The sequence below is a fragment of the Streptomyces sp. NPDC001443 genome, assembly GCF_053597355.1.
The window spans coordinates 444,004-492,133 of record NZ_JBSFIA010000002.1; the positions used below are offsets into that span (position 1 = coordinate 444,004).

Below are 48,130 nucleotides of genomic sequence, written 5' to 3' on the forward strand. Positions count from 1 at the left end.
CTGGAACGGCGCCGGCGCGCACACCAACTTCTCCACGAAGGCGATGCGCGAGGGCTACGACGCGATCATCACCGCGTGCGAGTCGCTCGGCGAGGGCTCCAAGCCGCTCGACCACGTCAAGAACTACGGCGCCGGCATCGACGACCGCCTGACCGGTCTGCACGAGACCGCCCCGTGGAACGAGTACTCGTACGGCGTCTCCGACCGTGGCGCCTCGGTCCGCATCCCGTGGCAGGTCGAGAAGGACGGCAAGGGCTACATCGAGGACCGCCGTCCCAACGCCAACGTCGACCCGTACACGGTGACGCGTCTGATCGTCGACACCTGCTGCACCGCGCTGGAGAAGGCCGGCCAGGTCTGATCCCCACGCCGTCGACGAAGGGGCACCCGACGCCATGTCGGGTGCCCCTTCGGCATGTTGGGCGTCCGAGCAGTGAGAGAGGCCTCCTGCCACCCCGGTGCGTCTGCTTCAATGGTCCTATGGCCAGCCCCCAGAAACACTCCGCGACAGGTCGCCATGACCTCGAGCCCTTCTGGCCTTCCCGTCAGCACCACGACTTCGACCGGGTGTGTTGTCGCGCGACGAACGCGCGGGCCCTCTAAAGCCGTACACCCGCGGCCTTCGGCCGGCGCGCACGACGTACGTCCTCGACGAACTCCTCGCGCGAAAGAGCTGACCTCTCATGGCGACCACGCATTCCCTGCCCACCTCCCCCCTCACCCCCTCCTCCCCCGGCCCCGCACGGCACCGGCTGCGGGCCGTCGACCGGGACGAGGTCGTCGACATGACGGACCTCCTGCCGCCGGGCGCCACCTGGCTGCCCGCCCCGCAGCACACCCTGCCCGCCCTGCCGGGCCATCCCCCGATGGTCGGCTACCTGGTCCTCGTTCCGGCCGACCAGCAGCCGCCGTTCCTGCCGGTGGCGCTGCCCGACACACCCCAGGCCGCGGAGCCGGCCGTCCCGGCCCCGGGCGAGCCGCTGGTGCGCATCGACACCGCACAGCGCACCGCGTCGGTGAGCGGGCGCCGGCTCGACCTGACCTACCTCGAGTTCGAGCTCCTCGCCCATCTGGTCGCGCACCCCAACCGGGTGCACACCCGTGACCATCTGGTCAGCACGGTGTGGGGCTACGGCCATGTGGGCGACGGCCGTACCGTCGACGTCCACGTCGCCCGGCTGCGCCGCAAGCTGGGCGTCGAGCACCGCAGGTCGATCCAGACTGTCCGCCGCGTCGGCTACAAGTTCTCCCCGCCGATCGCGCGCTGAGCCTCTGCCCCCCTCTGCCCGCAGCAGATCACGGTTCCCTCCCGCGGCCCGAGCGTGCACAGTCACCGGCATGAGACTTCTGGTGCTGGGTGGTTCGGAGTTCGTGGGGCGGGCCGTGGCCGAGGCGGCGCTCGCGCGGGGCTGGAAGGTGACGGCGTTCAACCGGGGGCGGCAGCAGGCCGTCCCCGGCACCCACCGTCTGCTCGGCGACCGCACCGCGCCCGACGGGCTCGCCGCCCTGGCGCGCGGCGAGTGGGACGCCGTCGTCGACACCTGGTCGGCGGCGCCCCGCGCGGTGCGGGACACGGCCCGGCTGCTGCGGGAGCGCGCGGGCCGGTACGTGTACGTGTCGAGCTGCTCGGTGTACGCCTGGCCGCAGCCCGTCGGGTACGCCGAGGACACGCCCGTGGTCGAGGGCGCCTCGGCCGACGCGGAGCGGACCGACTACGCGCGCGACAAGCGGGGCGGCGAACTGGCCGCGCAGGCGGAGTTCGGGGCGGAGCACTCGGTGCTCGCGCGGTGCGGACTGATCCTCGGGCCGTACGAGAACGTGGGGCGGCTGCCCTGGTGGCTGGCCCGGATCGCGCGCGGCGGCCCCGTCCTCGCCCCGGGACCGCGGGACCTGCCCCTCCAGTACGTCGACGTCCGCGACCTCGCCGGGTGGCTTCTCGGGTCGGTGGAACGGGAGTTGAGCGGCCCGTACAACCTGGCGTCCGCGCCGGGGCACACCACGACGGGCGAGCTGCTGGACGCGTGCGTACGGGCCACCGGCGCGGCGGCCGAACTGCGCTGGACCGATCCGGACGTCGTCCTCGGCGCGGGCATCGAGCCGTGGACCCAGCTGCCGGTGTGGGTGCCGCCGGACAGCGACATGCACGACAGCATGTACACGAGCGACACCTCGCGCGCGCTGGCGACGGGCCTCGACTGCCGGCCGGTCGCCGAGACCGTGGCCGACACCTGGGACTGGCTGCGCGGGATCGGCGGCACGCCGCCGCGGCGCCCGGACCGGCCCGTCCCGGGGCTCGACCCGGCGGTGGAGGCGAAGGTCCTGGCGGCCGGCGGAGGTGTACCTGGCACCACCTCCGCAGAGGGGGACTCGGCCCAGTGACCGCCCGGCGGCGCTCCGCGAGACTGACACCATGAACACCAACACGCTCGGCGGCGGCACCGGTACGCGGACCCGGGCCGCCGCGCTGGCCTCGGGACGAGGACTCGTACTGGCCCTGGCGCTCCTGCCCCAGGCCGTCTTCCTGTACACGCTCGCGGTGGTGTCGATCGCGCTCGTGCCCGTCGTCGGGATCGGCCTCTTCACGACTCCCTGGGTCCTCACCCGGGTACGGTCCTTCGCCGACCGCCGCCGTGCCCTCGCGGCGAAATGGTGCGGGATACGCATCCCGTCGGCGTACCGGCCGCTGCCGGAGGAGGGCGGCAAGCCGTGGACACGAACGTACGCGCTGCTCCAGGACCCGGCGACCTGGCGGGACCTGCGGTGGCTGCTGGTGGACATGACGGCCGGATACCTCACCGCGCTGCTGCCGGCCGCGCTGCTCGTGTACGCGGTGGAGGGGTTCGCGCTGGCGGCGGGCATGTGGCGGGTGTACACGCACGTGACCGACGACACGTACTGGTACGGCTTCGTGCCGGTCTCCGGCCAGGCCTCGGCCCTCGGCGCGGCCGTCCTGGCTGCCGTGTTCCTGGTCCTCTGCCACCTCTTCGCCCCCCGCCTGCTGGCCGTCCACTTCCGGCTCACCCGGGCCCTGCTCGCCCCCGGCCAAGAGGAACTCGCCGAGCGGGTGCGGGTCCTGACCGAGACCCGGCGCGACGCCGTCGACACCTCGGCCGCCGAGCTGCGGCGCATCGAACGCGATCTGCACGACGGGGCGCAGGCCCGGCTGGTGGCCATGGGCATGGACCTCGGCACCGTCGAGATGCTCCTGGACAAGGACCCCGCGCAGGCCCGGCGGCTGCTCGCCCAGGCCAGGCAGTCGTCCGCCGACGCGCTCGCCGAACTGCGGGACCTGGTGCGGGGCATCCACCCTCCGGTGCTGGCCGAACGCGGACTGGGCGACGCCGTAAGGGCGTTGGCGCTGCGGCTGCCGGTCGCGACGGAGGTGGACGTGGAACTGGCCGGGCGGGCGGACGCGCCGGTCGAGTCGGCCGCGTACTTCGCGGTCAGCGAGCTGCTCACCAACGCGGTCAAGCACGCGGACGCCGACCGGGTCTGGGTGGACCTGCACCACTTGGACGGCATGCTGCGGATCTCGGTCACCGACAACGGGCGGGGCGGCGCCGCGGTCGGGGCCGGCTCGGGTCTGAGCGGTGTCGAGCGACGGCTGGGTACATTCGACGGCGTCCTGGCCGTCAGTTCTCCCGCGGGCGGTCCCACCATGGTGACCATGGAGATTCCGTGCGCGTTGTCCTAGCCGAAGACCTGTTCCTGCTGCGCGACGGGCTGGTCCGGCTGCTGGAGGCCTACGACTTCGAGATCGCCGCCGCCGTCGAGTCCGGACCCGAGCTGACCCGGGCCCTGGCCGAGCAGCGGCCCGACGTGGCGGTGGTGGACGTACGCCTGCCGCCGACCCACACCGACGAGGGCCTGCAGTGCGCGCTGCGGGCCCGCCGGGAGCGGCCCGGGCTGCCCGTGCTGGTGCTCTCCCAGCACGTCGAGCAGCTCTACGCGCGTGAGTTGCTCGCCGACGGCAGCGGCGGGGTCGGCTATCTGCTCAAGGACCGGGTGTTCGACGCGGAGCAGTTCGTGGACGCCGTACGGCGGGTGGCGGGCGGCGGTACGGCCATGGACCCGCAGGTGATCCAGCAGTTGCTGGCGCGGCGGTCGTCGGACGACCGGCCGCTGGACCGGCTCACGCCCCGGGAGCGGGAGGTGCTGGAGCTAATGGCACAGGGGCGGACCAACGCGGCGATCGCGGCCCGGCTCGTCGTCACGGAACGGGCGATCGCCAAGCACACCGCCAATATCTTCGCCAAACTGGGACTGGAGGTGTCGGACGACGACAATCGCCGCGTCCTGGCGGTGCTCGCCTATCTGGACCGGAATCTCTGATCCCCGCAACTACCTGCAATGACGGTGAAGTTGGGGCGGGATTGCGTCGCGTTTCTCTCATGAATTTCTGAGATGTTTGAACACCCCTGGGACCGCCTCCGTATGGATGGGAGCCGCTTCACTCCTGTCGGGCGCCTCGATGCTGCCCCGCAAGGATCAGAGGAGTTCCATGGGACGCAATACACGTAAACGCCGTTCGTCGATGGCCACGAAGGCCATAGCCGCATCGGCGGCCCTAGCGCTCGGTGGGGGCGGGCTGATCTGGGCGAACTTCTACGCTTCGGCGCACGAGTCGAACAACAAGGGGTGGAACCAGACCAAGGCCGCCGCGGCCTCGCAGGCCGCGACCATCTCCTGCCCGGACGTCGGCCAGAAGCTGACCAACGTGCCGGCTCAGGCCCGCAACGATGTGAGCGGCGAACTCAGCAACCTCGACCGCCAGATCACCGAGGCCTACCAGCGTCTCGCCACCACCCGGGACGCCCAGGCGCGGGACGCGAGCTTCGTCCAGAACAGCATCCTGCAGCCCCTCCAGGACCGGCGGAAGAACATCTTCGACCGGATCCGGCTGGAGATCACCCGGGTCGGCGGCACCGCGCCGGCGGACCTGGACACTCTGATCAACTGCACCGCCACCCCGGCCAGCCAGACCAACGCGGGCGGCGGCCAGAACAACAACGGCGGTCAGGCGAACAACGGCGGTCAGGCCAACAACGGCCAGACCGCCAACCCCAGCCAGAGCGCCCCCGCCAACAACGGTGGCCAGGCGAACAACGGCGGTCAGACGGGCAACGGCGGCCAGGCCGGCAACGGTCCGAACGCGGCCGACTTCGTGGACATCACGAAGGTCCAGGCGAACGTCGCCGCCAAGCCCCGCCGGACGGGCCAGGCCTCGACCGGTACGTTCACCACGCGCTGCGGTGTCAACGCCAACGGCAACCACAACACCGACAACGTGATCGTGGCGCCCGGCGTGACCAACGGCGCGCACCACCTGCACGACTACGTCGGCAACCAGTCGAACGACGCCTTCGCGAACAACGACAAGTTCGCGGCGGCCGAGACGACCTGCCAGAACCAGCAGGACAAGTCGTCGTACTACTGGCCGGTGATCCGTCTTCAGAACGGAACGCAGGACTTCGACCAGAACAACGACGGCGGTGGCAAGGAAGGCAACGTCGGCAAGATCCTGGTCGCCAAGCAGGCCCAGATCAAGTTCGTCGGCAGCCCGACCAGCAAGGTCACCGCGATGCCGGAGTTCCTGCGGATCATCACCGGTGACGCCAAGACCACGACCAACGGTCTGGCGAACGCCAACGCGCACTGGAGCTGCACCGGCTTCGAGAACAAGGTGCAGCTGACGACGCAGTACCCGATCTGCCCCAAGGGCAGCAGCGTGGTCCGCACCTTCGCGTTCCAGAGCTGCTGGGACGGCCAGAACACCGACAGCGCCAACCACCGCACGCACGTCGCCTTCGCCGACGCCAACGGCAACTGCGCCAACGGCTTCAAGGCGATCCCCCAGCTGACGATGCGCCTGGTGTACGACGTTCCGGCCCCGGTCATCCAGAACGGCCAGGTCAAGAACCCGTACGCGGTGGACGGCTTCCCGGAGCAGCTCCACAAGGCGGCCACCGACCACGACGACTTCATCAACGTGATGTCGGCGGCTCAGAACACCAAGATCGCCAACTGCATCAACCGCGGTCAGCGCTGCCAGTGACGGCACGGCGCTAGCGCCAAGAAGGAACCGGCGGTGGGAGATCCCACCGCCGGTTCTTCGTGTGTCCGGGGGACGTGCCGCGGCCGGTGTCAGTGACCGGTGTGCGCCCCGTGGTCGACGCCCTGCTCGATGTCCCCGCCGAGGGTGGAGCGCAGCGCCGCCACCGTGCTGTTCTCGCCCACGGCCACCCACTTGCGGCCGACCAGGTAGTGACCGCCGTAGTCCTTGGCGGAGTTGATCCACTCGCGCTGTCCGCGGTCGGTGGCGAAGGTGGCCAGGATGAACTTGCCGGCGGCGACCTTGCACACCGCCTGGCGGATCTCGTCGGCGTCGGTCTGCATGTCGGGCGTGCACTTCACCTCGGCGGCCAGGTGCTCCAGGCTGCCGGTCGCCGTCACCGGCACCGCCGCCTTCGTGTCCGTGGCGGTGCCGCAGCCCGCGAGCACCAGCGCCGCCACGGCGGCGGCCGCCGCGAGCATCGGTCGGGTCACGTTCATCTGTCCTCCCTGCAAGAGCCTCGTCCTGGATACGGCTGCGGCCCGCGGCGCACTCAAACGAGGTCCAGGATGCCCGAAATCAGCCACCGCGCCACGCACATACGTGCGAGGGTGAGCGAATGAACCACGACTGGGACGACCGGGTGACCGCGGCATGGGCCCGCTTCGACGACTACGCCGAGCAGGACGCGGCCGATTTCCGGGCCCTGATCGACGCGCTCGTCGCCGAACTGCCCGAGGGCAGCCCGCTGGGCCCGTTCGAACAGGCCTGCGCCTGGGACTCGACGGGGCACTCGGACCGGGCCGTCCCCCTGTACCGGCAGGCGCTGGCACGCGGCCTCGACGGCTACCGGGGCCGCAGGGCCCGTATCCAACTGGCCAGCTCCCTGCGCAACATCGGCCGGGCGGAGGAGGGCGTCGAGCTGCTCACGCCCGAACTGGACGGCCCGTCGGACGAGTTGGACGACGCCGTACGCGCCTGTCTGGCGCTCTGTCTGTCCAGCCTCGGCCGGGACCGCGAGGGCCTCTCCCTCGTCCTCGGCGCCCTGGCGCCGCATCTGCCGCGCTACCAGCGGTCGATGGGCAACTACGCGCGGGCGCTGGTCGAGCCGGGTCACTGACGCACGGGCCGCACCGCGGGCACGGCGGGCACGGCGGGCACGGTGACGGGCCGCACCGCGAGCGCGACAGGCACGGCAGGCAAGGCGGCGGGCCGCACCGCGGGCAGCCGAGGTGGTGACCAACCACCGATTCGCTCGTTCTGCTGAACGTGCAGCCACAGCATGTCGCCCCGCGCCCCCCATCGTCCGCCGCCGACGTCGACGTCGAGCAGGCCGAGGCCGCGCTCGTCGAGCACTATCCGCGACTCGTCCGGCTCGCCTATCTGGTGCTGCCGCCCGGCCTGGGCCGGAGCCGGCGGGTGCTGACCGCGCACGCCCTCGCCCAGCGCGCGCTGCCCGGCCGACGCGCGTCCGGGCCCGCCATCCCGGCCCAGTCGAAAGACCGGGACGGCGATCCGGGCTACGCCTTCGTCCGCCGCCAGGTCGTGCGTACGGCGCTGGAGGCGGGGCTGCCGCTGCGCCGCGCGGCCTGGCCCAGGCGCGCCCAACTGCCGCCGCTGCTGCCCCAGGTGTGGGGACTGCGCCTGTTCCCGAGGTCGGGCGGCGCCGAGGAGCTCGCCCTGGACCAGCGGCTGGCGGCGCTGTCCGGACCGGCCCGCGCCGCCCATGTGCTGCGCGGTCTGGAGCGGCTCCAGGACGGCGCCGTGCGCAGGGTGCTGAGGTCGGCGGGCGTGGCCGACCCGGACGCCGCGCTGCGCGAGGCCGACACCGTCCCCGCGCAGTACGCGCTGTTCGAGTCGCCCGCGTTCGACCCCTGCGCGCTCCAGGCCCGGCCGACCGATCTGATGCGGCGCCGCCGGCACTCCCGGGCCGTGCTGGCCGCGACCGCCGCGCTCGCGGTGTGCGGCGCGCTGGTGGCCCTGCCGGGTGGCGGCTGGGGCCCCGACGGCGCCGCCGCCCCGCCGTACGCGCGCAACCCCGCGGCCGAGGCGGCCCTGGACCCCGGCAAGCTGCTCCGGGTCGCGCCGGCCGCGTGGAAGTCGTCCAGCCGCACCGACTTCTCCGTGTGGCCCGCCCGCGGCGCCCTGACCGGTGACAGCGCGCTGCTGCGCCGCGCCCTCGCGGTCTGGGCGCGGCCCGGCGCGGACGTCCGGGTCTCCGGCACCCCCGGCACCCCCACGGGCGGCCCGGCCGGACCGCCCCAGCTGCTGTACGCGGGCCCGGTCGACAAGGCACGCGTGGTGATCCTGTACGACGGTCTGCGCATCGCCCGCTACGCCGAGCCGAAGGACGGCACGCAGGGCGCCGCCCTCGACTTCGCCCGGGTCGACGGCGCGACGGCCGCCGAGGCGGGTGCGCTGGTCCTCGGCCGGTCCGACGACAACGTGCGTTATCTGACCGCGCCGTGGGTGACGAAGGCGGCCGAGCGGGATCTGACGAAGCCCTCGGCCGGCGCGATGGACCTCGACCTGGCCGACGGGATCACCACGCCGCTGGCCAGCCCGGCCGCCCGGACCGGCACCTGCACCTCGTGGAACGTGCTCCAGCTGACCGACGCCCAGGGCACTCATCTGCTGACCGACCTCGGCGAGCTGGTGCCGGCCCGGCTGACCACGGGGAAGCCGACCGCGCCGCACGAGGCGACCGGGGCGGAGTCGCTGAGCGCCTGGGCGCCGTTCGCCTGCTCGCTGGCCGACGCGCGGGCGCAGGGCGTGCGGTCGGTGAACGCCTGGCAGTACGCCGAGCAGCCGCTGCCGGACGCGAGCGGCACGGCCGCCTGGGTGTGCACCAGGGCCGAGACCTGGCGGGGCGACGGGCCCCGGGTGCTGGCCCAGTTCCACACCCCGGGCGGGACCTACGGCGCGGTCGCCGCGCGGGCGGAGGACGTGCCCGCGTGCGGCGGCCGGGATCCGCACGTGCTGGCGGGCGTGCTGTGGAAGTCGCAGACCGGCTCCTGGTATCTGCTGGCCGCGGGCAGCAAGGACACCGCCTCGATCCGTACGACGGGCGGGGTCCACGCGAGCACCCGGGGCCGCCTGTTGACCACGCGTACGAAGCAGGGCGCGCAGGCCGGACTCGAAGGGACCCTGGACGACGGAAGGGCGATCAGCGGGTTGCGGTGAGGGACGGCCCGCGCCGCGGCGGCACGGGCGAGAGGTGAGCGACCCGTGTGGGATGTGTGAACATCTGCGGCAGGACCGGTCCGTTCAGGGCCGGTTGCTGTCGGTAAGGTGTCCACATGACTACCGGGGTTCGCCGCAGAATGGGAGTCGACGAGCGACGGCAGCAGCTGATCGGTGTCGCCCTCGAACTGTTCAGCCGCCGCTCGCCCGACGAGGTCTCGATCGACGAGATAGCGGCGGCCGCGGGCATCTCGCGGCCGCTGGTCTACCACTACTTCCCCGGCAAACTCAGCCTCTACGAAGCCGCGTTGAAGCGTGCCGCAGAGGACCTGTCGGCCCGGTTCGCCGAGCCGCACGAGGGTCCGCTCGGGGCCCGGCTGCTGCGGGTGATGCGCCGGTACTTCGACTTCGTGGACGAGCACGGACCGGGCTTCTCGGCCCTGATGCGCGGCGGTCCCGCGGTCCCCGCGGGCGAGTCCCGCCCGATGAGCCATGTCTCGGCCACCAACGCCCTCATCGACTCCGTACGGCAGGCCGCGTACGAGCAGATCCTGGCGCACCTGGGGGTCACGGACCCGCCCGCGCGGCTGGAGCTGGTGATCCGTTCCTGGATCTCGCTCGCCGAGTCGACCGCGCTGATCTGGCTGGACGGGCGGCGCATCCCGCGGGCGGAGCTGGAGATCCAGCTGGTGCACGACTTCGCGGCGCTGACGGCCGTGAGCGCCGCGTTCGACGACGGGATGCGCGAGCTGCTGCGGCCGATGCTCCGGGACGAGCCGGCCGACGGCCCGTTCAGCGACCTGGCCGGCCGGCTGCTCGCCCTGGCCGCCGAACCCGAGCGCGAGCCCGAACCCGAGCCCGGTCCGGGGGCCTGAGCCCCCGGTGGCGGATCAGCTGTCCTCGAACTTACGGTACGACGGGTCGAGGTCGCGCACCTCGGCGGAGGCGTGCAGGGCCAGGCCCGCGGCGGGCTTCACGTACTGACGCAGCAGTTCGAGCGCGGCCTCGGTGAGCCGGGCCTTGGTCTCCTCGGTGCGGCCGGCCAGCAGGGCGATGTGGACGTGCACGACGGCATGTCCCTCGGCGTCCGGGCCGACCACGTCGTCCGCGGTCCTGCGGAAACGCGTCTTGCAGGCCGGCGGCTTCGCGGCCGCGATCTCGACGGTGGCGGTGTGCAGGGCCCGTGCGAATCCGGGCCGGTCGAAGTCGTCCGCGAGCCGGTCCGAGTAGTCGACGGTGATCTGCGGCATGGAGCACTCCTGTTCTGGGGCGACGAATCACCCTAACCGCACGTCCCGGCCGCCTCGCGCGGCCGTCCGTATGACGGTCGGGAGACGGCCGCGACCGCCGCTCGGCCGCTGCCGGGACGCGCGGGGGGCGGGCCCGTGACGGACCCGCCCCCCTTTGAGCTCCGGACAGCCGTCAGGCGGTCCGGGAGAACACCGCGACCGTGCGTCCGGGGACCTCGAAGGTGCCGGAATCGCGGTCGTAGGCCGCGGACTTGACCGTGGTGTCGGCGCCCGACGCCTGCACCGGGTGCAGGCGATAGCCCGTCCCGGCGAGCGCGTCGACGGTCTGCCGCTGGGCGGCCGGCGTCGCGTTGAACACGACCACCAGGTCACCCAGCTTCATGGTGATCACCCCGGGCGTCTCGCTCTTCCCGGACAGCGGGAAGGACAGGTCCGCCTGCACCTGCGCGGTGCTGCCGAGGGAGAACGCCTGCTCGGTGGTCCGGATCCGCAGCAGGTCCCGGTACGCGGCCGAGGCCCCGGTGATCTGTGCGCAGCCCACGCTGACGGAACTCAGCAGGGGCTTGGCGTAGGACCACTTGGACGCATTGTCGGCGGCCGGCGGCAGCCCGCGGCCGAAGCCGTTGCCGTCGGCGCAGTTCCAGTGGATGGCGTTGAACCAGTCGCCGCTGTCGAAGGAGTTGCGGTCCAGCGACTTGGAGCGCAGCAGGTCCGAGCCCGCCTGGGACAGGGACGGCCCCTGGGAGAGGGCGGCCGTGGCCATGGCGAGGACCTGCATCCGGGCCCGGTCGGACGCCGAGGTGTCCTTGGGCAGCTTGTAGGTCAGGGCGTCGAAGAGGGACTCGTTGTCGTGCGCGTCCGTGTAGGCGAGGGCGTCGCCGGGGGCGTCCGCGTAGCCGGCGGGCGCGCCGTTGTAGTCGACCTCGGCGCCGGTGACGTCGTGGCCGTCGTTGTCGGTGAAGCGGTACTTGGCGAGGTTGCCGGTCAGGCCGACCTTGATCAGGTCCTGGTAGTGCAGGAGGCGGGCCTTCTGCTCGGCCTCGGTCCCGTTGCCGGTGGAGGAGTTCGGGTCGGTGTAGAGACCGGAAGCGAAGCCCTGGATGCCGGGGTCGGAGTCGAACGGACCGCCGCCGCGGACCGCGTCGCGGGCCCGGTCGGAGAAGGTCGCGATGCCGGTGCCGGCCATGTTCTGCTGGGTGGCCTGCACGAACCGGGCGTCGTCGGCGACCTCGCCGAAGTTCCAGCCCTCGCCGTAGAGGATGATCTTCTTGCCGTCGACGCCGTCCTTCGCGAGCGTCAGCGCGTCCAGCGCCTTGCGCACGGCGAGGATGTTGGCCTTCGGGTGGTGGCCCATCAGGTCGAAGCGGAAGCCGTCGACCTTGTACTCCTTGGCCCAGGTGACGATGGAGTCGACGACCAGCTTGCCCATCATGGCGTTCTCGGGCGCGGTGTTGGAGCAGCAGGTGCTGTTCGCCACCGAACCGTCGGCCAGGAGCCGCTGGTAGTAGCCGGGCACGACCTTGTCGAGCACGGAGGTGTCGGCCTGGCCGCTGGCCGCGGTGTGGTTGTAGACGACGTCCATCACGACCCGCAGGCCGTCGTCGTTGATCGCCTTGACCATGCTGCGGAACTGGACCGTGCGGGCGGTGCCGTCCGGGTCGGTGGCGTACGAGCCCTCGGGGACCGTGTAGTGGTACGGGTCGTAGCCCCAGTTGTAGGCGTCCTTCGCGGCGGTCTTCGCCACGCACGCCTGCTGCTCGTCGGAGTCGGCCGGGTAGGCGGCGAGGTCGCAGTCGGGGGTGGCCCGGTCGGCCTTCTTCTCGGGGATGGTGGCGATGTCGAAGGCGGGCAGCAGATGCACGTACGAGGTGCCGGCCTGGGCCAGCTCGCGCAGGTGCTTCGAGCCGTCGCTGTTCTTGTCGGTGAAGGCCAGGTAGGTGCCCTGGTCCTTCGCCGGGACGGTCGCATCGGCGACGGAGAAGTCCCGGATGTGCAGTTCCTGGATCTGCGCGTCCTTCAGCGGTACGGCCTCGGGCTTGACCAGGGTCGACCAGCCGCCGGGGGCGAGGGCCTTGTCGTTCAGGTCGACGACCAGGCTGCGCTCGGAGTTCGCGCTCAGCGCGACCGAGTACGGGTCGGTGACCTTGTTCGTCACGATCTTGCGGACGCTGGGGGCCCAGACCTTCACCACGTACCGGTAGGGCTTGCCCTTCCAGGAGGCGGGCCCGGTGACGGACCAGACGCCGGTCGTCGCGTCGCGGTGCATGGGCACCGTCGCGCCCGCCAGCTCCAGGGAGACGTTCTGTGCCGTGGGCGCCCAGACGGACAGGGTCGGCCTGCCGTCGTGGAAGACCGGGCCCAGGTTCGCCCTGGTCGCGTCGTACAGGTCGTCGAGCACGCCCGCGATCTGCACGCCGGTCGCGGAGAGCACCGCGCCGTTGGCGGCGAGCTGGGAGGCCACGATCTGGCCGCTCAGCGCCTCGCGCACCCGGGCGCGGTCGCGCGGGTCGACGGTCCAGGCGGTGTAGTCCTTCAGGTGCGGGAACTTCGCCTTCTGGGCGTCGGTGAGGGTGGACTTCGTCAGTCGCAGCCAGCGCTCGTCGTCGCTGGTGAGGGCGCCGTCCTTGACGGTGATCGAGCCGTCGTGGGAGTAGCGCAGCTGGGTGGAGGCGGCCGCGTCGGAGCCGTTCCAGGCGAGGGTGTCCCGGTCGATCCAGACCGCCTTGGAGGTGGTCGGGTCGAGGGCGGCCGCGGAGCCGGCGGGCTGCGGCAGCAGGTACTTCTCCTGGCCGTTCAACAGCCACACCTCGTAGCCGTCGGCCTTGAGGTCCAGGGACTGGTCGGAGGGCAGGTCCTTGTTGTCGCCGTTGTGGATGATGTAGCTGAGGCTGGTGGCACCGTCGGTGAGCGGTACCTCGAAGACCGCGCCATAGGCGTCAGTCTTCACCGGCTTCAGGGGGCTCGGCCAGTCGGTGGGGTTCGCGGCGCCCGTCCAGACGTGCAGGCCCCAGCCGTCGTAGTCGCCGTCGGCACGGTGGTAGTGGATGACCGCCTTGGCCTTGTCCTGCGCCGGGGCGGCGGGGTTCGCGGTCAGTACGTCCGGCTTCCCCTGCTCGATCCAGACCTCACCCGTCTTGGTGACGTCGATGCTCCGGTCGGACGAGACGTCCTTGTTGCCGTCCTTGTCGATGACCAGGAAGCCGACGTTCGAGGCGCCGGGCTTGAGCTTGACGTAGGCGAAGGCGCCGTAGGCGTCGCGACCGGTGAAGGGGTGGCTGGCCGGCCAGTTGGTGGCCTCGCCGTCGGCGAGGTCGCCCCAGGCGTACAGGCCCCAGTTCGCGTAGTCGCCGTCCGTGCGCTTGTAGTGGACGACCGCGTAGTCGCGGGAGGACGCGGTGGGGACCTCCGGAGCGGGCGCGGTGCCCGTGGTGCTCGCCGCGGTGGCGCTCGCGGTCCGCCCGGCGGAGTCGATCACGACCGCCTTGTAGCGCAGCGCGGTGCCGGCCGGTACGTCCTTGCCGATGGCCTGGGTGACCTTGTACGGGGCGTGGTCGGCGGAGCCGAGCGTGACCCACTTGCCGTTGCCGGTCTGGGCGGCGAAGACGACCCGGTTCAGCTGACCGCCGTCGACGTCGGCGGAGAGCTCGACGGTCCCGGTGGCGCCGGCGTCCGGGGCCTTGAGGGTGATCGTCGCCTTGGTGGCGGGCTCGGCGAGGCGTCCGGCCGCCTTGAGGACGACGGCGGATCCGGCCGGGACGGTGACGGTGACCTTGCGGTCGGCGTTCGAGGCGACGACGGCACCGGTGCCGTACACGCCCCGGTACGCCATGCGGGCCGAGCCGGTGGCGAAGGTGGCGCTCTTCGCGCTGTCCGCGTTGTTGAAGGCGACGACGTACTCGGCGCCGGTCCTGGCGTCGGTGCGGGTGAAGGCGTAGACGCCGGGGCCGTCGGCCGCGTACCGCTGGGTCTGGACGCCGTCGGTGAGCGCCGGGTTGTCCTTGCGGAGCTTCGAGAGAGCGCTGATCTGCTTGTAGAGCGGCGCGCTCGTGTCGTAGGCGTCGCTCGCGTGGGTGCGCGTGGTGCCGATCTCGTCGTCGTCGAGGTAGTCGGCGACCTTGGAGGCGAACATCGTCTGGCGGGCGTCCTTGTCGCCGCCGGAGCCGGTGAAGCCCTGCTCGTCGCCGTAGTAGACGACCGGGTTGCCGCGGCTGAGGAACATCAGCTCGTTGGCGAGCTTGTCCTTCTTGAGCAGTTCGGCGTCGGTGGCCTTCGGGTTGTCCTGGTCCAGGAAGTACCCGATGCGGCCCATGTCGTGGTTGCCGAGGAAGGTGACCTGTTCGTAGGCGTTGGCCTTGTCGGTCGTGTACTTGTAGTCGTCGCCGAACACGGCGGCCAGTTTCTGCGCGCTTGCGCCCTGGGAGGCGTACTGGCGGGCCGCGTCCTGGAAGGGGAAGTCGAGGGTGGCGTCGAGGCGGCCCTGGGTGACGTAGGGCGAGGTGATCGAGGTGTCGGCGGAGTAGACCTCGCCGAACATGAAGAAGTTCTTGCGGCCGTGCCGGGCGGCGTACGCGTCGAGGGCGGTCGCCCACTGCGTCCAGAACTCCATGTTCACGTGCTTGACGGTGTCGATCCGGAAACCGTCGACACCGAAGTCGCGCACCCAGCGCTGGTAGATCTCCTCCATGCCGCTGACGACCTCGGGACGCTCGGTCCACAGGTCGTCCAGGCCGGAGAAGTCGCCGTAGGTGGCGTTCTCGCCGGCGTACGTCGAGTCGCCCCGGTTGTGGTACATCGTCGGGTCGTTGAGCCAGGACGGCACCTTGGCGTTCTTGTCCGCGGCGGCGACGGTCGGCGTGCGCGGGAAGGACCCAGTGCCGACGGCCGGGAACTTCCGTCCGCCGGCCGCGTAGTCGGCGTCGTCGAAGGGCTGTCCGTCCTTGGTCAGGTAGGGGAAGGCGCCCTTGGACAGGTAGTCGTAGGACTTCTCCTGGTAGTCGACGACGTCGGCGGTGTGGTTGGTGATGACGTCGAAGAAGACCTTCATGCCCTTGGCGTGCGCCTTGGCGATGAGGGTGGAGAGGTCCTTGTTGGTCCCGAAGTGCGGGTCGACCTTGGTGAAGTCGGTGATCCAGTAGCCGTGGTAGCCGGCCGAGGCGTCCTTGCCGGTGCCCTGGACGGGCTGGTTCTTGAAAATCGGCGCCATCCAGATGGCGGTGGTGCCGAGGCCCTTGATGTAGTCGAGCCGGTTCGTCAGGCCCTTGAGGTCACCGCCCTGGTAGAAGCCCTTGTCGGTGGGGTCGTATCCGGTGCTCAGGCGCGAACCGGTCAGTCCGCCCTTGTCGTTGGACCGGTCCCCGTTGGCGAACCGGTCCGGCATGACGAAGTAGAACTGCTCCCGGGTGTCGTCGTGCCGGGCGGGCTCGGCGGCGAGCCTGGCGTCCGAGGGGGGTGCGGGCGGGGCGGCCGCGTGCGCGGCCAGCGGCTGCACCAGCGCTGCGGCGAGGGCCACGGCGGCGACGGCCGCGACCCGTCTGGCTCTGCGGATTCGGCGCGTCCCGGGCGCCGGCCATCTCGGTATCACAGGCGTGAACTCCTTGCGATTACGGCTCTCTTGGGTCCGACCCCAACACCGCGGCTCGGCTTCGATGCCGGGCGCCCGCGCGACCGTATCGCTAACGAAAGGTTTACAGCAAGAGGCTTGAAACTCACAGCAAGAACTTTCACCGACGACCTTGACGCCCCTTCCCAACTGCCGCACTCTCACCGGTTGTTGAAGCACGTACCCCCCGTGACCTCATTTCCGGAGCCGCACATGACCAGATTTCGACGTTCCCCCAGGCCGCCCGGCACGCTGCGCCGCGCCGGTACCGCGGTGGCCGCCGGCGCCCTCGCGCTGGCCGGGGCGGTGGCCCTGCCGGCCGCCCCGGCGCGGGCCGACGCCTCCGCCAAGGGCGACGTGATCGCCAACCTGTGGGAGTGGAACTGGGACTCGATCGCGTCCGAGTGCACGAACGTGCTCGGTCCGGCCGGGTACGGCGCGGTGCAGGTCGCCCCGCCCTCCGAGTCCCTCAAGCAGTCCAGCTACTACTGGTGGGACGTCTACCAGCCCTACTCGTACAACCTGAACAGCCGCTTCGGGACGGCGGCGAAGTTCGCGTCCATGGTCAGCGCCTGCCACGCGGCGGGGGTGAAGGTGTACACGGACGCGGTGATCAACCACACCGCCGCCCAGACCGGCACCGGCTACGACGGCACCACCCTCACCAGCAAGTACGACACCCCCGACTGGGACCGCTCGGACTACCACGACTCCATGTCGTGCCCCACCTCCGACCTGACCATCCAGGACTACTCCAACCTCACCCAGGTGCAGAACTGCGAGCTCCTGGGGCTGCCCGACCTCAAGACCGGCGCGGACAACGTCCGTTCGGGCCTCGCGGCCTTCCTCAACAAGCAGATCGCGCTGGGGGTCGACGGCTTCCGCGTCGACTCGGCCAAGCACATCCCGGCCACCGACATGGCGGCCATCGTCGCCAGGCTGAACACCACGACGTCCGGCGCGGCGCCGTACGTCTTCGACGAGGTGTATCCGGGCTCGACCCCGCAGCCCGGCGACTACTACGGCTCGGGTGACGTCCTGGACTTCACCTACGCGAGCAAGTTGAAGTCGGCCTTCCAGGGCAACGTGAGCGACCTGTCGTCCCTGGAGAGCAGCGGCATCCTGCCCGCCGCCAACTCGGTGTCCTTCGTGACCAACCACGACACCGAGCGCAACGGCCTGCACATGAGCTACAAGGACGGCGACAGCTACAAGCTCGCCAACCTCTTCCAGCTGGCCTACAAGTGGTCGACGCCGACGGTGTACGCGAGCTGGGAGTGGACCCAGAGCGACCAGGCCCCGCCGAACTCGTCCGGGTTCGTCACGAACACGGACTGCTCCAGCGGCTCGTGGTACTGCCTGGACCGGGACACCGGGGTCGTCGGCATGGTCGCCTGGCACAACGCGGTCGACACCTACGCCGTCTCCAACTGGCAGACAAAGTCCTCGAACGTGATCGGCTTCGGCCGCAGCGGCAAGGGCTTCTTCGCGCTCAACAACGGTTCCTCGGCGGCGACGTACACCTTCACCACCGGCATGTCCGACGGCACCTACAGCAACGTCGTGGACGGCGGCGCGAGCACGGTCACCGTCTCGGGCGGCAGCGCGACGATCACCGTCCCCGCGAAGAGCGCGGTCGCCTTCTACAACGCCTCCTACACCTGCACGGTGGGCTGCGACGACACCGGCGGCGGCTCGGGCGGCTCCGGCGGCGGCTCCGGCTCGACCGTCGCAGCGGACTTCGACGAGTACGCCTCCACCGTCGGCGGCACCGACGTGTACGTGGTGGGCTCCATCGACGCGCTGGGCGCCTGGGACACTTCCAAGGCGGTCAAGCTGTCCTCCACCGGCTACCCGATCTGGTCCGGTGAGGTGAGCGTGCCGATCAACACGTCCTTCACCTACAAGTACATCAAGAAGGACAGCTCGGGGAACGTGACCTGGGAGTCCAACGCCAACCGGTCGGCGACGGTCACGACTTCGGCGATCACTCTGAACAACTCGTGGAACGTGGCGGACGCGAGCGCGACCGACGTGACGTTCAACGAGAGCGCCACGACCGACCTGGGCACCAACGTCTACGTCGTGGGCTCCGACGCGTCGCTCGGTTCGTGGAACACGAGCGACGCGATCCCGCTCTCGTCGGCGTCGTACCCGACGTGGAGCAAGCTGGTCATCGTCCCCAAGAACACGTCCTTCACGTACAAGTACATCAAGAAGGACGGTTCGGGGAACGTGACCTGGGAGTCCGGGACGAACCGCTCGTACTCGACGGGCAGTTCTTCCGGCTACACCACGAGTGACACGTGGAAGTGATCCACCCGGCTCAGCAGCTCGACTTGCCGGAGTAGATCGCCAGGGCCGTGTTGGCGGCCAGGGTGGCGGTGAACTGCCCGCTGGAGTTCACCGTCACCGTCGTGTTGTTCTGCACGTTGCAGTACGTGCCGGCCGCCAGCGACGTCTGGTAGGTCCGGGCGAGGGACGAGGACTCGTGGTTGATGGCCACGAAGCCCTTGGTGCCGCGGCCGAAGGCGATCGCGTCGTTCCCGTTGTCCCACCAGTTGGAGAGCGCCTGTCCCCGCGTCGCGTTGCGGAAGGCGACCATCGACTTGATCTCGGGCCAGGCGTGCTGGCACTTCCACCCGTCCTGCCAGCAGGCGTTGACCGTGCCGCCGTTGGGCGGTCCGGCGTCCACGTCCGACCACTCGTAGCCGGAGTTGATGTCCGGGGCGCCGTAGGGGTAGGCGAGCATGAAGACGTTGGCGAGGGTGTAGTTCGCCCCGTCCTTGTAGTTGAGCGTCGAGCCGTTGCGCTCGGTGTCGTGGTTGTCGACGAAGACCCCGGCCACCGAACTGCTCATGTACCCCCAGCCCTCGCCGTAGTTCTTCAGGTAGGCGAGGTTCTCGTTGTTGAAGACGCGCTTGAGGTCGTAGGCGTAGCGGAACTCCTGGACGTCACCGTTGCCGGTGTACTCGGTGGGCTGGACCGCCTCGCCCGAGCCGTAGATGACCTCCTGCTTCCAGTACACCGAGGGGTTGGTCAGCCGGGACTTGATGTTGGCGAGGTCGGCGGTGTCGATGTGCTTGGCCGCGTCGATGCGGAAGCCGTCCACGCCCAGGGTGAGCAGGTCGTTCAGATAGCCGGCGATGGTCTTGCGGACGTACTCCTCGCCGGTGTCGAGGTCGGCGAGGCCCACGAGTTCGCAGTGCTGCACGTTCCACCGGTCGCTGTAGTTGCTGACCTGGGCGGTGCAGTCGTCGAAGTCGTAGGAGGAGTACAGGCCGGGGTAGTTGTACTTCGTGTACGACGAGCCGCCGGTGCCGGTGCTGCCGGTGCCCGCCGACATGTGGTTCACGACGCTGTCGACGACCACCTTCACCCCCGCCGCGTGGCAGGTGTTCACCATGCTCTGGAAGGCGGTGCGGTCGCCGAGCCGGCCGGCGATCTTGTACGACACCGGCTGGTACGAGGTCCACCACTGCGAGCCCTGTATGTGCTCGGCGGGCGGCGAGACCTGGACGTACCCGTAGCCCGCGGGGCCGAGGGTGTTGGTGCACTCCTTGGCGACCGAGGCGAACTTCCACTCGAAGAGGACGGCGGTGACGTCCTTGGTGCCGGGCGGGGAGGCGTGCGCCATAGTCGGGGTCATGACAAGGGTGGTGGCTGCGAGGGCCAGCGCCCCCGAGAGGATTCTGCGTGCCATGTGGGGTTCCTTCGTCACTGAAGGTTCTTGCTGAAAAATTTCCGCAAACTTGCGGTGACGAAGATGTTAAAGGCCCGCTGCCTGAAAAGGCAGCGGGCCGTGTGAAGTTGATGCAAGAACTTTCGGTGCGGCCGTCAGGCCGTGGCGAACCAGACGGTGGTGTCGGACGGCACCTTCGCCTCGCCGCCGGCCTCGGTCACCTCACCGCTGGCCAGCAGGACCCGTCCGTACGCCGGGACGTTCACCGACTCGCCCGTGGTGTTGGTGACGCACACGAACTTCCCGCGCCGGAAGGCGAGAGCGCCCTCGGGGGCACGCAGCCACTCCACCGCGTCACCCTCGCCCAGGTCGGCCTGGCCGCGCCGGACGGCGAGCGCGCTGCGGTACAGCTCCAGGGTGGAGCCGGGCACGCCCTGCTGGGCCTCGACGCTCAGCTCGCCCCAGGAGTCGGGCTGCGGCAGCCAGCTGCCGCCGCTGCCGAAGCCGTACGAGGAGCCCTCACGGGTCCACGGGATCGGCACCCGGCAGCCGTCGCGGAAGCCGTCCTGGCCCGCGCCGCGGAAGAACGCCGGGTCCTGGCGCACCTCGTCCGGCAGGTCCACGACGTCCGGCAGACCGAGCTCCTCGCCCTGGTAGACGTAGGCGGAACCGGGCAGCGCCAGCATCAGCAGCGTGGCCGCCCGGGCCCGGCGCAGACCGAGCTCGCGGTCGCCGGCGGTGCGGATCTGGGTGCCCAGGCCCGGCGGGTTGGCGAACCGGGTGGCGTGCCGGGTGACGTCGTGGTTGGACAGCACCCAGGTGGCGGGGGCGCCGACCGGGCGCATGGCCTCCAGGGTGCGGTCGACGACCTTGCGCAGCTCGGCCGCGTCCCACTCGGTGCCCAGGTACTGGAAGTTGAAGGCCTGGTGCAGCTCGTCGGGGCGGACGTAGTTCGCGGTGCGCTCGACGGTCGGGGTCCACGCCTCGGCGACGAGGATGCGCTCGCCCGCGTACTCGTCGACGACCGTGCGCCACTGCCGGTAGATGGCGTGCACGCCGTCCTGGTCGAAGAACGGCATGACATCGTTGCCCAGCAGCTTGAGCTGATCGTGGGAGCCGAGGTCGGGCAGACCCGGCGCCTTGACCAGGCCGTGGGCGACGTCGATGCGGAACCCGTCGACGCCCATGTCCAGCCAGAAGCGCAGGATCGAGCGGAACTCGTCGCCCACCGCCGGGTGGTCCCAGTTGAAGTCGGGCTGCTCGGGGGCGAACAGGTGCAGGTACCACTCGCCGTCCGCGACCCGGGTCCAGGCCGGTCCGCCGAAGATGGACTCCCAGTCGTTGGGAGGCAGTTCGCCGTTCTCGCCCTTGCCCGCGCGGAAGTGGTAGCGCTCGCGCAGCGGGGAGCCGGGGCCCTCCTCCAGCGCGCGCTTGAACCACTCGTGCTGGTCGGAGGAGTGGTTGGGGACCAGGTCGACGATGATCCGGAGCCCGAGCGCGCGGGCGTCGCGGATCAGCGCGTCGGCGTCCAGGAGGTTGCCGAACATGGGGTCCACCGCACGGTAGTCGGCGACGTCGTAGCCGGCGTCGGCCTGCGGGGAGGCGTAGAAGGGGCTGAGCCAGACGGCGTCGACACCGAGGTCGCGCAGGTACGGAAGTCTGGCGCGTACGCCCTCCAGGTCCCCCATGCCGTCGCCGTTGCTGTCGGCGAAGCTGCGCGGATAGACCTGGTAGATGACCGCGTCCCGCCACCAGTCGCGGCTCTGGGCGACGGTGGCGACGGCGGTGCTTTCGGCCGGGTCGGCGGAGTGCTGGCTCATGGCGTCCTTGATGCGATCGGAGTCCCCCGCTCAAGCGGAGCCGAGTGTGGGGGAGGTTCGGGTCGACGGGTCGGTGCTGGTGGGGGGTGAGGGGTGACGAGGCGGCCGCGGTGCCTGCGGGGTCGGATGGGGCACCGCGGCCGCCACCCGCGCGGTCAGGCGCGCGGGAGCCGTGGGGGCGTCGAGGGCGTCAGCCCTTCGTGCCGCCCGCGGTGAGGCCGGTCACCAGGTTCTTCTGCACGAGGTAGAAGAACGCGGCGGCCGGTATCGCGATCAGCACGGCGGTCGCGGCCATCAGGTTGCGCTGGGCGTCGTGCTCGCTGACGAAGGACTGCAGACCGACGGCGAGGGTGTACTTGTCGTCGCTCAGCATGAACGTCGAGGCGAAGGCGACCTCGCTGAAGGCGGTGAGGAAGTTGTAGAAGGCGGCCACCGCGAGACCGGGCTTGGCGAGCGGCAGGATCAGCCGGAAGAAGGTGCCGAAGGGGGTGAGCCCGTCGACGCGTCCGGCCTCGTCGATCTCGAAGGGGATGGTGTCGAAGTACCCCTTGAGCAGCCAGGCGCTGTACGGGATGACCGTCGTGCAGTAGACGAGGACGAGTCCGAAGTAGCTGTCGATGAGCCCCAGGTCCGAGAGGATCTGGTACATCGGCACCATCAGGACGGCGACCGGGAACATCTGGGTGACCAGCAGCACCCACATGAACTTCTTGTAGCCGGGGAAGCGCATGCGGGAGACCGCGTAGCCGGTGGTGGCGGCGATCAGCACACCGATGATCGTGGTGCCGAGCGTGACGATCAGCGAGCTCTTCAGCCAGTCGAAGAACTGGGTGTGCTCCAGGACGAACGTGTAGTTGTCGAACGTCATCTTGGCCCAGATGCCGCCGGGGTGGAGGTAGTCGTCCTTGTCCGGGCCGAGGGACAGATAGACCAGCCAGCCGATCGGGAAGAGCGCGATCAGGCTCGCGACGGTCAGCACGCCGTGGGAGGCGAGGGCGCCGGCGAGGCTGGTCTCGCCCCGGCGCCGGGTCTTCTTGCGGGGGGCCGCCGCCGGGGGCTGCTCGGTCACCGGGGCGGAGGTCTCGACTGTGGTCGTACTCATGGGATCTCCTGCCTCAGATCGCGAGCTGCTGCTCGTTGCGGTTCAGCCAGCGACGGTAGAACGAGGTGAAAACGATCAGGATGGCCAGCAGCAGGATGCCGTAGGCCGCCGACTGCGCGAAGTCGCGCGGCTGCTGTCCGAAGCCCAGGAAGTAGGCCCAGGTCACGAGGATCTGGGCGTCGGGGGCGGTGTTGCCGAACAGCAGGAAGATCACGGCGAACTGGTTGAAGGTCCAGATGATGCCGAGCAGCACGACGGTGGAGCTGACCGAGCGCAGACCCGGCAGGGTGACGTACCGGAAGCGCTGCCAGGTGCTCGCTCCGTCCATCTCCGCGGCCTCGTACAGGGAGGCGTCGATGGACTGGAGGCCGCCGAGCAGGGAGACCATCATGAACGGCACACCGCACCAGGTGTTGACCATGATCGCTGCGAACCGCTGCCAGAAGGTGTCCTCCAGCCACAGGGGCGAGGGCAGATGCAGCGCGTCCAGGGCGGAGTTGATGATGCCGCCGTCGGCGAGCATGAAGCGCCAGCCGAAGACGGTGACGAAGGTCGGCACGGCCCACGGCAGGACCAGCACCAGCCGGTAGAGGGTGCGCCCGCGCAGCTTCTGGTTCAGCAGCAGCGCGAGGCCGAGGCCGACGGTGTAGTGCAGCGCCACGCACAGCGCGGTCCACACGATCGTCCAGACGAAGTGCGACCAGAAGCGGTCGTACGCCGTCGGGCCGAACAGGATGTCCTTGTAGTTGTCGAGCCCGATGAACTTGTAGGTGGCGTCGATGTGGTTGACGCCGATCGTGCGGGCCGTGTTCAGGCTGTTGGCGTCGGTGAGAGTGAGATAGAGGCCGTACACCAACGGGTAGAGCACGAGGACGCCGAGCACGACGGCCACCGGGGCGATCATCGCGTACGCGTACCAGTGCTTGTTGTATCCGTGCCTGAGGCGTTGGCCCAGCCCGGGCCGTGGCGCGCGGTCACCGTGGCGCTTGCCGGTGGCGCGGTCGATGGCGACTGTCATGTTCGACACCTTCTGGAAGTTCTACGGCTCTGGGAAGCGGCTGGGCGGGGCGGACCGGCCTCGGCCGGGGCAGGCCGGTGGCCGCCGGATCCTTCCCCCGGGTTCACGGGAGGATCCGGCGGCCACTGGTCATCACTTGCTGAAGTCCGGCACCAGCTTGGCGATGGCGGTCTCGGCGGCGCTCAGACCCTGGTCGAGGGACTCCTTGCCACCCGCGATCTTGGGCAGCTCGGTGTCCAGCGGACCCCACAGGGAGCTGTACTCGGGCAGCGCGGGGCGCGGCTGGGCGGCGGCGAGGACCGTGCCGTAGCCGGCGATGCCCGGGTCGGCCTTGACCTGGTCGGTGTAGGCGTCGTCACGCGTGGGCAGCGTGGAGTTCTTCAGCGCGATGGTCGACTGGCTCTTCGCCGAGGTCATGAAGTTCACGAACTTCAGCGCGGCGTCCTGGTGGGCCTTGTCCGAACCGGCGTAGACCGAGAGGTTGTGGCCACCGGTCGGGGCGCCCGCCTTGCCGGCCGAGCCGGCCGGGACGGTGGCGATGCCGAGGTTGGACTTGTCGGAGAACGCCGAACCCTTGTAGAAGTTCGTGATCTCCCACGGGCCCTGGACGATCGCGGCGACCTTGCCGTTGACGAACGCGTCCTGGATGTGGGCGTAGGCGTCGGCGGTGGTGTCCGCCTTGTGCAGGCCCTTGCCGGAGAACAGACCGAGCCAGGTGCCGTACGCCTTCTTCGCGGCGTCCGAGTTCACCGTGATCTTCTTCGCGGCGGCGTCGACGGTGTCGGTGCCCTCGCCGTAGAGGAAGCTCTGGGCGTAGTAGGCCTGGGTGGAGCCCCAGTAGCCGTCCACACCGGTCTTGGCCTTGATGGTGGCCGCGTCCTTCTTCAGGTCGTCCCAGGTCTTGGGCGCCTCGGTGATGCCGGCCTTGGTGAAGAGCTGCTTGTTGTAGACCAGCGCGAGGGTGTCGGTGACCAGCGGGACGCCGTAGGTCTTGCCCTCGTACTGGGCCTGCGTGAGCAGGTTGGACTTGAACTTGGCCTGGTCCTTGAGGGCCTCGGTGCCGTCCAGCGGCAGGAAGTAGCCCTTCTTGGCGAAGGCGGGGGTCCAGCCGACCTCGGAGCGCAGGACGTCCGGGGCGCCGGAGGCACCGGCGGCCGTGTCGAACTTGTTCTGCGCCTGGTCGAAGGGCACGTTGACGTACTTGACCTTGATGTTCTTGTTGGCGGCCTCGAACTCCTTGATCAAGGCCTGGTACGTCGGTGCCTCGTTGGTGGCGTTGGACGTGTCCCACCAGGTGATGGTGACCGGACCGCCGGCCTTGTCACCACTGCTGTCGCCACCGCCGCAGGCCGTCGCCGCGAGGGCGAAGGACGCCACCAGCGCGCTGGCCGCTATGCCACGCCGCATGAGTTCTCCTTGAGGGTTAAGCCCGTGTACTGACAGGTGGCGGTCCCGTCCGCCGCCCCTGCCGACTTGCCGACTGCGCCGTTGCGGCCGCCGGGCGACGAGAACGTAACAGCCATGTAAGCGTTGCGAAAGACCTTGCAGAAAAAAAGCGCAAGAGGTCACGGAAGTTACGCCGCCGTGACCTCCCCTCGACCGGCGCGAGACCGCTGTATTCCGGGGCTGAGCGGGAACGGGCGCGGTTGTGCAAGACTCTGCAAGCTCTTGCCATCCGTTTCCGGCGCGGGGATTATCCGTTGCGGGACAGGACGCCGACCAGAACTCGAGGACCCGATGACGCAGCAGCCCGGAGGGGGCCGTCCGAAAGCTCGCCCACGGCGTCCGATTGGTGTGCAAGGTGAGATCCGACCGGTACAGTCCAGTGCCGTGACCACCAGGCTTGCCGACATCGCCGCACAGGCGGGAGTGAGCGAAGCGACCGTCAGCCGCGTCCTCAACGGGAAGCCGGGCGTCGCCGCCACCACCCGCCAGTCCGTGCTGGCCGCACTCGACGTACTGGGCTACGAACGCCCGGTGCGGCTGCGCCAGCGCAGCGCGGGCCTGGTGGGCCTGATCACCCCGGAGCTGGAGAACCCCATATTCCCGGCCCTCGCCCAGGTCATCGGCCAGGCGCTGACCAGGCAGGGCTACACCCCGGTGCTCGCCACCCAGACCCCCGGCGGGTCGACGGAGGACGAGCTGACCGAGATGCTCGTCGACCGCGGGGTCGCCGGCATCATCTACGTCTCCGGACTCCACGCCGACACCACCGCCGACATGCAGCGCTACGAGCAGTTGCGGGCGCAGGGCGTGCCGTTCGTGCTCGTCGACGGCTTCTCGCCCAAGGTGCAGGCGCCGTTCATCTCCCCCGACGACCGGGCCGCCATGACGCTGGCGGTCACGCATCTGGTGTCGCTGGGCCACACCAGGGTCGGGCTGGCGCTCGGCCCCAAGCGGTTCGTGCCGGTCCAGCGGAAGATCGACGGATTCGTCCGGGCGGTGCAGGACCAGCTCGGTCTGCACGCCGAGACGATCGAGTCCGAGCTCGTCCAGCACTCGCTGTACACCCTGGAGGGCGGCCAGGCCGCCACCAACGCGCTCATCGAGCGGGACTGCACGGCGATCGTCTGCGCCAGCGACATGATGGCGCTCGGTGCGATACGGGCGGCGCGGCAGCGGGGGCTGAGCGTCCCGCAGGACGTGTCGGTGGTCGGCTTCGACGACTCCCCGCTGATCGCGTTCACCGACCCGCCGCTGACCACGGTCCGCAAGCCGGTCCCGGCGATGGGGCAGGCGGCGGTGCGCACGCTGCTGGAGGAGATCGGCGGGACGCCCGCGCCGCACAGCGAGTTCGTCTTCATGCCGGAACTGGTGGTACGGGGCTCGACCGCGTCTGCCCCCGGCGAGCGCAACCGCCCGTAGCGAGCGCTGCCGTTCGTAGCGAGCGCTGCCGCCCGCAGCAAGCGCTGCCGCCCGCGGCGACCGGTGCCGTCCGTGGCGGACACCGTCGACCGCAGCGAGCGCTGCCGTCCGTGGGGCGCGGAGCGCGCCGGGGTCTGCCGTACGCCGTCGGGCGCTCCGGCAGGCCCCTCGCCGGAGAACATGCGCCCCCGCCCGACCAGCGGATGAGCGGGTGGGGAACCCTTTTCTGGCAGACTTTGTGGTTATGGGTGAACCGACCGTGACGACACAGGAAGGCCGCAATCGGGCGGTTGCTCCCAGGTTCGTCGCGGACGGCCCGGTACCGGATCTGCTGCGCCGGCTGCGCACCCCGCGCCGGCCCCGGCTGTGGTTCGAGATCCTGCTGATCGGGATGAGCTACTGGACGTACTCACTGATCCGCAACGCCGTGCCCGAGCAGCGGGCCCAGGCTCTGCGCAACGCCGACTGGATCTGGCGGACCGAGAACCGACTGGGCGTCGCCGTCGAGGAGTCGGTCAACCACGCCGTGAACTCGGTGAACTGGCTGATCGTCGGCATGAACTACTACTACGCGACACTGCACTTCGCGGTGACGCTGGCTGTACTGGTGTGGCTGTACCGGTGGCATCCCGGCCGCTACGCGGCGACCCGCCTCGCCCTGTTCGCGACGACAGGTGTGGCACTGGTCGGTTACTACCTGTATCCGCTCGCGCCGCCCCGGCTGATGAACGGCGGGGGCTTCGTCGACACCGTCATGGTGCACCACACCTGGGGCTCGATGGCGTCCGGCGACCTCAAGCACATGTCGAACCAGTACGCCGCGATGCCGTCGATGCACATCGGCTGGTCGCTGTGGTGCGGGCTGACGGTCTTCGCGCTGGCCCGGCTCCCGTGGGTGCGGCTGCTGGGACTGCTCTACCCGGCCGCGACGCTGGGCGTCATCGTCGCCACGGCCAACCACTTCTGGCTGGACGCGGTGGGCGGTCTGCTCTGTCTGGTGTTCGGCTTCGCGCTGACCCGCGTCTGGTACGGGGGGCTGCCGTACCGTCTCCCGCGCGAGCGGGAACGGGCGCGCGAGCGGGCGAGGGAACGGGCGCGGGAACGGCTTCGGGTCGCCCGGTCGGCCGGGGCGGTCGGCACCGCGGGGACACCCGGGACGGTCGAGACAACCGGGACGGTCGGGACAGCCGACGGACCGGCGGACGGCGACGGCCGACCGGGCCTGCCGGACGGCGCCGGCAGCAGCTGACCGGACCGGACGGCAGCGGCTGCTGACCGGACCGGACGGACGGCAGCAGCGACGGCAGCTGACACGGACCGGACCGTGGCGGCCGACCGCCCGGACGGCAGCGCCGCCCGGGCGCGGTCAGCGCTCGCCCGCCGCCCCGTAGAACAGCTCCTCGACCACCGCCCGCGCCCTGCGTGTCGTACGCCGGTAGTCGTCCAGCATGTCGCCCGCGTGGCCGGGGCTGTAGCCCAGGTAGCGGCCGACCGCGGCCAGCTCGCGGGGGTCGGAGGGGAAGGTGTCCCCGGCCCGGCCGCGGACCAGCATGACCGCGTTGCGCACCCGGGTCGCCAGGATCCACGCCTCGTCGAGGATGGCGGCGTCCTCGCCGCCGATCAGCTCGGCGGCCCGGGCGGCGGCCAGCGCCTCCCGGGTGCGGGTGGTGCGCAGGCCCGGCTCCGCCCAGCCGTGCCGCAGCTGGAGCAGCTGCACGGTCCACTCGACGTCGGAAAGACCGCCGGGGCCGAGCTTGGTGTGCAGCTTGGGGTCGGCGCCGCGGGGCAGCCGCTCGGACTCCATCCGGGCCTTCAGCCGCCGGATCTCGCGCACCGCCTCGTCGCCGAGCCCCTCCGCCGGGTAGCGCAGCGGGTCGACCAGGTCGAGGAAGCGGCGGCCCAGCTCCGCGTCCCCGGCGACCTGCTCGGCGCGCAGCAGGGCCTGCGACTCCCAGACCAGGGACCAGCGGCGGTAGTAGGCCTCGTACGACTTCAGCGTCCGCACCAGCGGGCCGGACTTGCCCTCCGGTCGCAGGTCGGCGTCGATGAGCAGGGGCGGGTCGGCGCTGGGGATCTGGAGCAGCCTGCGCATCTCGGACACGACCTTGTTGGCCGCGTCGGCGGCCTCCCGCTCGCCCACGCCCTCGCGCGGCTCGTGCACGAACAGGACGTCGGCGTCGGAGCCGTAGCCCAGTTCGTGGCCGCCGAAGCGGCCCATGCCGATGACGGCGAAGCGGGTGGGCAGCCGCTCGCCCCAGCCCTCGCGCACCACCGCGCGCAGGGTGCCGGCCAGCGTCGCCGCCGTCAGGTCCGACACCGCGCCGCCCACCCGGTCCACCAGGGCGCCCTGGTCGGCCTCGGCCGGCTGGGTCTCGGTGCCGTAGGAGCCGACGATGTCCGCCGCGCACGTACGGAACAGTTCGCGGCGGCGTACACCGCGGGCGGCCCTGACGCCGTCCTCGGCGTTCTCGGCGCGGCCGACCGCGGCCAGGGTCTCCTGTTCCAGGTGGGCGCGGGAGCGGGGTTCGAGTCCGCCGCCGTCGCCGTCGCCGAGCAGGGCCACCGCCTCGGGGGCGCGCATCAGCAGGTCGGGGGCGAGGCGGCCGGCGGACAGGACGCGCGCGAGGTTCTCGGCGGCGGCGCCCTCGTCGCGCAACAGCCGCAGGTACCAAGGGGTCTTGCCGAGCGCGTCGGAGACGTTGCGGAAGTTGAGCAGGCCCGCGTCGGGTTCGGCGGAGTCCGCGAACCATCCCAACAGGACGGGCAGCAGGGTGCGTTGGATGGCGGCCTTGCGGGTGACGCCGGAGGCGAGGGCCTCCAGGTGGCGCAGGGCCGCGGCCGGGTCGGCGTAACCGAGCGCGACCAGCCGTTCGCGGGCCGCCTCGGGGCTCAACCGGGTCTCGCCCGGCGCTAGTTGGGCGACGGCGTCGAGCAGTGGCCGGTAGAAGAGCTTCTCGTGCAGACGGCGTACGACGCCGGTGTGCCGCTTCCACTCGCGGGTCAGCTCGGCGGCCGGGTCGGTGCGCAGGCCCAGGGAGCGGCCGAGGCGGCGCAGGTCTGCCTCGGCCTCCGGGACGAGGTGGGTGCGGCGCAGCCGGTGGAGCTGGATGCGGTGTTCCATGGAACGCAGGAAGCGGTAGGCCTCGTCGAGCTGGACGGCGTCCGCGCGGCCGACGTAGCCGCCCGCTGCCAGGGCGTGCAGGGCGTGCAGGGTGGTGCCGCTGCGCAGCGAGGCGTCCGCCCGCCCGTGCACCAGCTGGAGGAGCTGGACGGCGAACTCGACGTCCCGCAGGCCGCCGGGGCCGAGCTTCAGCTCGCGGTCGACCTCGGCGGCGGGGATGTTCTCGACCACCCGGCGGCGCATCTTCTGCACGTCGGCGACGAAGTTCTCGCGCTCGGCGACCTGCCAGACCAGGGGTTCGAGGGCGGCGACGTACTCCTCGCCGAGCGCGAGGTCCCCGGCGACCGGGCGGGCCTTGAGCAGCGCCTGGAACTCCCAGGTCTTGGCCCAGCGCTGGTAGTAGGCCCGATGGCTGGCGAGGGTGCGCACCAGCGGACCGTTTCTGCCCTCGGGACGCAGATTGGCGTCGACGGGCCAGATGGAGCCCTCGACGGTGGTCTCGGAGCAGATCCGCATCATGTGCGAGGCCAGCTTGGTCGCCGACCTGAGGGCCTTGCCCTCGTCGGCGAGGGCGTCGGCCGCCTCGCCGACGAAGATGACGTCGACGTCGGAGACGTAGTTGAGCTCGTGGCCGCCGCACTTGCCCATCGCGATCACCGCGAGCCGGCACGCGGCGGCGTCGTCGGGCGCGGCGGCACTGGCGATGCGCAGTGCGGCCCGCAGGGTCGCGGTGGCCAGGTCGGCGAGCTCGGCGGCGGTCTCGGCCAGGTCGGTGGTGCCGCACACGTCACGGGCGGCGATGGACAGCAGACAGCGGCGGTAGGCGACGCGCAGCGAGACGGAGTCCACGGCCTGCGCCAGACCGCGTTCGAACTCCTCGACCCCCGGGTGGAGGTCGCGCGGCTCGTAGGTGACGAGTTCCTCCCAGTCGCGCGGGTGCCGGGCGAGGTGGTCGGCGAGCGCGGCGGAGGCGCCGAGCACGCCGAGCAGCCGGTCGCGCAGCGGCTTGGCCGCTATCAACGTGTCCAGCAGTTCGCGGCGGGCCGCGGGGCCGGGCTGCGCCTCCAGCATCCGGACGAGGCCGTGCAGCGCGAGGTCGGGGTCGGCGGTCACGCCCAGCGCCTCCAGGAGCACCGGGTCGTCGCGGACGCCCGCGAGCTCGGGGCTGTCCAGGAGCCGCTCCGCGGCCGAGGGATCGGTGAAGCCGTGCCGCAGCAGCCTGGTGAAGGTGCTGCTCCTGCGCCCCGGCGCCGTCATCCCCGGCCTCCCGTCGGATCGAGCCATCGGATCAAGGTCGTACTGGCCCGAGCCTAACCGGAGTCCCTGCCCGAAGCTCCGGGGCCGACGCCTGCGAGTCACGCCGACGGGCGGGGGGCGTCCGGCGGGGGGAGGATGCAGATCGGGAGGCCGGTGGGACAGAGGGCTCGGTTCCGTGATGGGTGCAGTAGTTCACCCGGTCTTCATCCACCGGGTTTCACGTCGTGGGACAGGGGAATTTTGGCGTGCGCATGCTCTGTCCGCACCGCCACCCCGTTCTTTCCCACCGGAGGTAGATGTGTCCGGCAGTTCCGTGTACCGCCGCAGTCGCGCAGCGCTGGCGTCCGGGCTGGCCCTCGCGGCCGCCGCGGTCGGCCTGTGGACCGGCCTCGGCGGCTCCTCGACCGCGCAGGCCGCGGCCGCGGTGCCGACCCCGGACCACGTGGTCGTGGTGGTCTTCGAGAACCACGCCTACAGCCAGGTCATCGGCTCCTCGAGCGCTCCCTACATCAACTCGCTCGCCACGGGCGGCGCCAACCTCACCCAGGCCTACGCCGAGACCCACCCGAGCCAGCCGAACTACTTCGCCCTGTTCTCCGGCTCCACCCAGGGCATCACGGACGACAGCTGCTACACGCCCGGCTTCTCCTCGGCCGCCAACCTGGCCTCCGAGGTGATCGCGGCCGGCCGCACCTGGGCCAGCTACAACGAGACGCTGCCCAGCCAGGGCTCGACCACGTGCAGCAGCGGCAACTACGCCCGCAAGCACAACCCGTGGTTCGGCTTCGGCAACGTCCCGACCTCGACGGCGAAGACCTTCGCCCAGTTCCCCACCGACTACACCACCCTGCCGAACGTGTCCTTCGTCGTCCCCAACCTGTGCAGCGACATGCACGACTGCTCGGTGGCGACCGGTGACACCTGGCTGAAGACCAACCTGAGCGCGTACGCCACCTGGGCCAAGACCCACAACAGCCTGCTCGTCGTCACCTTCGACGAGGACAACCGGCTGGCCGGCAACCGCATCCCGACGGTGCTGTACGGGCAGCCGGTCACGGCCGGGGCCAGCTCGTCGACCACGTACAACCACTACAACCTGCTGCGCACCCTGGAGGACTCGCAGGGCCTGGGCGCCCACGCGGGCAACGCGGCCTCCGCAGCGGACATCACGGGCATCTGGGCGTCCTGACATGTACGTCGCGGACAGCCGCGCCGGGGCTCCCGGCGCGCCGGTGTCCGCGGACGGCGCCGTCCGGCCTTCCGCCGGGCGGCGCCGCGCCGCGGTCGCCCCCACGGTGCTGGCGCTCGGCACGGTCAGCCTGATCACCGACGTGTCCTCGGAGATGGTGACGGCGGTCCTCCCGCTGTACCTGGTGGCGGGCCTCGGCCTGTCGCCGCTCGGCTTCGGGCTCCTGGACGGCGTCTACAACGGCTTCTCGGCCCTGGTGCGGCTGGCCGGCGGCCATCTGGCCGACCGGGGCGGGGGCCGCCACAAGTGGGTGGCGGGCATCGGCTACGGCCTCTCGGCCCTGTGCAAGCCGCTGCTGCTGCTGGCGCACACCCTCACCCCCATCGGCCTGGTCCTGGCCGCCGACCGCACCGGCAAGGGACTGCGCACCGCCCCGCGCGACGCGCTGATCTCCCTGTCCAGCACGCCCGAGACGCGCGGCCGCGCCTTCGGGGTGCACCGGGCGATGGACACGGCGGGCGCGCTGCTCGGTCCGCTGGTGGCGTTCCTGATCCTGCGGGCGACGGTGGACGGCTACGACGCCGTGTTCACCGTGAGCTTCTGCGTGGCGGTGCTCGGGGTGCTGGTCCTGGTCCTGTTCGTACCGAACGGCGATCCGGCGCCCCCGGCCCCGCAGGGCGCCCCGGCCGAGCGCCCGACCCTGCGGGCTGCCCTGGGCCTGCTGCGCCGGCGCGACCTGCGCCGGATCACGCTCTGCGCCCTGCTCCTCGGCCTGGCCACGGTCAGCGACTCCTTCGTCTACCTGCTGCTGCAACGCCGGCTGGGCGTCCCCGACCGCTGGTTCGCGCTGCTGCCGCTGGGCACCGCGGCGGCGTTCCTGCTGCTGGCGGTGCCGCTGGGCCGGCTGGCGGACCGGGTGGGCGGCCGCCGGGTGTTCCTGGCCGGCCACGGAGCCCTGCTCCTGGCGTACGGCGTCCTGCTCTCCTCCTGGCACGGCACCGCGCTGCCGTACGCCGTCCTGCTGCTGCACGGCGGTTTCTACGCGGCCACCGACGGGGTGCTGATGGCGGCGGCCTCGGAGAGCGTGCCGCCGGCCCTGCGCTCGTCCGGTCTCGCCCTGGTCCAGACGGGCCAGGCGCTCGCCCGCTTCACCTGTTCCCTGGGGTTCGGGGCGGCCTGGACACTGTGGGGCGACCGTACGGCGCTGCTGGCGTCGACGGTGGCGCTCGCGGTGTGCGCGGGCTGCTGCGCCCTGGCCCTGCGTCCCGCCCGGGAGGGCACCTCATGACCGTACGCAACCGCATCCTGGTGCTGCTCTCGGCCGTCGCCGTCCTGGCGGCGGTGGCGGCGGGCGCGATCCTGCACGCCTCGGCCCGGGCGGAGCGCCGGGACCAGACCCAGGCCGGCGGCCCGGCGGTGACGTCCGGCCCGGTCACGCTGACCGCCCGCGGCCGTCTGGTCTTCCGCAACATGGCCTGGGGCCCGCACCGCGACGAGCTCACCGCCGTCCCGGCGTCGGCCCCGGCCGGAGCGCGGACCGCCTCGGGCGTCAAGTGCCTGCGCTTCTACGCCGCCGCCGGCACCGGTGTGTGCCTCCAGGCGGTGCACGGCGCGGTCTCGGACACCTACCGCGCGCTGATCCTGGACGCCCGGCTGAAGGAGACCGCCCGCTACGACGTCCCCGGCATCCCCTCCCGCGCCCGGGTCTCCCCCAGCGGCCGCTTCGCCGCCTGGACGGCGTTCGTCGGCGGCGACTCCTACGCCGGTACGAACTTCTCCACCCGGGCGGCGATCGTGGACACCAGGACGGGGCGGCTGATCCCGTCGCTGGAGGGGTTCGGGATCGTGAAGGACGGCCGGCGCTACCGGGCGGCCGACGTGAACTTCTGGGGCGTGACCTTCGCGGCGGACGACCGCACGTTCTACGCGACGATGGCGACGAAGGGGAAGACCTACCTGGTCCGCGGTGACCTGCGGGCCCGCACCGTGACGACCGTGCGGACGAACGTGGAGTGCCCGTCGCTCTCCCCCGACGGCACCCGGATCGCCTTCAAGAAGCGCGTCGCGGGCCTGCCCGCCGACGCCCCCTGGCGGTTGTACGTCCTCGACCTGCGCACCCTGCGCGAGACCCCGCTCGCCGAGTCCCGCAGCGTCGACGACCAGGCGGTCTGGCAGGACGCCCGCACCCTCGTCTACGCCCTGCCGGGCGACTACGGGGCGGACCTGTACAACGTCCCGTCCGACGGCACGGGCCACCCCCACCGCCTCACCACGGCAGCGGTCTCCCCCGCCTACCTCGGCTGACCCCCCGGCCCCCGCCGGACAGCCGTGTGGTGCCCGTGTACCGGACGGGCGGCTCAGAAAGAGGCCGACGGCCGGGGTGACGGCCCACATGCCGTAGGTCTTCAAACGGTGTGACGCACGGCAGTACAGCCGTGGCTTGCGTCGTCCTGCCCGGTCGATGTGCACTTCGCACCACCGGCACGGCAGTTCGCCGTGGTACCGGCCGTCGTCCCCCGGTCGAGCCCCACCCATGAGCAGGACCTCAGCAGCCTGCTCGGCCGCTCGACAGGTCCGTTCGCAACGAACAGGCGCACTGCGTCAAGAACCCGCCACCCGGTCCTGCCGCCCCACCGCAGGGCATCACCGGTGCCGCTCAGGGCAGGACGGGCGGCTCGGGAGGCGCGATGTCGGAGGCCGCGGGCCGCGACGGCATGGGCACCCCGCACGCCTCACCCGACACGTCGAACACGATCCCCGCTCTGTCGGCAGCCTTCCCCGCGCTCAGGAACATCCCCCAGCCGTGCTTCACCAGATGCCAGGCCAGGTCGGTGTCCTCGGCCTGGATCTGCTGCATCTGTCCCCAGCCCCGTGCCTTCAGCACGGCGGACACCGAGTCCAGGGCCTCGCGCTTCGGCATGTCCGCGGTCCGCAGGAACCCGATCACGCGGCACGGAGTTCCGCCCTTGCTCGTGTCCACGAATTCCAGCCGCCCGCTTCCCGCGGCCGCGGCCGCGGACCGGACGTCACCCTGCACGGCATCGACGGTCAGTTCGTCCTCGGCCGCCGCCCCGGCCGCACGAGCGGTCGCCGTCGCGCTCCCGCCCGTCGCACCGACGCCGTCACCACCGCCGCAACCCGTCAACGCCGCCACCGCCATCACGGCCACGGCCACTCCCACCCCACGCATACGCCCTGCCTCCGCACTGTTGCTGTGACGCGGAGTCTCACACACCGGCGGCCAGATAAAAACTGCAGGTCAGGACGACGGAACAAGGACCGGGACAGGCACGGTGAAACACGGCGGGGCCGACGGTCCACGACCGTCGGCCCCACTCGTCGCATCAGCGGGAAGCCCGCCCTGACCTGCCCCTACAGCACCGGCAGGTTCTTCCGCAGTTCGAAGGCCGTGACCTCGCTGCGGTACTCCTCCCACTCCTGGCGCTTGTTGCGCAGGAAGTGACATCGGTCCGGAGCGACCTCATGCGACCAACGATCAGCGTGACGCGGGCGGGATGCTCTGCTCGTACTGGAAGACGTTGTAGGGGTCGTACTTCGCCTTGATCCCGCGCAGCCGCTCGAAGTTGCGCCTCCCCCAGTAGGCGGTCTCCCACTCCTGCATGCCGACGTTCGGCACGTTGACGTAGGCGCCGTCCACGAAGCCGCGCATCGCCTGGCTGAATTCGGCGGTCCAGGCCTGGCACGTCGAGGTGAGCGGGTCGCAGACGCCTGGTGTCGTCGAAGGCGTCCCCCAGGCTGCGCCGATCTCGCCGTAGAAGATCGCGTCGCGGTGCACGAACGCGGTGCCGCCGCGGGGCTCCTTCTTGATCGCCCCGCGGAAGGCGTCGACGAAGTAGTTGCTGTCCTCCGTGGGAGCGTTTCGCATGTAGTAGCCGATGACGTCGATCGCCTTCTTCGAGAACAGTTTCTTGGCGAACTGCGAGAAGAACTTGACGTTGGCGGGCTCCTGCGAGCGCGGGACCTGGGCTCCGGCAAAGATGGGGCCCCAGTTGCCGACCTGCACCTTCACATCGGGCGAGCCGATCGACAGGATCGGGGCCAGCATCTTTTTGGCCTCTGCCGCCGTGCCCTCCGCGAGCCACGCGAACAGCAGGATCTGGGACTTGTGGATCTCGACTTCGGATCCGAGGCGGTTGTCGGCGAACGGTACCGTGCGCTGCCAGGCATCGAAGATCCCATGCAGGTCCGTAAGGCCGTCCCAGGTCGCCGTCACGTAGGCGATGCGCTTGAGCGGGTGCACCTTGTAGGTGAGTTGCGTGACGATTCCGAAGTTGCCGTTTCCCGCCCCACGGAGCGCCCAGAGCAGGTCCGAGTGGTCCTTCAGGTCGGCACGGATCACCTTGGCGCACTCGCGACCCGACGGGACGACGACCTCGGTCCCGATCAGACTGTCGCAGGCCATGCCGAGATAGCGGTTGAGGGGGCCGAGGCCGCCGCCGACCGTCGCGCCGACCAGGCCGACGCTGCCCTCGCTTCCGGTCGTGACCGCGAGGTCCCGCTTGGCGAGCGCCGTCACCGCCTCCTGCTGGGTCAGGCCGGCGCCGACCGTCGCGATACGAGCGTCGGTGTCGATGTGGACCGACTTGAGCTGGCTGACGTCGATCACGATGCCGTTGTCGATGTTCGACCAGCCCTCCAGGGCGTGGCGGCCGCTGCGTACCCGCAGTGCGACGTTGTGCTGCCGCGCCCAGGTGAGGGCGTTCACCACGTCCTGGGTCTTCTGGGCGAAGACGATGACCAGCGGGTAGTGAGAGAACAGCTGGTCGTAGTCGATGCGGTCATCTGTGTACGAGGGGTCACCGGGGCGGACGATGTGACCGGTCAGCTTCGCCGGCGGACATCCCGACGACCCTTTGGTCGGGTCGCTCGCGGCCAGAAGGTCCAAGGTGCTCGCGGCCGCGATGTCCGGCGCGCCTGCGGCCGTAAGGCCCGGGACGACGACCGCCCCGGCGCCGGCGGCCGCTGACGCCCGGAGCAGGTGGCGGCGGGAGAAATCGCTCAAGGTCCAGATCCTCTCGATCGGGCTACGCCGGTACGCGGCTGAAGGGAGCCCTTGCCCGCCAGCCGCCGGGCAGTCCTTTGTGGTCGACCTCCGCACGCTAACGGGGCGACCATGCGGTTTTTCCCGACACGCCAATTGAGGACGACGACGACAGCCTGAAGGAGTAACTCAGCGGGATCCCGTCATAACCGGTTCGGGATGCACCGCGTCCTGCTCGAATCCATCCCTTGGCCCAAGCGGTCAGAATGCGCGGGCGCTCTCGAAGACGATGGGCACCCCGAGCTTGCTGGTCAGGTCAGGTCAGGTCAGGTCAGCGTCTCGCAATGGCCCGACGAACCGCCTCTCTGACAAGAATTCATGGGCGTGCCCCCGTAATCACCACTCCCCGCCTGGAGAACCCCCGGAATAACCTGCTCCCACTTCCCGCGTTGTCAGTGGGCGCCTATACAGTCCCGAGCTTTCCCCACGACCACTGAACTTGAATGGGTGATGTCGGGACACTCCTCGGCCGGTGGTGATTCCTCCACCAGCACGGATCTAGCCGAACAGGTCGTCGGAGAAACCTGCGGCCGGTGGCAGCGCGTCCTCGGTCATCCACAGCGATACCGTGTCGATCGCGAGCGTCCTGTCGACGAAGCAGTCGCTCGGGATCTCCAACAGATCGTCGAAGCGAACCGTCCGCCGGGTTCGGTCCGAGGTTCGCGGGCCTCGCGTCACGGTCTGGAAGAAATCGTCGTCGGTGTGAACGACGGCCCGCCGCGTCGGCTGCTGCCACGACCAGTCGTGCCGCTTCAGCGGTCGCCAGGTGCCCTCCACGGTGTACGGGACGTGGGACAGCCGGCCGATCAACGTCCTCACCCGGGTCGGCGTCCACCGCTGATCCGTCCAGCCGTGCGCCGGCGGTCCCCGCTCCGACTCGCGTTCCGAACGTATGATCTGGACCTCGGACGGTCGGGGCCGGTGAGACGCGGCGGGGCCGACGGTCCATGACCGTCGGCCCCGTTCGTCGCGTCGGCGGGGAACCCGCTGTGACCTGCGTTTACAGCACCGGCAGGTTCTTGCGCAGCTCGAACGCGGTGACCTCGCTGCGGTACTCCTCCCACTCCTGACGCTTGTTGCGCAGGAAGAAGTCGAAGACGTGTTCGCCGAGGGTCTCCGCGAGGAGGTCGCTGCGTTCCATCAGGCTCAGGGCCTCGCCGAGGTTCTGCGGGAGGGGCTCGATGCCCATCGCGCGGCGCTCGGCGTCGGACAGGGCCCAGACGTCGTCCTCGGCGCCGGGCGGCAGCTCGTAGCCCTCCTCGATGCCCTTGAGGCCGGCCGCCAGGAGCACGGCGTAGGCCAGGTAGGGGTTGGTGCCGGAGTCCAGGGAGCGGACCTCGACCCGGGCGGAGCCGGTCTTGCCGGGCTTGTACATCGGGACGCGGACCAGGGCCGAGCGGTTGTTGTGGCCCCAGCAGATGTACGAGGGGGCCTCGCCGCCGGCGCCCGCGGTGCGCTCGGAGCCGCCCCAGATGCGCTTGTAGGAGTTGACCCACTGGTTGGTGACGGCGGAGATCTCCGCGGCGTGCCGCAGCAGGCCCGCGATGAAGGAGCGGCCGACCTTGGAGAGCTGGTACTCGGAGCCGGACTCGTAGAACGCGTTGCGGTCGCCCTCGAAGAGGGAGAGGTGGGTGTGCATGCCGCTGCCCGGGTACTCCGAGAACGGCTTCGGCATGAAGGTGGCCTGGACGCCCTGCTCCAGCGCGACCTGCTTCATGATCAGCCGGAAGGTCATGATGTTGTCGGCCGTGGAGAGCGCGTCGGCGTAGCGCAGGTCGATCTCCTGCTGGCCGGGGGCGCCCTCGTGGTGGCTGAACTCGACCGAGATGCCCATCGACTCCAGCATGGTGATGGCCTGGCGACGGAAGTCCTGGCCCACGTTCTGCGGGGTGTGGTCGAAGTAGCCCGAGTTGTCGGCGGGGGTCGGGCGGGAGCCGTCGAGGGGCTTGTCCTTCAGCAGGAAGAACTCGATCTCGGGGTGGGTGTAGAAGGTGAAGCCCAGGTCGGAGGCGCGGGCCAGGGCGCGCTTGAGGACGTAGCGCGGGTCGGCGAAGGACGGGGAGCCGTCCGGCATGAGGATGTCGCAGAACATCCGGGCGGTGCCGGGGGCCTCGGCGCGCCAGGGCAGGACCTGGAAGGTGCCCGGGTCGGGCTTGGCGATCATGTCGGACTCGTAGACCCGGGCGAAGCCCTCGATCGCGGAGCCGTCGAAACCGATGCCCTCGTCGAAGGCCTGCTCGAGCTCGGCAGGGGCCACGGCGACGGACTTGAGGAAACCCAGTACGTCCGTGAACCACAGCCGTACGAACCGGATGTCGCGCTCCTCCAAGGTCCGGAGCACGAACTCCTGCTGCTTGTCCATCTTCCGCTTCCCCATCCTTGCCGGTCAGGCCGCCTGTCTCCCGCATCGCGGGAAGCGGTCGGGCACCTGAGCATCCCACCACAACACCATTTCATGCGCGTTGCAGACCTTGATCATCCCGTCGTCATCGGGCTGAACGCCTCACGTACAGCAGATGTACTGCTCTGAAGCCCATCTTGCCTGCTCGGGGCGTCATCCGTAATGGCCGCCCCCGGTCGTCTCGAATCCGGCTCTTAAACTTGCATCTCAGATGCAAGTTTCACTACGGTGTGCGACAGCCGAGTGATCGATCATCGATTCCAGGGAGCCATCCGATGCTGTCCGAACAGTCCGCCGCCACCGTCCGCGCGACGCTTCCCGCCGTGGGCGCGAACCTCGGTGAGATAACCGACCGCTTCTACACCGGGCTGTTCGCCGCCCACCCCGAGCTGCTGCGCGACCTGTTCAACCGCGGCAACCAGGCCGCGGGCACCCAGCGCCAGGCGCTGGCCGGCTCCATCGCCGCCTTCGCGACGCACCTCCTGGACCACCCCGACCAGCGGCCGGACGCCATGCTGGGCCGGATCGCCCACAAGCACGCCTCGCTGGGCGTCAGGCCCGAGCAGTACGCGGTCGTCCACGAGCACCTCTTCGCCGCAATCGTCGACGTGCTCGGCGAGGCCGTCACCCCGGAGGTCGCGGCCGCCTGGACCGAGGTCTACTGGCTGATGGCGAACGCGCTGATCGCCATCGAGCGACGGCTGTACGAGGAGAGCGGGACCACCGAGTGGCGGACCTGGGAGGTCGTGGAGCGCGTCGCGGAGACCGAGGACGTCGTCACCTTCCGGCTGCGCCCGCTCGACGGGGGCCCGGTGCGCGACTTCCGGGCCGGCCAGTACGTCTCCGTACGCGTCGGACTCCCCGACGGCGCCCGCCAGATCCGCCAGTACAGCCTCTCGGGCGCGCCCGGCTCCGGCGCGCTGCGCCAGATCAGCGTCAAGCGGGTCCCGGGCGACGCCACGACGCCGCAGGGCGAGGTCTCCAACCACCTCCACGCGCACGTGCGGGCGGGCGACGCCCTGGAGCTCTCCGAGCCGTACGGCGACCTGGTGCTCGACGGCGGCGAGGACACGCCCCTGCTGCTCGCCTCGGCCGGCATCGGCGTGACCCCGATCGTCGCGATGCTGGGCCGGCTGGCGGAGACGGGCCACTCCGCCCCCGTCACGGTCGTCCACGGCGACCGCTCCCCGGCGGACCACGCCCTGCGCGCCGAGCACGAGGCGTACGCGGCGAAGCTCGCGCAGGCGCCCGTCCACTTCTGGTACGAGCGTCAGGCGCCGGAGGGGTCGGCCCGCACCGGCCTGGTCGACCTCACGGACGTGACCGTCCCGGCGGGCACGCGCGCGTACCTGTGCGGTCCGCTGCCGTTCATGCGGGCGGTACGGGGACAGCTGATCGAGAAGGGCGTGGCCGCGGCGGACATCCACTACGAGGTGTTCGGGCCCGACCTGTGGCTCGCGGGGGCCTGAGCGACGGGACCGGCGGGGCGGGCCTCCGTCCGGGGGTCCGCCCGCCGGTCCGCCCGGTCGCGCAGCGCCGCCTGCGGCCCTGCGGGCCTGCCCCGCAAGGATCATGACTTGTCATCAGTTTTGTCGTTGACGGGGGGACGCGAGATGCGCAAGGTGGATGGATCACCGACTCATCGGCTCACCGCCCCTGGGGGACGAAACACATGAGGAAGCTCCTCAACACCGCCCACATCTACATGATCGTCGGAGTGCTCAGCGGCCTGTACTACCGCGAGCTCACCAAGGCCGAGGACTTCACCGGCGACACCCAGCTCGGCGTCGTGCACACGCATCTGCTGGCCCTCGGCATGCTGTTCTTCCTCATCGTGCTGGCCCTGGAGAAGCAGTTCGACCTGACCTCGTACCGGCTGTTCGGGTGGTTCTTCTGGATCTACAACGCCGGTCTCGTGGTGACGGTCTCGATGATGACCCTGCACGGCACCCTGACGGTGCTGGGGCACTCCAGCAACGAGGGGATCGCCGTCGTCGCCGGAATCGGCCACATCCTGCTCGCCGCCGGCCTGGTGCTCCTGTTCATCACCCTCGGCCAGCGCCTGCCCGCCGCCTCCAAGGCTTCCAAGGCCGGCGGTGACGCCGACGGCACCCCGGTCGTGGTCGCGGTGGGCCCCGGGGACCACTGACCCCGCCCCGGGAGCCACCGACCGCTCAGGTCAGGCCGGTCCGGAGATCTGCAGCAGCAGCGGTCCGGTCGGCCCGGCGACGATGTCCTGCATGGTGACCGGGTCCAGGGTGGCGTAAAAGGCCTCCTGGGCCCGGCGCAGGGCTCCGCGCAGCCGGCAGGCGGTGTTGAGGGGGCAGGGCGTGGCGCCCTCGCACTCGACGACGTCGCCCTCGCCCTCGAAGCTGCGCACCACGGCTCCCACCGACGCCGTGCGGCCCTTCTCGGTGAGCGAGAGTCCGCCGCCGCGGCCGCGACGGGCGTCGAGCAGTCCCATGTGCTGGAGCTCGGCCACGATCTTCGCGGTATGGGTGTACGGGACGCCCATGTCCTGCGCGACCTCCCGGGTCGTGGGATTGGTCCCGCCGACGACGGCCAGGCGCATGAGAACGCGCAGAGCCAGGTCGGTGGAGCGCAGCAGCCGCATGCTCCCAGGGTAGATAATGCGCATCCAGGCTTCAAATTATCTGGCCGGATCGTATCGTTCCGGCCTTTCCCGCGCCCTCACTACGAGAGCGGGCATCCCTCCCCTTACGATCGGCGGACCCGAACGATCTCACCGTCCCGCCCCCCTTTCCCCAGAAGGACAGATCTCATGGTTTCCGCCAAGAAGAGCAGCGGCACGGCGCGCCAGGCCCGTATAGCGGAGATGCGGCGCGCCGAGCAGGCCCGCGAGCGGCGCAACCGGATCCTCGTGATCGCGGCCTCCGTGGTGGCCGTCGCGGGACTGGTGGCCGGCGGTGTCTTCGTCGTGCACTCGCAGTCCGACGACACCGAGGCGGTCGACGCGAAGTCCTCGGGGCACTTCACCACCGGCAAGGACGGTGTGAAGACGTGGCAGGGCAAGCTGGGCCGCACCCATGTCGCCAAGACCGTCACGTACCCGGTGGAGCCGCCGGTCGGCGGGGACCACAACCAGGTGTGGATGAACTGCAACGGCGACGTCTACGGCAAGGCGCTGAACAACATGAACGCCGTGCACTCGCTGGAGCACGGCGCGGTGTGGGTGACGTACAACAGCAAGGCCGCCAAGGCCGACGTGGACGCGCTCGCGGCGAAGGTGAAGAAGACGCCGTACACGCTGATGAGCCCCGACGACAAGCAGTCGGACCCGATCGTGCTGACGGCGTGGGCGCACCAGCGCACGGTCAAGAGCGCGAGCGACCCGGACGTCGACGCGTTCTTCGCGAAGTTCGTGCAGGGCGAGCAGACTCCCGAGCCGGGCGCCGCCTGCACGGGAGGACTGTCGCAGTGAGGCACGTCGGACTGATCGCGGGGGCCGCGGCGGCGGCCCTGGTCGCGGCCGGCGCGATCACCTACGCGGTCGCCGAGGACCGCGCTCCCGTCGCCGCCACGCCGTCCGCGGCCTCCGCGGACGCCGGGTTCGCGCGGGACATGGCGGTCCACCACCAGCAGGCCGTCGAGATGTCGTACATCGTGCGCGACCGCACGAAGGACCCGGAAGTACGGCGCCTCGCCTACGACATCGCGCAGACGCAGGCCAACCAGCGCGGCATGCTGCTGGGCTGGCTCGACCTGTGGGGGCTGCCGAAGGTCTCCGCCGACGCCCCGATGACCTGGATGGGCATGGGCGACATGGCCTCCGGCAAGGACGGCTCGCTGATGCCGGGCATGGCGACCAACACCGAGATGAAGAAGCTCGGCACACTGAACGGGAAGCAGGCGGAGGTCTTCTACCTCCAACTGATGACCGACCATCACAAGGGCGGCATCCACATGGCCGAGGGCTGTGTCTCCGCGTGCACGGTCGGGGTGGAGAAGCGGCTCGCGCAGGGCATGGTCGACGCGCAGCAGTCCGAGATCGATCTGATGGCGGACATGCTCAAGGCGCGGGGCGCGACGGCCCGTTCGTAGCGCGGGAAGGCTCGTCCACAGCGCGGGAAGGCTCGTTCGCAGCGCGGGAAGGGCCCGTTCATAGCACGGATGGGACGTGGTCCGGTAGCCGTTTGCCGGATCTTCGCCCCAAATCCCCTCGGACGGCTCTTTCTTGGGATCTTTTTGGCTATCGCATTCCCCTGGCATGAACGGTTCATCGAAAGAGTGGGCCCGGCATGTGATCCATTCGCGGGCCAAACCGCCGCGGGCCCGGCGCGGATCGCATGACGGCCAACCACTACATGCATGCGAACCGCAATGCAGGGGGTTCTATGAGATCCAACCGCGCCAAGATGCGCGCCGGAGCGAGCCTGGCGGCGACACTGCCGATGCTCGCGGGCGCGCTGGCGTTCGGCATACCCGCGGCACACGCCGCGGACAACCCGGGCCGGGACACGCTCGCGGGCACCAAGCCCGCCTGGGCCACGGCCAAGGCGGACAAGGGCTCGACCGCGGACACCGCGCAGGTCTCCGCCCGCGTCTATCTGGCCGGCCGGGACGCGGCCGGCCTCGCGGCCTACGCGAAGGCGGTGTCCGACCCGGCCTCCGCCGCCTACGGCAAGTACTTGAGCGCCGACCAGGCCCAGGCCCGCTTCGGCGCGACCGAGGCCCAGGTGAAGGCGGTCAAGGCCTGGCTGGCCTCGGCCGGCCTGAAGGTCACGGGCACCACGCAGCACTACGTCTCCGTCAGCGGTGACGTGGCCGCCGCCGAGAAGGCGTTCGGCACCCAGCTGCACAACTACGCCAAGGGCTCCAAGACTTATCGCGCGCCGTCGAGGACGGCCTCCGCCCCGGAGAGCCTGAAGGGCGCCGTCCTGACCGTCACCGGCCTGGACAACGCCCCGCACCGGGCCAGCGCCAAGGAGCAACTGCCCCCGCCGGACAGCGTCTTCAAGAACTCCGGGCCCTTCTCCTCGTACTACGGCTCGAACACCGCGAGCACGCTGCCGAGCGCGTACGGCAAGAAGATCCCGTACGCCGTGGAGGGTTACACCGGCAAGCAGCTGCGCGCCGCGTACGGCGCGGGCGACTACACCGGCAAGGGCGTGCGCGTCGCCATCACCGACGCCTACGCCTCGCCGACCATCGCCTACGACGCGGCCACCTACGCGAAGCAGCACGGCGACGCCGCCTGGAAGACCGGACAGCTGCGCCAGGTGCTGCCCAAGAACTACACGAAGACCGAGGAGTGCGGGGCGGCCGGCTGGTACGGCGAGGAGACCCTCGACGTCGAGGCCGTGCACGCGGTCGCGCCGGACGCCCAGGTCACCTACGTGGGCGGCGCGTCCTGCTACGACGACGACCTGCTCGACTCGCTCAGCAAGGTCGTGGACGACCACCTGGCCGACATCGTCTCCAACTCCTGGGGCGACATCGAGGCCAACCAGACGCCCGACCTCGCGGCCGCCTACGACCAGGTCTTCCAGTTCGGCGCGGTCGAGGGCATCGGCTTCTACTTCTCCTCCGGCGACAACGGCGACGAGGTCGCCAACACCGGTACGAAGCAGGTCGACACCCCGGCCAACTCGGCGTGGGTGACCGCGGTCGGCGGTACCTCGCTGGCCGTCGGCAAGGGCGACAAGTACCTGTGGGAGACCGGCTGGGGCACCCAGAAGGCCGTGCTGTCCGCGGACGGCAAGAGCTGGACGGACTTCCCCGGCGCGTTCACCTCGGGCGCGGGCGGCGGCACCAGTGCGACGGTGGCCGAGCCCTTCTACCAGAAGGGTGTCGTCCCGGACTCGCTCGCCAAGGCGAACAACGCCGCCGGCAACCGCGTCGTCCCGGACATCTCCGCGATCGCCGACCCGAACACCGGCTTCAAGGTGGGCCAGACGCAGACCCAGGCGGACGGCACCGAGGCGTACAGCGAGTACCGCATCGGCGGCACCTCGCTGGCCGCGCCGGTCATCGCGGCCGTCCAGGCGCTGGCGCAGCAGGCCGGCGGCGGCAAGGCCCTCGGCTTCGCCAACCCGGTGATCTACGGCAAGTACGGCACGAAGGCCTACCACGACGTCACCGACAACCCGACCGGCTCCGGCCTGGCCGTGGCCCGCGTCGACTTCGTGAACGGCTACGACGCCACCGACGGCCAGGTCGTCTCGGTCCGCAGCCTCGGCAAGGACAGCTCGCTGTCGGCCGTCAAGGGCTACGACGACGTGACCGGCGTGGGCACGCCGGCGGGCGGCTACGTCCGCTCGTACGGCCGCCGCTGAGGCACCGGCACCAGGCGCGAAGGGACACGGGAACTGAGCTGTTCCGTGTCCCTTCCGCACGGCGGGGGCGGGCCACGCCGCGCCCCCGCCCCCCATCGTGTCGCTCTGACGATTACACTGGGCCCGTGCCTCCTCTGAACTTCGGGTCGCTCTATCAGCACGGCTTCGCACGCGTCGCCGCCTGCACGGGCCACACCGCCATCGCCGACCCGCACGCCAACGCCGAGGCGGTCCTGCGCCAGGCACGCAGGTGTGCCGAGGACGGGGTCGCCGTCGCCGTCTTCCCGGAGATGGTGCTGTGCGGCTACTCGATCGAGGACCTGCTGCTCCAGGACGCGCTGCTCGACGGGGTCGAGGAGGCGCTGCGGACGGTGGTGGCCGGGTCGGCCGACCTCCTGCCGGTCCTGGTCGTGGGCGCCCCGCTGCGCCATCGCAACCGGGTCTACAACTGCGCGGTGACCGTGCACCGCGGCCGGGTCCTCGGGGTCGTCCCCAAGTCGTACCCGCCGAACTACCGGGAGTTCTACGAGCAGCGGCAGATCGCCGCGGGCGACGACGAGCGCGGCGGCACGATCCGGGTCGACGGCGAGCCGGTGCCGTTCGGCGTGGACCTGCTGTTCGCCGCGGACGACGTCCCGGGTCTGGTGCTGCACACGGAGATCTGCGAGGACATGTGGGTGCCGGTGCCGCCGAGCGCCGAGGCGGCCCTGGCGGGCGCCACCGTCCTCGCCAACCTCTCCGGCAGCCCGATCACCGTCGGCCGGGCCGAGGACCGCAGGCTGATGTGCCGCTCGGCGTCCTCGCGCTGCATCGCCGCCTACGTGTACGCGGCGGCCGGGCTGGGCGAGTCGACCACCGACCTGTCCTGGGACGGCCAGACCATGATCTACGAGAACGGGGCGCTGCTGGCCGAGTCCGACCGCTTCCCGCTCCAGGACCAGTTCGCCGTGGCCGACGTCGACCTCGACCTGCTGCGCCAGGAGCGCGGCCGGACGGGCACCTTCGACGACAACCGGCGCACCCACGGCACCCGCACCGCCGATTTCCGCACGGTGCCGTTCCGGCTGGACCCGCCGACCGCCGACCTGGGCCTGCGACGCCGCGTCGAGCGCTTCCCGTTCGTGCCCGCCGACCCCGACCGGCTGGCCCTGGACTGCTACGAGGCGTACAACATCCAGGTCGCGGGGCTCCAGCAGCGGCTCGCGGCGATCGGGAACCCGAAGGTGGTCATCGGGGTGTCCGGCGGTCTCGACTCCACGCACGCGCTGATCGTCGCCGCGCGCGCGATGGACCGGGCGGGTCGTCCGCGCAGCGACATCCTGGCCTGGACCCTGCCCGGCTTCGCCACCAGCGACCACACCAAGGGCAACGCGCACGCCCTGATGCGCGCCCTCGGTGTCACCGCGGCCGAACTGGACATCACGCCGACCGCCCGGCTGATGCTGGAGGAGATGGACCACCCCTTCGCCGCCGGCGAGCCGGTGTACGACGTCACCTTCGAGAACGTGCAGGCCGGGCTGCGCACCGACTACCTGTTCCGGCTCGCCAACCAGCGCGGTGGCATCGTGCTCGGCACCGGGGACCTCTCGGAGCTGGCGCTCGGCTGGTGCACGTACGGCGTGGGCGACCAGATGAGCCACTACAACGTCAACTCCGGTGTGCCGAAGACGCTGATCCAGCATCTGATCCGCTGGGTCATCGGCAGCCACCAGTTCGACGACGACACCAATCGCACCCTCGCCGCGATCCTCGACACCGAGATCAGCCCGGAGCTCGTACCGGGTGAGGAGATGCAGTCCACCGAGTCGAAGATCGGCCCGTACGCGCTGCACGACTTCACCCTGTTCCACGTGCTGCGCTACGGCTTCCGGCCGTCGAAGATCGCCTTCCTGGCCTGGCACGCCTGGCACGACCCGGAGACCGGCGCCTGGCCGCCCGGCTTCCCCGAGGCCGAGCGGGTGGCGTACGACCTGCCGGAGATCCGGCGCTGGCTGGAGGTGTTCTGCCGTCGCTTCTTCGGGTTCGCGCAGTTCAAGCGCTCGGCCATGCCGAACGGGCCGAAGGTCTCGGCCGGCGGTTCGCTCTCGCCGCGCGGCGACTGGCGCGCGCCGTCCGACAGCACGGCCCGGTCCTGGCTGCTCGACCTGGCCCGTTTCGACCCCGCCGAGCCCGGCCGCTGACCGGCCACTGGAATCGGCCCCGGCCCCGCGGGGGCCGGGGGGGGGGCCGGGGC

The 48,130-nt window shown here is 70.7% G+C and carries 34 protein-coding genes and 2 pseudogenes (1 of these 36 cut by a window edge); 21 read left to right on the forward strand and 15 right to left on the reverse strand.

Going from position 1 to position 48,130, the window contains the following annotated elements; genetic code table 11:
* The 6 genes from glnII to ACWC24_RS04815 all read left to right on the forward strand — a co-directional run.
* On the forward strand, nucleotides 1–361 hold the 3' portion of the coding sequence (glnII, locus tag ACWC24_RS04790; RefSeq protein WP_450661379.1) for a glutamine synthetase. 668 nt of this gene lie to the left of the window's left edge; the window shows 361 of its 1,029 coding nt (coding positions 669–1,029); the start codon falls outside the window, past its left edge; the stop codon is at nucleotides 359–361.
* A 322-nt stretch (nucleotides 362–683) separates the two neighbouring features.
* Nucleotides 684–1,268, forward strand: a complete 585-nt coding sequence (locus ACWC24_RS04795; protein ID WP_450661380.1) for a winged helix-turn-helix domain-containing protein — start codon at nucleotides 684–686, stop codon at nucleotides 1,266–1,268.
* Between the two features lie 70 nt (nucleotides 1,269–1,338).
* A complete protein-coding gene (locus ACWC24_RS04800) occupies nucleotides 1,339–2,379 on the forward strand; it encodes an NAD-dependent epimerase/dehydratase family protein (protein WP_450661381.1) in 1,041 nt (346 codons plus the stop codon).
* A gap of 31 nt (nucleotides 2,380–2,410) precedes the next feature.
* Nucleotides 2,411–3,694: a sensor histidine kinase gene (locus ACWC24_RS04805; protein ID WP_450661382.1), complete on the forward strand. Its 1,284-nt coding sequence runs from the start codon at nucleotides 2,411–2,413 to the stop codon at nucleotides 3,692–3,694.
* Nucleotides 3,679–4,332 (forward strand): LuxR C-terminal-related transcriptional regulator, encoded by a 654-nt coding sequence (locus tag ACWC24_RS04810; RefSeq protein WP_450661383.1) that lies wholly within the window; start codon nucleotides 3,679–3,681, stop codon nucleotides 4,330–4,332. Before ACWC24_RS04805 ends, ACWC24_RS04810 begins: the two co-directional genes overlap by 16 nt.
* A 169-nt stretch (nucleotides 4,333–4,501) precedes the next feature.
* A complete protein-coding gene (locus tag ACWC24_RS04815) occupies nucleotides 4,502–6,055 on the forward strand; it encodes a DUF1996 domain-containing protein (protein ID WP_450661384.1) in 1,554 nt (517 codons plus the stop codon).
* An 89-nt stretch (nucleotides 6,056–6,144) separates the two neighbouring features.
* Here the strand turns inward: ACWC24_RS04815 and ACWC24_RS04820 are convergent, their stop codons facing one another.
* Nucleotides 6,145–6,552, reverse strand: coding sequence for a hypothetical protein (locus ACWC24_RS04820; protein WP_450661385.1), 408 nt, complete (start codon nucleotides 6,550–6,552; stop codon nucleotides 6,145–6,147).
* A 119-nt stretch (nucleotides 6,553–6,671) separates the two neighbouring features.
* On the opposite strand from ACWC24_RS04820, the gene ACWC24_RS04825 reads away from it, so the two are divergent.
* From ACWC24_RS04825 to ACWC24_RS04835, 3 genes are all read left to right on the forward strand, one after another.
* On the forward strand, nucleotides 6,672–7,172 hold the full coding sequence (locus tag ACWC24_RS04825; RefSeq protein WP_450661386.1) for a tetratricopeptide repeat protein: 501 nt from the start codon (nucleotides 6,672–6,674) through the stop codon (nucleotides 7,170–7,172).
* A gap of 149 nt (nucleotides 7,173–7,321) precedes the next feature.
* Entirely contained in the window at nucleotides 7,322–9,235 is a 1,914-nt protein-coding gene (locus tag ACWC24_RS04830) for a hypothetical protein (RefSeq protein ID WP_450661387.1), read from the forward strand.
* A gap of 116 nt (nucleotides 9,236–9,351) precedes the next feature.
* Entirely contained in the window at nucleotides 9,352–10,110 is a 759-nt protein-coding gene (locus tag ACWC24_RS04835; protein ID WP_450661388.1) for a TetR/AcrR family transcriptional regulator, read from the forward strand.
* Nucleotides 10,111–10,125: 15 nt separating this feature from the next.
* On the opposite strand, the gene ACWC24_RS04840 is transcribed toward ACWC24_RS04835, so the two are convergent.
* Both ACWC24_RS04840 and pulA read right to left on the reverse strand, forming a co-directional pair.
* Complete coding sequence (locus tag ACWC24_RS04840) at nucleotides 10,126–10,485, reverse strand: 5-carboxymethyl-2-hydroxymuconate Delta-isomerase (RefSeq protein ID WP_450661389.1); 360 nt, start codon at nucleotides 10,483–10,485, stop codon at nucleotides 10,126–10,128.
* 172 nt (nucleotides 10,486–10,657) lie between these two features.
* Nucleotides 10,658–16,066: a pullulanase-type alpha-1,6-glucosidase gene (gene pulA, locus ACWC24_RS04845; protein WP_450661390.1), complete on the reverse strand. Its 5,409-nt coding sequence runs from the start codon at nucleotides 16,064–16,066 to the stop codon at nucleotides 10,658–10,660.
* Between the two features lie 231 nt (nucleotides 16,067–16,297).
* On the opposite strand from pulA, the gene ACWC24_RS04850 reads away from it, so the two are divergent.
* Nucleotides 16,298–18,400: a carbohydrate-binding module family 20 domain-containing protein gene (locus ACWC24_RS04850; RefSeq protein WP_450661391.1), complete on the forward strand. Its 2,103-nt coding sequence runs from the start codon at nucleotides 16,298–16,300 to the stop codon at nucleotides 18,398–18,400.
* Between the two features lie 10 nt (nucleotides 18,401–18,410).
* On the opposite strand, the gene ACWC24_RS04855 is transcribed toward ACWC24_RS04850, so the two are convergent.
* The 5 genes from ACWC24_RS04855 to ACWC24_RS04875 all read right to left on the reverse strand — a co-directional run bounded on the left by ACWC24_RS04855 (nucleotide 18,411) and on the right by ACWC24_RS04875 (nucleotide 25,113).
* On the reverse strand, nucleotides 18,411–19,787 hold the full coding sequence (locus ACWC24_RS04855; protein WP_450661392.1) for an alpha-amylase: 1,377 nt from the start codon (nucleotides 19,785–19,787) through the stop codon (nucleotides 18,411–18,413).
* Between the two features lie 134 nt (nucleotides 19,788–19,921).
* Nucleotides 19,922–21,586 (reverse strand): glycoside hydrolase family 13 protein, encoded by a 1,665-nt coding sequence (locus ACWC24_RS04860; RefSeq protein WP_450661393.1) that lies wholly within the window; start codon nucleotides 21,584–21,586, stop codon nucleotides 19,922–19,924.
* Nucleotides 21,587–21,776: 190 nt separating this feature from the next.
* The gene (locus tag ACWC24_RS04865; RefSeq protein ID WP_450661394.1) at nucleotides 21,777–22,688 is read right to left on the reverse strand and encodes a sugar ABC transporter permease; all 912 of its coding nucleotides are present in this window, start codon (nucleotides 22,686–22,688) and stop codon (nucleotides 21,777–21,779) included.
* Nucleotides 22,689–22,701: 13 nt separating this feature from the next.
* A complete protein-coding gene (locus ACWC24_RS04870) occupies nucleotides 22,702–23,706 on the reverse strand; it encodes a carbohydrate ABC transporter permease (protein ID WP_152885695.1) in 1,005 nt (334 codons plus the stop codon).
* Between the two features lie 132 nt (nucleotides 23,707–23,838).
* Complete coding sequence (locus ACWC24_RS04875; protein ID WP_450661395.1) at nucleotides 23,839–25,113, reverse strand: extracellular solute-binding protein; 1,275 nt, start codon at nucleotides 25,111–25,113, stop codon at nucleotides 23,839–23,841.
* Between the two features lie 423 nt (nucleotides 25,114–25,536).
* On the opposite strand from ACWC24_RS04875, the gene ACWC24_RS04880 reads away from it, so the two are divergent.
* Together ACWC24_RS04880 and ACWC24_RS04885 are read left to right on the forward strand one after the other, a co-directional pair.
* Entirely contained in the window at nucleotides 25,537–26,571 is a 1,035-nt protein-coding gene (locus tag ACWC24_RS04880) for a LacI family DNA-binding transcriptional regulator (protein WP_450661396.1), read from the forward strand.
* A 244-nt stretch (nucleotides 26,572–26,815) separates the two neighbouring features.
* Nucleotides 26,816–27,820, forward strand: coding sequence for a phosphatase PAP2 family protein (locus ACWC24_RS04885; RefSeq protein WP_450661397.1), 1,005 nt, complete (start codon nucleotides 26,816–26,818; stop codon nucleotides 27,818–27,820).
* Between the two features lie 117 nt (nucleotides 27,821–27,937).
* On the opposite strand, the gene ACWC24_RS04890 is transcribed toward ACWC24_RS04885, so the two are convergent.
* Entirely contained in the window at nucleotides 27,938–30,949 is a 3,012-nt protein-coding gene (locus tag ACWC24_RS04890; protein WP_450661398.1) for a bifunctional [glutamine synthetase] adenylyltransferase/[glutamine synthetase]-adenylyl-L-tyrosine phosphorylase, read from the reverse strand.
* A 298-nt stretch (nucleotides 30,950–31,247) separates the two neighbouring features.
* Here ACWC24_RS04890 and ACWC24_RS04895 point away from each other — a divergent pair, with 298 nt between their 5' ends.
* The 3 genes from ACWC24_RS04895 to ACWC24_RS04905 are packed head-to-tail and all read left to right on the forward strand — an operon-like array spanning nucleotide 31,248 to nucleotide 34,442.
* A complete protein-coding gene (locus ACWC24_RS04895) occupies nucleotides 31,248–32,138 on the forward strand; it encodes an alkaline phosphatase family protein (protein WP_450661399.1) in 891 nt (296 codons plus the stop codon).
* A gap of 1 nt (nucleotide 32,139) precedes the next feature.
* Nucleotides 32,140–33,426, forward strand: a complete 1,287-nt coding sequence (locus ACWC24_RS04900; protein WP_450661400.1) for an MFS transporter — start codon at nucleotides 32,140–32,142, stop codon at nucleotides 33,424–33,426.
* Nucleotides 33,423–34,442: a TolB family protein gene (locus ACWC24_RS04905; RefSeq protein ID WP_450661401.1), complete on the forward strand. Its 1,020-nt coding sequence runs from the start codon at nucleotides 33,423–33,425 to the stop codon at nucleotides 34,440–34,442. The genes ACWC24_RS04900 and ACWC24_RS04905 overlap by 4 nt, the downstream gene beginning before the upstream one ends.
* A 352-nt stretch (nucleotides 34,443–34,794) precedes the next feature.
* Here the strand turns inward: ACWC24_RS04905 and ACWC24_RS04910 are convergent, their stop codons facing one another.
* From ACWC24_RS04910 to ACWC24_RS04930, 5 genes and pseudogenes are all read right to left on the reverse strand, one after another.
* A complete protein-coding gene (locus ACWC24_RS04910) occupies nucleotides 34,795–35,328 on the reverse strand; it encodes a hypothetical protein (RefSeq protein ID WP_450661402.1) in 534 nt (177 codons plus the stop codon).
* Between the two features lie 182 nt (nucleotides 35,329–35,510).
* Nucleotides 35,511–35,597 (reverse strand): annotated as a pseudogene (locus tag ACWC24_RS04915) (glutamine synthetase); the annotation flags it as partial.
* 37 nt (nucleotides 35,598–35,634) lie between these two features.
* Nucleotides 35,635–37,161 carry an FAD-binding oxidoreductase gene (locus ACWC24_RS04920; RefSeq protein WP_450661403.1) on the reverse strand — a complete coding sequence of 509 codons (1,527 nt, stop codon included), beginning with the start codon at nucleotides 37,159–37,161 and terminating at the stop codon, nucleotides 35,635–35,637.
* A 735-nt stretch (nucleotides 37,162–37,896) separates the two neighbouring features.
* Nucleotides 37,897–38,187 (reverse strand): annotated as a pseudogene (locus tag ACWC24_RS04925) (helix-turn-helix domain-containing protein); the annotation flags it as partial.
* Nucleotides 38,188–38,200: 13 nt separating this feature from the next.
* Nucleotides 38,201–39,562 (reverse strand): glutamine synthetase family protein, encoded by a 1,362-nt coding sequence (locus ACWC24_RS04930; RefSeq protein WP_450661404.1) that lies wholly within the window; start codon nucleotides 39,560–39,562, stop codon nucleotides 38,201–38,203.
* A 314-nt stretch (nucleotides 39,563–39,876) separates the two neighbouring features.
* Here ACWC24_RS04930 and ACWC24_RS04935 point away from each other — a divergent pair, with 314 nt between their 5' ends.
* Both ACWC24_RS04935 and ACWC24_RS04940 read left to right on the forward strand, forming a co-directional pair.
* Nucleotides 39,877–41,070 carry a globin domain-containing protein gene (locus ACWC24_RS04935; RefSeq protein ID WP_450661405.1) on the forward strand — a complete coding sequence of 398 codons (1,194 nt, stop codon included), beginning with the start codon at nucleotides 39,877–39,879 and terminating at the stop codon, nucleotides 41,068–41,070.
* Nucleotides 41,071–41,273: 203 nt separating this feature from the next.
* Entirely contained in the window at nucleotides 41,274–41,750 is a 477-nt protein-coding gene (locus tag ACWC24_RS04940) for a DUF2871 domain-containing protein (protein WP_450661406.1), read from the forward strand.
* A gap of 30 nt (nucleotides 41,751–41,780) precedes the next feature.
* On the opposite strand, the gene ACWC24_RS04945 is transcribed toward ACWC24_RS04940, so the two are convergent.
* Entirely contained in the window at nucleotides 41,781–42,215 is a 435-nt protein-coding gene (locus tag ACWC24_RS04945; protein WP_450661407.1) for an RrF2 family transcriptional regulator, read from the reverse strand.
* Nucleotides 42,216–42,383: 168 nt separating this feature from the next.
* On the opposite strand from ACWC24_RS04945, the gene ACWC24_RS04950 reads away from it, so the two are divergent.
* The 4 genes from ACWC24_RS04950 to ACWC24_RS04965 all read left to right on the forward strand — a co-directional run bounded on the left by ACWC24_RS04950 (nucleotide 42,384) and on the right by ACWC24_RS04965 (nucleotide 48,077).
* On the forward strand, nucleotides 42,384–43,043 hold the full coding sequence (locus ACWC24_RS04950; RefSeq protein ID WP_450661408.1) for a DUF3105 domain-containing protein: 660 nt from the start codon (nucleotides 42,384–42,386) through the stop codon (nucleotides 43,041–43,043).
* Nucleotides 43,040–43,663: a DUF305 domain-containing protein gene (locus tag ACWC24_RS04955; protein WP_450661409.1), complete on the forward strand. Its 624-nt coding sequence runs from the start codon at nucleotides 43,040–43,042 to the stop codon at nucleotides 43,661–43,663. The genes ACWC24_RS04950 and ACWC24_RS04955 overlap by 4 nt, the downstream gene beginning before the upstream one ends.
* Nucleotides 43,664–43,956: 293 nt before the next feature.
* On the forward strand, nucleotides 43,957–45,897 hold the full coding sequence (locus tag ACWC24_RS04960) for a S53 family peptidase (RefSeq protein ID WP_450661410.1): 1,941 nt from the start codon (nucleotides 43,957–43,959) through the stop codon (nucleotides 45,895–45,897).
* Nucleotides 45,898–46,031: 134 nt separating this feature from the next.
* Nucleotides 46,032–48,077 carry an NAD(+) synthase gene (locus ACWC24_RS04965; protein WP_450661429.1) on the forward strand — a complete coding sequence of 682 codons (2,046 nt, stop codon included), beginning with the start codon at nucleotides 46,032–46,034 and terminating at the stop codon, nucleotides 48,075–48,077.
* The last annotated feature ends 53 nt before the right edge of the window (nucleotides 48,078–48,130 follow it).

Coding starts and splice junctions, on each gene's coding strand:
- ACWC24_RS04795 (WP_450661380.1), top strand. CDS start 684: ATGGCGACCACGCATTCCCTGCCCACCTCCCCCCTCACCCCCTCCTCC.
- ACWC24_RS04800 (WP_450661381.1), top strand. CDS start 1,339: ATGAGACTTCTGGTGCTGGGTGGTTCGGAGTTCGTGGGGCGGGCCGTG.
- ACWC24_RS04805 (WP_450661382.1), top strand. CDS start 2,411: ATGAACACCAACACGCTCGGCGGCGGCACCGGTACGCGGACCCGGGCC.
- ACWC24_RS04815 (WP_450661384.1), top strand. CDS start 4,502: ATGGGACGCAATACACGTAAACGCCGTTCGTCGATGGCCACGAAGGCC.
- ACWC24_RS04820 (WP_450661385.1), bottom strand. CDS start 6,552: ATGAACGTGACCCGACCGATGCTCGCGGCGGCCGCCGCCGTGGCGGCG.
- ACWC24_RS04825 (WP_450661386.1), top strand. CDS start 6,672: ATGAACCACGACTGGGACGACCGGGTGACCGCGGCATGGGCCCGCTTC.
- ACWC24_RS04835 (WP_450661388.1), top strand. CDS start 9,352: ATGACTACCGGGGTTCGCCGCAGAATGGGAGTCGACGAGCGACGGCAG.
- ACWC24_RS04840 (WP_450661389.1), bottom strand. CDS start 10,485: ATGCCGCAGATCACCGTCGACTACTCGGACCGGCTCGCGGACGACTTC.
- ACWC24_RS04850 (WP_450661391.1), top strand. CDS start 16,298: ATGACCAGATTTCGACGTTCCCCCAGGCCGCCCGGCACGCTGCGCCGC.
- ACWC24_RS04855 (WP_450661392.1), bottom strand. CDS start 19,787: ATGGCACGCAGAATCCTCTCGGGGGCGCTGGCCCTCGCAGCCACCACC.
- ACWC24_RS04860 (WP_450661393.1), bottom strand. CDS start 21,586: ATGAGCCAGCACTCCGCCGACCCGGCCGAAAGCACCGCCGTCGCCACC.
- ACWC24_RS04865 (WP_450661394.1), bottom strand. CDS start 22,688: ATGAGTACGACCACAGTCGAGACCTCCGCCCCGGTGACCGAGCAGCCC.
- ACWC24_RS04870 (WP_152885695.1), bottom strand. CDS start 23,706: ATGACAGTCGCCATCGACCGCGCCACCGGCAAGCGCCACGGTGACCGC.
- ACWC24_RS04875 (WP_450661395.1), bottom strand. CDS start 25,113: ATGCGGCGTGGCATAGCGGCCAGCGCGCTGGTGGCGTCCTTCGCCCTC.
- ACWC24_RS04885 (WP_450661397.1), top strand. CDS start 26,816: ATGGGTGAACCGACCGTGACGACACAGGAAGGCCGCAATCGGGCGGTT.
- ACWC24_RS04890 (WP_450661398.1), bottom strand. CDS start 30,949: ATGACGGCGCCGGGGCGCAGGAGCAGCACCTTCACCAGGCTGCTGCGG.
- ACWC24_RS04900 (WP_450661400.1), top strand. CDS start 32,140: ATGTACGTCGCGGACAGCCGCGCCGGGGCTCCCGGCGCGCCGGTGTCC.
- ACWC24_RS04905 (WP_450661401.1), top strand. CDS start 33,423: ATGACCGTACGCAACCGCATCCTGGTGCTGCTCTCGGCCGTCGCCGTC.
- ACWC24_RS04910 (WP_450661402.1), bottom strand. CDS start 35,328: ATGCGTGGGGTGGGAGTGGCCGTGGCCGTGATGGCGGTGGCGGCGTTG.
- ACWC24_RS04930 (WP_450661404.1), bottom strand. CDS start 39,562: ATGGACAAGCAGCAGGAGTTCGTGCTCCGGACCTTGGAGGAGCGCGAC.
- ACWC24_RS04935 (WP_450661405.1), top strand. CDS start 39,877: ATGCTGTCCGAACAGTCCGCCGCCACCGTCCGCGCGACGCTTCCCGCC.
- ACWC24_RS04940 (WP_450661406.1), top strand. CDS start 41,274: ATGAGGAAGCTCCTCAACACCGCCCACATCTACATGATCGTCGGAGTG.
- ACWC24_RS04945 (WP_450661407.1), bottom strand. CDS start 42,215: ATGCGGCTGCTGCGCTCCACCGACCTGGCTCTGCGCGTTCTCATGCGC.
- ACWC24_RS04950 (WP_450661408.1), top strand. CDS start 42,384: ATGGTTTCCGCCAAGAAGAGCAGCGGCACGGCGCGCCAGGCCCGTATA.
- ACWC24_RS04960 (WP_450661410.1), top strand. CDS start 43,957: ATGAGATCCAACCGCGCCAAGATGCGCGCCGGAGCGAGCCTGGCGGCG.